The following is a 57671-nucleotide window of genomic DNA, read 5'->3' on the forward strand; positions in this document are numbered from 1 at the left end:
TAGATCACGTAGGCGAGGGCTTCTCCCGGAACATCGATATTAAGATTGTCCCTGCTTCCCTCTTTTACGGCTTTTGTGACATCTATTACTGTAATATCTGCCGCTTCCAGGCTACTCATGAGATCTTTTCGCCTGTCCATGATCTCACCTGTCGTCACAAGGATCCTGCACCCTGAATCTTCAAGTATATACATTATCCTTTCTTCAGGATACTCAGGATCTATACTCATAAAGGCGCCGCCACTCTTTAAGGCCCCCTCTCTCATTACGTAGCCATAGCTGTTCCTGTCTGCAAGGACTGCTATCTTACTCTCTATATCAGCACCATTGTCTCGCAGCACATGCCCCAGAGCATTGGCTTCCTCATTAAGTTCTCTGTAGGACAGCGTCCTGTCGATTGCGATAAGTGCCGTTCTGTCAGGGTACTTTTCAGCTGAATCCTGAAGATGGCGATATCCTGGCTTATCTTCAAATGGACTTGAAACATCATATATATTAAGTATCTTCTCTTCATCAGCTTTGGCGGTAAGGCATACATCCGAAAGTTGTTCCTTGCAAAGAAACTCACTCGTAATGACATCCATCATACGGAAGAATCCTTTTACCGTAAATTCAGAGAAAAGAGCCGGATCGTACTCAAGCTCATAAACAACCTTTGATCCATCAAGGCTTAAATCTATGCCTATACCAGCCCTTGCCCTTGAAAGTCCCAGCATTTCAAGTTTGGCAGGTTCTCCGCCAATCATTGCGCCATGCTCGTACTCTCCCTGATAGGCAAACATAATGTCAGCCTTGATATCATAAGCATTCCTTATCTCAGCAAAGCTGTATATATCGTTGGCCATTGCAGACAGGATATATTTCTGGCATGCTTCTATGGTCTCTAAAACCTTCTTTCCCGGAGCGCATTCCAAATATACCGGCAGGGTCTTTACCAGCATAGATACACTATCTGAAAGCCTTCCATCACTTCGGCCGTTATAGATTGTAGTAAATATGGCATTTTCAGATGCTGTATACGACTTGAGTGCAAGGCCAAAAGCAGTCGTAAAGAAAGCATTAATGGTACAGGAATTATCAAGGCAGAACTGTCTTATCAGATTTCCATCCGTTTCTCCTGTGGTCTTTAAGAAGCCAATGTGACCATTTTCTTCCTTACCATCTTTTACCGGAAGTGTCTCTCCGCCGCAGCCTGCAAAGTAACCGTCGTACCAGGCCTTTGCCTTTTCAAATCGCTCGCTTTTCCTCGCGGCTTCTTCATCAAGAGCAAACTCATATCCTGTATATTTCTCTTTTTCTATTTCTTCACCTGAATAAGCTCTGTCAATGTCTCTTTTTAGAATATCAAGAGATCCGCCATCGCTTACAATGTGGTGGGTATCAAGGAAGAAATAGTTACCATTCTTTGTTTCATAAATCTCTGCACGGAAGAGAACTTCTCCCGTATCAAGGGAAAATGGCCTTACCAGCTCATCTTCGGTTGGAATGGTATCTTTCTTAAATACAGGAGTTTCAAACTTATAGTCATCCCTTCTTCTTGCGTGTACGATTCCATCCTTGTCACTTACAGGTTCCATGAAAAGATATGGATGGGCTGCTACAGCTTTTTCAATGGCTCTGGCAAGTTTTTCGCAGTCCACACTGTCCCCTAGTTTATGAAGTTCCGGGATGTTATAGATGGTAGACCCCGGATAGCGCATACATTCGATATATATACCTGTCTGGGTCATTGACAGCGGATACTCTTCTCTGAGTTCATACTCTTTCTCTTCATCCGCATTTCTCAGGATACTGTCTATAGCTTTGACAGTACTGTTCTCAAATATATCCGATACTTTAAGGTTTCTTCCAAAGCGCTCTGACAAAAGGGCGCACAGCTTGATGCATCCTACAGATGACAGACCAAAGGAAAACAGATCAGATGTGATGCCCAAAGGCAGATCACCAATTACTTCTTTAATGATCTCAAGGATCTGCTCCTGAGTTTCATTCTCAGGCGGAACTATCTCATCTTCCATCATTACAGCCTGAGGCAGTGCCTTTTTGTCTATCTTGCCTGAAAGATTCATAGGCATCTCATCAAGCTGCATGAAGGCCTGTGGCACCATGTAGGAAGTAAGGTAAGAGGAAAGATAGGACTTCAGGCCCCTTATATCAACCTTTTCATCAGCCGTGAAATAGGCAGCAAGGTAGTCTGTTGCACCCTTTGCAACTATCACTATGCAGCTTCTTACGCCTGGGTAATTCCCAAGAACGCTCTCTATTTCACCAAGCTCAACACGAAGTCCTCTGAGCTTGACCTGATTATCTATCCTTCCGTGGAACTCGACATCTCCATCCTCTTTAATGCGCACAAGATCGCCACTCCTGTAGGCAGGAAGGCCTAAAAGGGTAATGAAGTTTCTCTTGTTAAGGTCCTCTCTTCCAACATAGCCTCTTCCTACTCCGTTTCCCATGATAACAAGCTCGCCAAGAGCTCCGGGAACCTGAAGGCGGCCATCTCTGTCAAAGGTTGCCAGCTTTACATTGGATAAAGGATATCCAATCGTTATGTCATCAGTGCTGTGAAGTTCTTTTAAAGTGCAGGTTACGCAGCACTCTGTCGGACCATAGCTGTTATATATATAAAGGTCGGGATTTATTGCTGCCATCTTGGCATATAGAACCGGCGGAAAAGCTTCCGAACCAATATCTATGCACTTAAGATTTTTAATGGCAGGGGCAAAAGACTCAATCTCTGTGAGGTTGAGCATATAGGTGGGAGTACATGTCATGGATTCGACATTGTTATCAAGGATCAGAGCCTTCATCTGCTGCGCATCCATGATCTGATCCATGGTTGCAAGAACTACTGTCTGCCCGTGTCCAAGAGGAACGAACTCCTCCAGAACAGATACATCAAAAGTAAACGCCGCAATGGCAAGCGTAACTCTTCCAAACTTAGTAAATACTCTGGCCTCCTTATTGTGAATGTTATCATCCACAAAGTTGGCAAGATTTCTGTTCTCGATCATCACACCCTTAGGCTTTCCTGTGGAACCTGAGGTGTAGATCACGTAGGCGAGGGCTTCTCCCGGAACATCGATATTAAGATTGTCCCTGCTTCCCTCTTTTACAGCCTTTGTGACATCTATCACTGTAACACCTGCCGCTTTCAGGCTACTCATAAGGTCTTTTCGCCTGTCAATGATCTCCCCGGTTGTCACAAGAAGACTGCACCCGGAATCTTCAAGGATATACATTATCCTTTCTTCCGGATACTCAGGGTCTATAGGCATAAAGGCACCGCCGCTCTTTAAGGCACCCTCTCTCATTACATAGCCATAACTGTTCCTGTCTGCAAGGACTGCTATCTTACTTTCTATATCAGCACCATTGTCTCTCAGAACATGACCAAGAGCATTGGCTTCTTCATTAAGTTCTCTGTAGGAAAGCGTCCTGTCAATTGCGATAAGTGCCGTTCTGTCAGGATACTTTTCAGCCGAATCCTGGAGATGGCGATATCCTGGCTTATCTTCAAACGGACTTGAAGCATCATATATATTAAGTATCTTCTCTTCATCAGCTTTGGCGGTAAGGCATACGTCTCCAAGGTGTTCTTTTTTCATGAACTCATGTATGATATTGCCAAACATACGAAGCAAACCATCTATTGTATATTCTGAAAAAGCAGCCGAGTCATACTCACACTCCCAGGTAATACCTTTATCCTCAGTTACAACTCTGAGCATAAGCTGTGTTCCCGATGTAAGCGCTGAATTGCCATCAAGATCAAGGCATATAGTGCCTTTCAGGTTGAATTTTGTGGCAATATTCTCATAGCTGTCTTCATCACTTTTAAAAAAATTCTCACAGTGTTTGATTTCAGAAAGAATGGATTCCTTAGCATCACATATGAGCCAAACTGCAACTTTTTTGCCGTTACTTATGCATGTAAAAAAGGCTCCTTCCGATGCAGTATATGACTTTAGGGTCAATGCAAAAGCGGTAGTAATAAAAGCCTGCGTTTGTATATTTTTTTCCTCGCAAAAGCTTTCTACATTATAGTCCTCTGCTAAATAGTGAACATCATATTTTACAAAAGAAGATTCTACTGTATTGCTGTCTTTTACAGGTATTGTTTCTTCACTGCATCCTGTATATAATTCATCAATATTATATTCTTTCATGACTGCATCTACCCTCCATGATTCAGGAATTATCTGTTTCTTCCTCCCCGCTAAGAATGATCATCAGTCTGCGTGCCCCAAGAAATTCTGATCTTATACAAATATTCGGTGCAAAATCGTCATCATCTTCATCTTGCTCCGGCATATCCGAATTTGTACCAATATAATCCTTTTTAGATTTATAGCGAAGGATTACCGCCTTTAATCCATCATCACGCTCCAAGATTGTAAAACTTGTCTGTAAAAAAATCCCGGCAGGAACAGCCTTCATCAATGGTGTAAAAAGTTTATCTTCTACCATAGAAATTTCCTGTTCGGTTAGAATACCATCCGCATCCTGCTTCCAGTTCCAACCATCAGAATGGTCCTTGTCAAACCGGCCTCCTGTCAAAAGAAGCAGGTTCTTTTGATGAAATTTATATATTCCTTCGGTTAAATTGTTACAGAAAAAGCATAAATAAATGAGGGCCGCAATACTTCCAATAACCGAAGCATACCAGGGCGCATCCATTCCAAAGAATGGATTTAAAAGCAAAATAAATCCTATTGTTACGATTGACTGGATAATTAAGGCCAAAGTTGCTTTTCCTTCCTCCTCAATAGCTGAAAGATAATCAATTAAAAGCATGGTTATAAGCGTTATTAACGCCCCCACACTGATAATACGAATAGCAATAGGAAGAGAAGCCAACATAACCGGATCATCTATGCCATATGGGATGATCATAAATTGTGGGAACAGGCACAAAATTGCAACTAGCGGGAACAGCATCGCAAATCCATATTTTGTCAGCATTCGCTTGACCATAAGCATTCCACTTTCATTTTGCTCTCCGTCATAAGCCGCTGCCATAGGATATATTGCATCAGTTGCACCTGCAATAACTATAGTGATCACAAGCTGAAGATTTTCCATTACAGCTGAGTTACTTATTCCTATTGTTCCGGCACTTTCACGCAGTGCAAAATTCTGGATTGCAAGCTGTATTGAGAACATAAGATACATTACTGCCTCGGCACATCCTGGCTTGATTATTTCAAGGTCACTCGGATCCGTTTCAATTTTTTTAATTGGAACAAATCTGCACAGTCTGTCAGTTTTTCTGAAATGTAAAAGATAAACAAAAACGCAGCATACAGAACCAAATACAGTTCCAAATGCGACAATTTCTATTCCTCGGTGAAATACATATACGCCTACAAAATCAATAATGATATTTACTATAGCACCTGTAATATCCCCAGCCATAGCTAAATTCTGGTTATTGTCATTTGCAAGAATATAGTCTCCAGAAAAGTTCAAGACAAGAAATACCGCACCCACCAAAGTCACCATAATATAAGTTTTGGCATATGGATAATTTTCCGATGTAGCACAAAGCAGCTTTAGCAGCGGATCTATAAATATAATCCCGGCTATGCTCAAAATGAGCGAAGCAATTACAAGCATGAGTATCGTGCGTGTAAAAATCCTGGCAGCTTTAGCCTTTTCACCGCTTCCTGAACATCTTGAAATCAAAACTCCGCATCCGATTCCTCCCAAAGCCGCAATAATATTGAAAATATAACCAATTGGGCCGGCTGTTCCGATAGCAGATAGAGCTTCCTCCCCCATAGAGTTTGATACACATACTCCATCAACTAATGGTGCAATCTGCGCAAATATCATTCCGACCATAGGCGGAAAAATATAACGCGCAGCGCTATGCCTTATGAATTGATTTTCATACTTATATTGAATTTTGCTCATGTAACTCTCCTATCCTATGATCATATTCCAAACAGTTGATAGTCAGTTTTTCCAATACAGGTTAATATAAGTTCAGCTGCCAATATACCCGTTGCATTTCTGCTATCAAGAAGAGGATTGGTTTCTACCATATCAATCGCCAGAAGCCTGTCAATATCCGAAAGAATCTCACAAACAGTAAAACCCTCTCTGTTTGTAAGACCATTCATTACAGGTGTACCTACTCCGGGAGCATTTCCCGGATCAAGTGCATCCATGTCGAAGCTTAAATGAATTCCCTTCGTGCCATCCGATGTGACCTCGATAGCTGTCTCCATGATCTTTCTAATGCCAAAATGATGAATATCACTTATAGAAAAGACATTTACACCATATTTCTTTAATTTTTTGACCTCCTCTGGATCTAAATCCCTTGCACCTACAATGGCAATCTTATGAGGATCAACTCTCGCTCCTGTAAAGCTGACTATTGAATCAGGTCCGCATCCACACACCGCTGAAAGAGGCATACCATGAATATTCCCTGAGGGAGTTATTTTGTCATCATTAAAGTCACCATGAGCATCTACCCATATAACTCCGATATCACCATAATGCTGGGCAGTGGCCGAGACAGAGGCTGCAGCTATACTGTGATCCCCACCAAGAATAATGGGAAAAGCTCCACTCTCATGTATCTTAAAAACTTGCTCAAAAAGCCTCTGGTTAGCCTCATTTATCTCTTTTTCATACCGCATATTGCTATTGCCCTCATCCGTTGCTACCATGGGCAAAATATCTCCATAATCCTTAACCTCATATCCATTTTCACGTATTTTTTGAATCAGCCCCGAGTGACGAATTGCAAGCGGCCCCATATCAACACCTTTTCTAACAGCTCCAAGATCCATCTGTGAACCAACGATTCCAATGCTCTTTTTTCTCATAATTTTTTTCCTCATAATAGCTTATTCAATGTACATACGCGTATTAACTACCAAATATTATCCAGTGTTTGTCTCTCTTTTTCTGATTCCCACTTTGGAATAGGAATAGCTTTATGATGCCTCTCCAAAATGGTATCAAGGCTCTCCGGCTTATGATAAAAGAAACCCTGCCCGAGCTCGCATCCTGCGCTTAACAGGAACTCCTTTTGCTCCTCTGTTTCCATTCCCTCACAGAGAGTATGGATTCCCAACTCATGTGCAATATCTATCATTCCCCTCAAAACTACTCTGTTAGCACTATTATGTGCATCAAGATTTATCAAAAGACTCATATCAAATTTGATAAGATCAATATCAAAACTACTGAATACATCAAGGGATGAATAGCCGCTTCCAAAGTCATCAACCCACAATTTATAGCCATTTTCACGAATCTTTTTAAGCTGTTCGTGGAATTTATCTGTTGCTTTAGAAAGACCCTGCTCGGTGATCTCGATGATAAAATAACTCTTATCTATACCGTACTGACTAATATCGTACTTATCATAGATTTTGTTGATCTCTTCAATAACATCAATATAATCAAAATCCTGCCTGGAGAAATTGATGGAAACCGGTAAAAGAGGAAGTCCCTCATCGTAACGGATCTTTATCTCTTTACACACTGCTTCAAACATATAAAGGTCCATCTCATGCATAAGATGATACTTTTCAAGTGCAGGTATGAAATCATCAGGATTTATGGTCCCTCTCTCAGGGTCAATCCAGCGAGCAAGCGCCTCAAATCCCATTCCATTGCCGGTTTCTATGCGCAGAAAGCACTGGTAAAAGACCTTTATCCAGTTGTTGTCCATTGCTGTATAAAAGTTCTCGATTATATATCTCTGATGATTGTATAAAGAATCGTCCTCTGCAGTGTAGAATCTGTAGTACTTATTTAAATCCTCACCAACAAGCTTGTTGGCTCTTACACTGTGGTCAATACATTCTTTTAGTGAATCATTCTTTTTATCTACATATATTCCTACATTTAAGCCTGTTGTTATTCCGAAGGCTCTTGACTTGAGCTTTGAATTGACGCTTTCAATCTTTTTAACTGTTTCTTCATCACTCAAATATGCATCAATAACAGCAAAATGGTCAGAGAAAACACGTGCAACTATTCCATGTGGAAACTCTGCCGTAAGGATGTTAGCAACAAGGATCAAAAGTTCGTCGCCTCTTTTTAGTCCATATCTCCTGTTGTAGGATTGCATGGAGTCTATATCCAGGTAAATAACAACCGGATTTTTGCCCCTGGCAACAATTTCCTGTATTTTACTGTCACCATTCTTATTGACATAATTTATATTTGGAAGATTAGTTAAGGCATCGACATAAAATTCATCCCTTTGAAACAGCTTATACTTATTTGCTATTTCGACAAACATATTTTCATGTTTTTGAACATCGTGGTAGACTAAAAATGCAAGATCTGTCCCATCTTCCATGGTTTGCCAATAGCCGATTGAATGTATGAGATGATAGCCATCATCCATTCTGACCCTGAAGGTAATGTCATAGTCTGTTTTCTTTTCAAGAAAATCCATACTTATAGCGCGAAGCTTATCCTTCTCTTCAGGATGAATCCTCTCAAAAAAGATCTCATTATCCCATTTATCATGAAGACGTTTCAAATAATCTCTTGATAAACTATGAAAATCAAGAAAACCATCAGAAATAGCAAGCGGCTCAAAATCACCACTTGCTAAAGGTTCAATAATGATCATCGGTACTTTAAGACTCTCATATGATTTTTTTATATCATCAGGGAGTTTATACAAAAGAATTTCTCCTTCGCCCCATTTTTTTCTATAAATAAATCATATAAAAGAAAAGTATTTTATTGATAATATATATCTAAAATAAAGATAAATTTTGAGTTAACTTTTTCATTATCAATTTAGCTTCCCTCATATACTTTTTTTCACCTGACTATAGTACTACATGGGAGATGCATATGCTAAAATTATTTTTTGGGGAGATTATCAGTATGAAAAAAGGTATTCTTAAAATTCTATACATTTCGCTTTTAATATCACTGCTACTGGGAGGATGCGCACAAAGCGCAGCTACTTCTACAGAAGATGTCGCCTGTTCCGGCTTTGAGACAAAAAAAGCTGAAGGGGATATTTCTTTTGACTATCATCTCTTCACTCCTGAAGATGGCACAGATAAGCCTCTTGTCATCGTATTCCATGGGTATGGAGAAAATGAGATTGCCCAAAACACAAAGATTGTAACTACGATAACAAGTGAGGAAAGCCAGGCTTTGAGGCCATGTTATCTTATTGCCCCCGCTATTGAAGACAATATATTCCTTGCCAAGTCAAACAGGGATAGTATGTATTCCAAGTTAAAAGAAATCTCGGATAAGCTCATATCTGACGGAAAAGTCGATCCTGACAGAATCTATGTTTTAGGCAATTCTTTTGGAGGGCTTGCAACAATTGAGTTTTTGGAATCTTACTCTGAAGATATCGCCGGCGCCATATGTATGTGCCCTGCTCTGACCTACTCAAAAGATTCAACATCGGATCTTTCTAAGATAAAAGATATTCCTCTGTGGTTTGCCCATGCTGAAAATGACAATGTAATTCCTGTGAATGTCAGCAAATCTGCTTACTCTACCCTAAAAGCAATGGGCTCAGAAAATGTATATCTCACAACTTTTTCCAACGAAGAAATGCTTAAGTGTGGTGCTCTTACGGGGTATCACCAGTCTGATCTTGCCGTGATGGCAGATGACTCCTATTTAGAATGGCTGTTTGAAAACAAAAATTGATGCGGCCTCTTGATATCACAGTAGGCAGCTTGTATAATTTATAATTAATTAAAGCATTTAATTAATTGATATGAAGGGAGTGATATCCATTAATCAAAAAAGTTTTGAACAGCTTGAGCTGCAGGTGGGGAGCGGCACAAATGATTTCAAAATGAGTCGCGGCAGCTTTAAATACAGGCAGCATATCGATCAGAAGATCAAGTTGGATCATGTTTCATCAGATACCTCTGAGAATGTGACTACCATTAAATTCCAAGCGGCTCATTCAGACATTACTGTTAAAGCTCAGATCACCACTTTGGATAACGGCATCACAAAGCTTTCTTTCCTTGGGGACACCGAAAAGTTTAACAGGTTCTGGATCACGCTTAAAAGTAATGAAGGCGAGCACATTTATGGTTGCGGGGAGACATATTCCAAATTCGACCTCAAAGGGGAAAAGGTCCGAATCTTTGTGGCAGAGCATCAAAATGCAAATCGCATCGGTAAAAAAATCATTAAGGAAAAAATCTTCGGAAAACATCCGGAAAAGACCTTGTCTTTTGACAAATATGAATCCTATTATGCACAACCAACCTTTGTATCAAGTGACAAGTACTTCTTACATGTTGACGTAAGCGCATATTCGGAATTCGACTTCAGAAAAAAAGATCATATAACGCTATACACGCAGGAAGCTCCTGTTATCTACTACTACAAAGCTCAAAGCTTCGAAGAACTTTCAGGTAAGCTGTCAGAGCTTTTAGGCCACCAGCGCCCTCTCCCATCCTGGGTCTACAATGGTGCGATTCTGGCAATACAGGAAGGCACTGAGATAATCGATGAGAAGATAAAAAAAGTCGAAGACAAAGGCGGAAAGATCTGCGGTATCTGGTCCCAGGACTGGTGCGGCTGCAGGCGGACAGGCTTTGGTTATCAGGTAATGTGGAACTGGCAGTGGGATAAGGACCTCTACCACAATCTTGATATCAAGATAAAAGAATGGAAACAAAAGGGAATTCGCTTTCTTGGCTACATAAATCCTTTTATCGCACTGGAGGGTGAGCTTTACAAAACTGCTTCAAAGGAAGGCTTTTGCGTCAAGGCAAAAGATGGCAGTGACTACCTCGTTACTATCACAACCTTCCCCGCAGCTATGGTGGACTTCACTAATCCCAAGGTCTATGACTGGTACAAATCCCTGATAAAGGAAAACATGATTGGTCTTGGCATGGGCGGTTGGATGGCTGATTTTGGGGAATATCTGCCACTTGACTGCGTGCTTTATAGCGGCGAAGACCCGCAAAAGCTCCACAACAGATGGCCTGCTATCTGGGCTCAGATGAATAAAGAAGCCATTGAGGAATGTGGCGTATCGGATGAAGTGTTCTTTTTTACCAGAGCCGGACACACAGGAACCATCAGCGCTTCGGCCATGATGTGGACCGGAGATCAGCATGTGGACTGGTCTGTGGATGATGGAATAGCATCTGTTATTCCTGCAACGCTGTCTCTTGCTATGAGCGGCTATGGTCTTACGCATTCTGATGTTGGCGGTTACACAACAATAATGCATATGACCAGGTCAAAAGAACTGCTTCTTCGTTGGGAAGAAATGAATGTATTTTCACCTCTTTTTAGAAGTCATGAGGGTAATCAGCCATCAAGAAATGTTCAGTTTGATGGAGATGACGAACTTTTGGAGCAGCTTTCACGTTCATCACGGCTTCATGAAAGATTAGCTTTTTACATCAAAGAGTGCGTGGAAGAAAATGCAGCCAGGGCACTCCCTGTCATGCGACCTCTCTTTTACCACTATGATGAAAAAGATGCCTACACAGAGAAAACAGAATACCTGTTGGGGCGGGATATTCTCGTTGCTCCTGTGCTAAAAGAAAACTCTGAATCAAGGAACGTATATTTACCGGATGATACCTGGATCCATCTATTTACAAAAAAAGAATATAAGGGCGGAAGGTATGAAATCGAAGGGAAGGTCGGGATGCCGCCTGTATTTGTGAGAAAAAATGCAGAACTATTTGAGAAGCTTATTGAAGTAACTGACAACTTGTAATTACACAAACGGGGGTAAATATGGGAAAAGATAAAAGCGAAAAACTACTTTCAAGAATCTGCTACGGTTTTGCTGATATTTATGGCGGAGGTGCTTTTGTTGTTATCAGCACCTTTTTCACAGTATTTCTTACTAAGGCTTTGGGAATGCCACCAGCGCTGGTTGGCACTATTCCTTTGATAGGTAAGATATGGGATGCTGTCACTGATCCCATGATGGGCAATATTGCCGACAGAACTCAGTCCAAATTTGGAGCAAAGAGATTCTGGATCCTTGTAGGAAGTATTATTTCTGCCATCACTTTCATAGTGATGTGGGTTCCTTTTTTAGCTGGCGGAAGCATTGCAGGCCAGTATATTTTCTATGTACTTATGTACATGCTGTTCTCTACCGGATTTACGATCGTTATGGTTCCTTATAACGGTCTTTTACCGGATATGATCTCGGATTACACACTAAGATCCAAGTATTCCGGAACAAGAATGATATTCTCTTCTCTCGGTGCTATTATCGCCGGACTTGTACCAACTCTTATGATAAAAGACAATACTGATGCTTCTGAGTACCTCACAGTTGCGCTGATATTTGCTGTGATATTCCTTGTTGCCATTCTGGTAACCTTTGCAGGCACATGGGAGAGACAAAAGAAAATCCGAAAAGTCAGCTTTGCTGCCACATTTTCTCAGTCCTTTACTGTATTTAGAAGCAGATCCTTCAAACTCTTTGTTCTTATTTTCATTTTTGGACAGGCCGCAGCTGATTTTGTTACAGGTCTTGCTGTTTATTACATCGATGATGTTCTTAACGCTTACGGTGGTGGCAATTTCACAAAGCTCATGGGAGTTATCCTTATTTCCCAGTTTCTTGGCATGATCCTATTTGGACCTGTAATGTCCAAGACATCCAAGAAAGCTCCAATTCTGTTTGGTACACCTGTGAGAATGCTGGCGTCTTTTGCTATGCTCTTCTTCTCTTATGAAGGGGCCCCTTTCACCGTAATCCTTGCTCTTTCCTTTGTTATAGGTATCGCTATGGCCGGAACTTCGATCAGTATTTATGCTCTTTTAAACGATCTTGTTGAAGTCGATGAGCTTATTACATCTATAAACAGGCCGGGTATATGCTCGGGAATGGCCACCTTTACAAGAAAGATCGCTGCCGGTCTTTCATCAGCAGTCATCGGAGTTTTACTTGCCATGGTTGGTTATGATGAGAACCTTGCAAGTGCAGGAATGCGTCAGGCTGCTTCAACTCAGCGCGGCATAGCATATATCTATGTTTTTGCTCAGCTTCTTCTGCTTCTTATCACTCTTTTACTGGCGATCATATTCCCTGTTACCAAAAAAGAATATGAGATCATCTGCAAGGAAATAGAAAGAAGAAAAGGTGAAGATAATAGCATAGCTTCAGCTGAAGAAATAGCAGTTTGCGAAAAAGTTACAGGATATAAGTTTGACAAGCTTTGGAATGTTGAGAATGCGATCAGTACACGTACTGATGAAAAATTAGGAGGAAGTTTATAATGAAATACTTTTTAGACAGTGCAAAAATGGATGAAATCAGGGAGGCTTATAACACTTTTGGCATAGATGGCGTAACTACCAATCCAAGACACATTCAAGCTTCCGGAAAGCCCTTCCTTACAGCAATCACAGATATCGCAAACTGGATAAAGGAAGAAGGCCTTGAGGGTTATGAAAAATTCCCGGTTTCCGTTGAGATCAATCCGCACATTGATAATGCAGATGAAATGGTTTCAGAGGCAAAAAAGATCGCTGCAATCTGCAAAAATTTTGTAATCAAGATTCCTGCTACCGAAGAAGGTGTAACTGCCGCAAGAAGGCTTGAAAAGGAAGGTGTAAGAACTAATGTGACACTTATCTTCTCTCCTTCCCAGGCAATTCTTCCGGCTAAGAACGGCTCCTTATTCGTATCTCCTTTCATAGGCTGGAAGGAGCAAAACGGTGAAGACTGCAAACAGTACATCAAAGATATCGTCGATATTTTCAAAAACTATGGCTTCTATGGTAAGACGCAGATCATCTGTGCTGCTGTCCGCACTCCAAAGCAGTTCGTTGACTGCGCTGTAGCAGGTGCTGACATAGTTACAGCAGGTCTTGCTGTATATAAAGATTCCATGCACCATGCATTCACTCGTCAGGGAATAGAAACCTTCCAGGATGCCTGGGATAAAACTGCAGGAAACTAATGTGAAATTTCTTTTTCAAGGAGATGCAAAATGAAAATTGGATTTGTTGGTCTTGGCATAATGGGTGAATCCATGTGCGAGAATATTATTAAAAAGCATGATGACAAGGTATATGTATTTGATTATGTAAAAGAAAAAGTTGATAAACTTGCTGCTCTTGGCGCAGTTCCATGCAGCAGTTCCAAAGAAGTTGCTGAAAATGTCAGCGTTTTTATCACTATGGTTCCAAAATCAGAGCATTCAAAAGCCGTTTATGACGAAATTCTCCCTGTTCTGAAAAAGGGACAGACATGCATAGACATGTCAACCATCGATCCTTCCGTATCTGTGGAAATTTCAAAAATGGTAAAGGCGACGGGCGCTGAATTTGCCGATGCTCCGGTTGTAAAAAGTAAGCCCGCAGCCATCGCAGGAAAGCTTGGCATATACGTAGGCGGAAGTCAGGAAGTCTACGAAAGCATCCGCCCTATCCTCCTATATATGGGCGAAAACGTAATAAGAATGGGCGACAACGGCAAAGGGCTTGTAATGAAGATCTGTCACAATGCCCTTGTATCCCAGATTCAAAATGGTGTAAATGAGACCATGACTCTGGCAAAGAAAAACGGCATCGACATCCCTGCCTACGCAGAAGCAATCTCCTATGGCGGCGCCGGCAACTGGTATCTGGATTCCAAAAAAGAAGTCCTGGAAAAAGAAGATTTTACAACTGCTTTTTCCATTGAAAATGAACATAAAGACGTGCATATCTGCCTTAATCTTGCAAAAGAATGCGAATTTAGTATGCCCGGCGAAGAAAATGCAGCAAGAGTTTATGACAAGGCTCTTGAAATGGGACTTGGTAAAGAGGACTTTTCTGCAACAATTAAGGTGGTTCGCGGCGAATAAAAATGAATGAATTTCTTTTTTACCTTGTAATACTACTATCCAATATAATTCAGGGAATCACAGGCTTTGCAGGTACCATCCTTGCAATGCCTGCATCCCTTCGCCTTGTGGGCATGGGGACTGCTGTGCCGGTCCTGAACCTTTTGGGGCTTCTTTCCGGTATCTATGTCTTTATAGGTAACAGGGAATATATCAACAAAAAAGTTCTGAAAAAGGTTGTGCTGGTGATGGGTGTAACTGTGATAGCAGGTCTTTTTATAAAAAAACTATTGTTATCAAATACACGCCTTCTTTACTGGATTTTAGGCCTAATAGTTGTCACTATTGCTCTCTCGGGGCTTGTAAAGATTTTCAGAAAAGCTCCAGAAAAAAGCCTTAGCGAACCTGTTCTCAATCTGCTTTTATTAGCTGCCGGAATCGTGCATGGCATGTATGTTTGCGGAGGTCCACTTCTCATCGCATATATGACAAAAAAGGTCCCTGAAAAGAGCTCTTTTAGAGCAACTATATCAACCACCTGGATTTTCCTGAACGGAATCATTTTTTTAAGTCATATTTATAGTGGCTCTTTTACCCCTGATGTTGTCAGGTCCAGCTTTGTATCTGTTCCATTTTTGCTGGGAGGAATGTTTGCAGGATCAGTTCTTTATAAAAAAATGTCCCAGAGCTTTTTCGTAAAGCTGACCTATGTTTTACTACTCATCTCAGGTATATCACTGTTTTTTAAGTAATTTTCTAAGGAGAAATAACCATTATGAAAGAATTTCAAGTAGCATATATTCCGGTAGGAGTTCCTACTTTTCACCTTGAAAGCGCGGGGAAGCTTTTTGAAGAATCCGCTGATCTTTTAAGAGGTTTTTGCGACAATGTAAAAGTTCCTTCCGAGATGCTTCTTTCTATAGACAAATTGAAGGCATTTCTTGAAGAAATAGATCCGGACCTTATTGTTCTTCAGAATATAACCTTTGCTAATGCTGCCTACGCCTCAGAAGTCATGCATCATTTTAGCAGTGTCCCTCTTCTTTTGTGGACACTAAGAGAGCCCGTGATTGACGGAGGAAGGCTTCGCCTGAACTCGTTGACAGGGGCCTACTCCGCTGCAGGAGCCATCAAAGCCTTCAAAAAAGAGCCATTTGAGTACATCTTTGGTGCCCCATTTGAAAAAAAGGTGGAAGAAAAGATAAACGCAACCGTAAGAGCTGCCAAGCTTTTATTTGATATGAGAAATCTCAAGATCGCTGCAATCGGCCACACGCCTCAGGGATTTGGCTTCGGAAGAGCCTTAGACCTTGAACTTCTTGAAACCTTTGGCGTTCATCTTGAATCTATAGAGGCAAGAGAACTGATTGACAAGGCAAAAAGCTATTCCGATGAGGAATGCCTTCCATTTCTGGAAGATGCTAAAAAGCGCATGGTTGGCCTTGATAAGACTCCTGAAAAAAATGCCAAAGACTTTGCAAGACTCTACAAGGCTTACAAAGAATATGTGACTGATAATAAGATTGGAGCATTGGCATCCCGCTGCTGGCCTGATTTCTTCACAAGCTTTGGAACTCCTGTATGCGCTGTACTTGCTATGTTAAATGACCTGGGTGTTGCAAGCAGCTGCGAAGCAGACACCTATGGCGCTCTTTCCATGTACCTTGGAATGCAGCTTACGCAAAATGCTACTTTTTTTGGCGATCCTGTCTCCTTAGATGAAAAAGAAAATACAATCTCTTTTTGGCACTGCGGCACCGCAGCCTGCAGTCTGGCCAGAGAAGATACAGGCGCTGTTGTAGGTGAACACTGCAACAGACACATCGGTCCTACCCTTGAATTTGGCTGCAAGCCATCGGAGAAAGTAACAATCTTCAGGATTGGAAGAACTCCGGAAGGGGCTTTCAGATTCTTTTTAGCAACAGGAGAAGCTCTTGATAAACCAAAACAGTTTTTAGGGACTTCTCTTGTAGTAAAAACGGACTCCTTGGCAGAAAAAATAATATATTCTACAGTTGAAGGTGGATGGGAGCCTCATTACGTAGTAATATATGGAGATGTTGCAACAGAACTTGAAATACTGGCACATATGCTGAACATAAGCATTGAAAGGTACTAATGAGAAAAGTCGGAATAAATATGGAGCGGGTAAAAATAGAAAACCGCTCCCTGATACTTAAATGCATAAATAACAATGGCCCCATATCAAGGAAAGATATTGCCAGGATAACCGGCCTTACTGCTGCTTCTGTGACTCAGATCACAACAGGCCTTATATCCGAGGGCGCTCTAATTGAACTCGGCTCTATAAGCGAAAGCCAGGGAACAGCCGGCAGGAAAAAGGTTCTTTTGGATCTTAACCAGAACTATGGCTATGTACTGGCTATAAATATTGAGTCTGAGCTCACAACAGTTGCCATTTGTGATGTAAAGGGAAATATTCTGGATAATGGCGCTCTTATCAGCTCTTTTGACACAGATAAAAAAGCTGCCCCCGAAAAATTCCTTGAAGATGTCATTAAAAAAGCGGGCAGCCTTGTAGAGAAGCTCTCCGCCGGAAAGAGAGCTTTAATAAAATGCGTTAGTATCGGTATTCCAGGAATAGTAGATAAAAAGAGAGGTTCCTCTGTCCATGCCTATGGAATCTGGGAGCATGAGGTTGAGCTAAAATCTGTTTTTGAAAAAGCCTTTAATCTCCCGATTCTTGTAGAGAACAACGTTGATGCCCTTGCAACAGCAGAAATAATCTACGGCTACGGTAAAACCTTTGATTCTCTTTTGGTGATCAAGTGGGGGCCTGGAATTGGCAGCACGATAGTGATCGATAACAAGGTTTATGAAGGCCGTCACGGAAAAACAGCCGAGCTTGGCCATGTAATCGTAGAAAAAAACGGCAAAAAATGCAGCTGTGGAAAAAGAGGATGCCTTGAAACTCTTCTATCCGCCGAAGCTTTTTCAAAAATCGAAAGCAAAGAAAAACGAGACTATTCCATAGATCTTTTTGCAAGAAGTATAGTAAATACCTGCTCAATAATAGCCCCAAACAGGATAATCCTGTCGGGGCCACTATTTGCAGATAGTAAACTGCGCCAAAAGCTCATTTCCTATTGCAGTGAGTATGATCCGTCCTACAACGAAAACAGGATCCTATACACCTCACTTTCCGGAAAAGAAAACTACATCGGCCCAGTGGCTGTGTTTTTTAATGGCGTGATAAATTAAGGGAAGATAGGGTGACGCTTCTAATGACTTATTAAACATAAGGCACTTGAACTGTTACCTTACTTTGATAAGTTTAGATTGCGGCTGCGTACGCCACCATTGACTGAGCCTGAGGAAAACGCATTGGTCTGTGAGCCGACGGTGAGGATGATGGGAACAGTAGTTAGATTCATGCACCGTCGAATTCAGCATTTTAGCGTTTTCCTCAGAACCCGTCAATGGCAAGCACCTTCGGTGTGGCTTGGTTAAGGTGCCTCAGGATCCAATTCCTAGAACAGTAAGGGTGGCTGCATTCAAGGATATGTGTGACTATATGCCCGCGGCTCCCAATGAAGAGAGCGAAGATTCCATTTTGGAAATATAGCCTGATTTTTGAACTTACAACACCAGTCGACAAGGATTTTGACTTGTGGTTTTGGGCATATACAGCTTTTTTTAAGTTACCACACCATTATAAAGATGATTATATGTTTCAGTTCACTGATCCAATGGATGTGGTAATCCATTTTTTCTCGTATATGCCCATTTTCACTTCCTGAAAAATATACCGATGGATGTGTTAACTTAAAAATATAGCTATATACCCATTTCACTGTGATGAGATAGGATAAATACTACAATTCTCCCGCTTTTATCCTATGATTCATTAAATCTCTCATTTGCCAAGTATAAATCGCCATTCAATCTTTCCCACAAAAAGGCCGTCCTCATCAAAATTGCCATTTGTTTCCATTCGTTTTCAATTCCTCCATATTCAATTCATTCCATAAGTCGTGAAGAATATTGGTTTGGGCATATAGCGCTTTGGAGAGCTTCCAGCCACCTCTTATTTCTTATAATTTGTCCTTATAGCACTTTTTTGCGATGCCAGCCACCCTCATTAAAGTTCAAATGGGCATATAGGCCGATTTCAAGCCTTTGGCCACCCGTTAGAAGGGTGGCTGTGGACGGATAATTACCGTATATGCCCAGTCGCCTGCGATAAAAGCCTTGGTGAGGGGTGGCTGCAAGCCTGAAATCAGGCTATATGCCCAAAACCGATTTTATTACGGGTGGCCGAGGTATTGAAAACGAGCTATATGCCCAAAGACAATGCTTTCGGCTCTTTAAACTTACCTATAGAGTAGACACATACAAACTTCCTTTAGCCCCACTTTCGTATGCAGTATGCTGCATACGAAAACTGGCGCGCCAGCGTTTTCTTGAAAGTAGCCACCCCTACTGTTCTCGGAATTGGAACCAGAGGCCCTTATACCAAGCCACACCGAAGGTGCTTGCCATTGACGGGTTCTGAGGAAAACGCTACAATGCTGGTTCCGACGGTGCATGAATCTATCTACTGTTCCCATCATCCTCACCGTCGGCTCGCAGACCAAGGCGTTTTCCTCAGGTTCAGTCAATGGTGGCGTACGGAGCCAAGCATTTACCAATTTCTTAAGCTTTTACATAGAATAACAGGGACGGTTCTAATGACTTGCTTTTAATAAGTCATTAGAACCGCCCCCGGTGTCTTCTAACTCACTTACGCATATACAAAGAAAGAGCATTTAGGCAAGAAAAAAATCCCTTGCTTAAATGCTCTCAAAAAATACATTACTCGTAACTGTATTCAGATAAACTTTCGACAATAACCGGATCATCGGCATTTATAATCTGATAATTATCTATATATACCTTCACTACGCAGTAGTATGAAGGATCGGTGGCCATAGTCATTCTGTCAAAGCCAGCCGTAATAGCATATCCCTCACCTTCATCAAAAGTGTTATTTGGTACTATGCAGCTATGATAACTATTTACATAGCTGTCTTCAGAAGAAAGAGACACCCCATAGCTGTCAAAATCCTGGTATTTCCATTCGAGATCATCGCTTATGTCTATATCAGTAAAAAGAGCTCCCTCTTTAACCTGGCACTCGATAACAGATGTTCCGGCTTCTTCAACCTGCTCATCATCTCCGGTATTACCGGTAAACTGCATTATAATAAATGCAATAAGTCCAAAAACAAGCATTCCGGCGAACATAAAGCCATAGAGCTTAAAAAATGCAATGGTATTCTTGCTGTGTAGCTCAGAATCTATCTTTCTCTGTTCTGATCTTACCTTTCTGGACTCACTCATCTGAGTGCCTGCAAAATCAAGAACTTCCTTAACAGCTCCGGTAACATCGATATTTACATTATCAGCGTGCTCGATAGTTGCATATTTCACATTGTAATTGTTTATGGCCTTTTCAATCACAAAAGAAGTCCCGCAAAAAGGGCACTTTGCTTCCTCTTTCGTCTTATCAACCTCAACTGTTCCGCCACATTGTGTGCAAATAGCAGGAACCATTTTTACGTTATTATCCATAATTTTCCCCCTCAGCTATTATAGACTTAACACTATTATGTACTGGATGAATCACAATACTTTATACGAAAGATTTGATAATCGGGCACTATTTTCTATCACTTTGCGGCTTCGTAGATCTTTTTAACATCGTTTGCATCAAGTGGCCTTATTCTTGAAAGCTTAACTGTCCCCTGCATGGTTGCGTCAAGGGATAAAGCCTCCAGATCTGCATCGGAAGGATCTATTCCAAGGTCCTTCAAACTTACAGGCATTCCAATGCTCTTAAAGAAATCTACTGTTTTTTCTATGCCTAAAAGAGCTGTCTTTTCCTCGTCACTTTCACAGATTCCCCAAACCTTTTCGGCAAATCTTGCAAAACGAGGCACCGCACCCTTATACAGTTCTTTTGCCCAGGAACCCCAGACTGCTGAAAGGGAATCACCGTGTGTCACATCATAGCGGGCAGAAAGAGCATGTCCCAGCTTATGAACAGAAAAATCCTTTCCTCTTCCGCATTCCGTAAGATTGTTATGAGAAAGGCTTGATGCCCAGAAAACTTCACACATAGCATTATAGTCAGACGGATCTTCCACTATTTTTTTGCCATTCTTAATAACTGTGCGTAGAAGTCCCTCAGCGATCTCGTCTGTCATATCACACTGAACATCCGGAATAAAGTATCTCTCCATTGTGTGCATCATTATATCTGTTACGCCGGCTGAGAGCTGGTGTTTGGGGAGAGTCATTCCAAGGGCAGGATTTACGATTGCAAACCTGCATCTGTTGAAATCAGTGTTGATGCCCGCTTTCTTCCCCAGCTCTTCATTGGTCAAAACTGCAGAATCGCTCATTTCGCTGCCTGCAGCTGCAATTGTAAGGACAGCGCCCACCGGAAGAGATTTGGTAAGTGGAACCTTCCTTGTCCATAATGACCACAGATCCTGATCGCTATTGGCAGTTCCATGTGCAATTGCCTTTGCCGTATCTATGGCACTTCCGCCGCCTACGCCGATTATCATGTCAGCGCCAAAAGATAATGCCTCTTTTATGCCATCTTCTGCATGTGCCAATGTAGGATTGGGCTTAGCGCCTCCAAATTCTTTATATTCAACGCCGGCATCGGCCAAAGACTTTTCTACTTTGCCAAGAAGTCCGCTCTTTATAACGCTTCCCTTGCCATATACAAGAAGTGCTTTCTTTCCATATTTACATGCAGTTTCACCGGTCTGGTTTTCTACATCTTTTCCAAAAATCACCTCGGTTGGTGCGTAAAACTTGAAATTTTCCATATATTTCTCCTATTCGTGATACATCTGCTGACATTCTTTCTCGCCTTGATTATTCTCTCATATACTTAAACACTTTCAGTGATTCAAGCGGATTTCCTTCAAAATCAAACATGGCCTGATTATCCCATGAACAGCCGCCATAGTATTTTCCGGCATCTTCAGGATCATAGTCTGAAGCAAAACTGCTGGCCCAGCCACTACCATATTTTTCCCAGATTGACGAATTGTCTGAAGAAGCAGGACCTACCGGAATCCAAGTGCCTTCCCAGTAGAATATTCCTTCGGCTCCAGCTTCATTTACATGCTTACAGATATCGTACAAAATAGATGCTTGTCCATCAACAGATACTTCATAGCCCTCTACTGCATCATTTGAACTAAAACTATTTCCAGATCCATCTCCATCTTCATTTGTATAAGCATATGATGTTTCAGCCAAAAAAGCCTTCTTTCCATATCTCTCCTGTATCAATTCCAGAACACGGCTCATATTTTCCATGCTTCCATCCCAGAATGGATAATAAGACATTCCAATCATGTCAAAATCAAGGTCATTATCAACAAGCTTGGACACAAGATCAAGGACATCTGCTTTATCTGTTATTCTCGTGTAGTGGACGACTATGCTCATGTCATTATCATATTCTTTAGAAACTTCCCTGACCGCCTTACTTCCGGATTTAAGAAGAGTAATGACATTTTCCAGTTTGGTTTCTCCGGACATTCCATAATTTATCTCATTTCCAACTTGAACCATTCCTACATCGACACCAGCATCAAGCATCTGACTTAAGGATTCTTTAGTAAAGTCATAGAGTGCCTCGCTTTTTTCCTCAAGTTCCATGCCCTCCCACGCTTTAGGAGCATGCTGCCTTTTGGGATCTGCCCAGAAATCTGAATAGTGGAAATCAATGCAAACCTTCATTCCGTATTTGGTAGCTCTTTTTCCAAGTTCAATGGCTGTAGGAACATCATTGTTACCTCCCCCGTAGCCATTACCGTCTGAATCATATGGATCATTCCACACGCGCAAACGAATATAATTTATCCCCGCTTCCGACAAAGTCTTGAATACATCCTGCTCCTGACCGTCAAATCCGTAGTATTTCACACCACTGTTTTCCTCTACAAGAACAGAAGATGCATCCATTCCTAATATAAAATCTTCTGGAAGATCTTTGATTGCCGTTTTCCAGTCTGTTTCAGACTCAGTGTTTTCAGAAGTATCGATAGAAGAATTCTCTTCTTCACTACTTAGAATTTGTGCCGATTCTTCTAATGTGCTGCTCTGTTTACCGGTTGGCTCACCGGCATTAGAACAACCCACCATCAACAACGCCACGCTAATAACGCAGCTCAATACTTTTCCCATCTTTCCTTTTTTCATTTTTTCCCCCTAAAATGTAGTCATTTTCAATCAACAGTATTAATTATATACATTTTTAGGGTGATTTTCTCATCAAAATGGCAATACAAAAAAATAAGAGGAGAAATGTCTCCTCTTATTTTTGATCACCTGTGAAAAGAACAAGTAATGTATCTTCTATTTCTTAATTTAATCATCATTAGGATTTTAAACAATGTATTCATCTTCTATCCTCCTCAATTGTTTGATGATTAATTATACGAATGAATATACAGTTTGGCAGTTTTAGTTATGATTATTTATTTGACCTACTACTTCCTCATAATCCGGAATTGATGAAGATGCCCCTACTCTTGATACTGCAATTGAAGCAGCCATAGCAGCCTGTTCCATTGCGTCATTTTGACTTAAACCAGCTGCTATACCTGCGAGGAAATAACCAGTAAAGGTATCGCCTGCAGCCGTGGTATCAACAACCTTGCACTCAAAGCAAGGCTGAAAATAAGTGACGTTTTTATCCTGATAAAAAGCTCCATTACTCCCTAGCGTAAGGATTATTGCTGTGTCAGGATATTTTTGAGATAATTCCTTCAGAATTTTGTCCTTATCCTGTTCTCCCGTCAGCGCATTTCCTTCTACCTCGTTGAGAATCAGCCATGTCACTGATGACAGGTCAAGATTTCGCAACTCATCATTCATAGGTGAAGGATTGAGCATTATTTTCATGCCCTTTTGTTTTGCTAGAGTCATAAGGTAATCAATGTCGTTTATTTCATTTTGAAGTACGAGAACATCTCCCTCAGAAAAATCATCAATCACTTTATACATCTGATCTTTTGAATTTTCAAAATTGCTTCCTTTGAATAGGATGATCGCGTTTTCACCTTTTTTATCTACCTGAATATTTGCGTGCCCTGTTGGAGAATCCGAGACTTCAATGTATCTGCAATCTACTCCGCTTTTTTCCAATGCTTCTTTTAAAAAAAGGCCATCCTCTCCTATAGTTCCTGCATGGTAAACATCAGCTCCTGCCCTGGCAAGCGCAATTGACTGATTCAGACCTTTTCCACCCGGGAAAATATCCATCTTAGTTGAAGAAATGGTCTCACCCGGTGTGACAAAATGCTCTACCTGGTAAACTCTATCAATGTTTAATGAGCCATAGTTTAATATTTTTTTTATCATGGTTCCCTCCATGTCATAATCCTCTGCTAAAACTATTAAATATAATCATAAACTTACGTTTTAATGTTTTCAATATTTTAAACTTTTGCAAGTTGTTGGCTCCCCTATTTGTGGTATACTCAATCAGGAAAAAGCATTCTTTTCAAATACAGGAGGAAAATGATGTATTACGTACCCGAGGGAACTACACTTGCTGGATTCTATGAATGCAGCGAATGTGCTAATAGATTCTTATCAACAAAGATTGGCCCAAGTATCGTTTGCCCATACTGTGGCAAGGAGCCTGACATGGAAATAGGTCCTGATGAGGAAATGCCGGTTGTAAAAGAAACAGCCAAGCTTTTGCAGGTTGTTGAGGGAAAAGAAGAAGTTGAACGCATGGATGCACTTCTATCCTTAGCTGTAACCGGCGGAGATTATGATTGGATCTGATACATTAGATCTTTTACAGGATTGAAAATGTTGGGAATGTGGGGAAGCAAGCAGTGAAATTAAATGAAATAAAATGCCCAAATTGTATGGGTTCTGACGTAGAAGCTGCAGGAGAAGGACTGATGAAATGCCGCTACTGTCAGACAACCTTTGCGATTGATTATGATGAAGAAGATGCTGCAATGGACAAAAGCCGCATCGAACTCCAGATGCAAAGAGAAAAGTTCGAGCATCAGGATAAAATAAGAAAAGATGCGAAAAAATCCAGGCTCATAGCCTGTTTTACTCTTCTGATCGTCATCTTTGTTATCGTTGCTGCCTATATTATCAATTCCAAAGAGGAGCAGAAAAATCAGGAAGATTCGGCTTCTTTTGAGGAAAGTAAAGCTGCATCAATAACCTATGTGTCCGATTTTTCAGAAATACCGGATGCTCAATTTGATGAAATGCAAAATCTTGCCATGGACGCTGCTCAAAAAGGAATCGACATCAATACAATAAGTGGATTGACTGCAGACACCCCTGAGTTATGCGCCAGCTATCTTCTTACAGCTAAAGAAGGAAACGGAAACCGCCTGGTCTTTGTGTATAAAGACACCTGGCACAAGAACTCTGATTCAATCGAAACCTATGTATTCTACTATATTAAGAATCTTCAGCTACTTTCTGACGGAACCGTTAAGTATAACGTGTACGTCCAAAATGAAAATAGCAGTTTTATATGGAATAATAATTTCATTGATGGAGAAAAGAGCTTTGATCTATGCTATACCAAAGCAATCTCTTCAAACGCTGATTTTAATGTGAAAGAAAAGTAGAACGTTGCCATTATAATCTATCAAGTCGTGCGTACTCTCTAAGAAGTGCTTTCTTCTCAAAAGAAGTATAGCCTTTAGCATTTATATCACGAATTGAATACAGGAAAGAATAATGCTCATCGAGAGCCTTATTAACTGTCTCGTAGAGCTCTGATGATTCCTTTAGTGCGTCCATCTGTTCATTATATTTTGCTTTATTGCTCACATAGATAGCGCTGTTTATGGCTTTTCCTACAGTTCCGATGCCTGGAATCTTGTTTTCGGTTGTTCTCTTACTGTTAAGGCTAAAGGTATACACCTTTCCATCCCTGGCAGCCAGGAAACCATGCTTGCAAAGACTGCTCATATAACTTCCGCCTGCAAAAAAAGCTAATCCCACAAAGAATAATACGGTAGCAACGATGATCATAACAATGCCAAGAGCAGAAAGAGCACCCTTACTGGTTGTAAAGAGACTGATGTTAAGAATCATATAAAGCGTTGGTAAAACAGCCATTGCAGCTCCCGCTATCATCTCAATGTATGCTATAGGCATCACTCTGTCGAACAATAAAACTTTTAAATTACTTTTCATAAATTCCTCCCGATTTCTCATAACAAAAAAATATAGAGGCCTTGGCCTCTATATCTCAAACTACTCTTTCTTCTCTGATTTTTCAATCATATTCTTTCAATATTTTTCTCATACATCTCTTTAGGCAGCACTGCCTTATAAGTCAAAAGAACCGTCACTGTGTCTTAATTCGTTTTGAGGAAATGCCTTATATCTGACCTGTTACTCATTTGGGTTTTTTCCAGAATGCCGGATACTACGCGCTTTATATAGCCATAGGAATAATTGGTCTTTTCTGCTATCTCATGATTGGAAAAACCGCCTGCTATGTACTCTGCAACTGTTAGCTCAAGAGGGGTAAGTATTCCTGCAAGCTCCTTAACTCTCTTTGTTTCAATGTCCTTTCCTTTAAGCGGCGATGTGATCCTGTTCTTTATCCTTGCAAGAAACACGCTCTTAACAAAAGGCTTGGTAATGTAGTCTGCAGCGCCATATTCAAAGCCCTTTATCTCGAAATCCGGATCGTCCATGGAAGTAAGGAAGATAATAGGAACGCCATTTCCATTGTCAAGCTCTCTGATTGCCCTGAAGGTGTCATACCCATCCATATCAGGCATGTCCACATCCAAAAGCACAAGCTGATACTGTATGCCTTTTTTGATGTACTCAAGTGCCTGTTTCCCCGACTTGGCAAGGCTTACGCTATATCCGGTATTAATCAATATGTCTTCTACGGTATTGAGCATATTGATATCGTCATCAACACAGAGAATCCGGTAACCTTCCATCCATTCCTCCGTACTTTTTTCCATATTTTCGTGATCAAATCCCTCTACTGATTCCATCATAACAATTATTTCCCAATAAAAAAGTATCTTTTGGTTACCTCTTTAGTTCTTCTATAAGTTTTTCTGCTCTGTCAAAATCTATATCTTTTACAGCCTCCCTGATAGCGCTAATCTCTGGCATTTTTCCTCTGATAGCCTCTATCTCATCAATAGTTTTAAGGGCCGGGGACTGGTTACCGTTCCTTACGGCTTCAAGAAGTTTCTCCATAAGTGCATTCTCATCAAGTACCTCCTCCGCCTTCGCAGTCTTAAAGCTTACTCCGACTTTTTCAAATTCATCAAGGAATTTAGTAAGTCCCTCTTTTGCCCTCTCCCATTCCATGAAAAAGAGCTCCGATGCGGCATCTACGTATTTCCCATCCCCGTCCTTGGCGCGTTTTTCCAGTCTTCTGGCGTTGTAGTACAGATCCTGCGCTCCTACGTTGCCTGAGTTTCCCTTAACTGAATGTATAATATACGCGGCTTTAGCATATTCTTTACTTCTGATCAGCTCTTTTAGCTCACATATACTGCCATCTGCTCTTTCCACGAAAACTTCTGCTATTCTTACAAACTGCATAATGTCGCCGCTTAGATGCTTCATAGCCATGTCAAAAGAAATATCATATTTTTCCAGTATCTTTTTAAACTGCCCTAAAGTCTCTTCCGGAATATCTATCTGATCAGTCTTTTCAACGATTGTCACAAGCTCTTTTGGAAGATGCCTTATCAGCACGGTTTCAAGAAGCATGACGTCAATGGGCTTTAGCAGGTAGTCATCAAATCCTTTTTCATTAAAGAGCTTTTTGCGTTCAGGCGTAGCATCTGCCGTAAGCACAATGATCGGAGTGTTTTTCCCCTTGCGTTTGTCAATGCGCCTTAGCTCTTCCATGGCCGCTATTCCGTCAATATCAGGCATCATGTAATCCATAAGAACAAGGTCATAGTTCCCCTTTTCATACATTGCATAGCTCTCCAGGGCAGACTGGGCCGTATCTACGCGGACAAGCGTACGCCTAAGAAGTGATTTAAGAACTGTCAGATTCATATTGTTATCATCTACAGCAAGAATCCTGGCATCCGGAGCGATGAAGGTCTCTCCTGTGGCCTTGTCATATCCCGTATCAACGCCTTTTTTCAGCTTAAGGTCAAACCAGAAAAGGCTTCCTTCACCAGACTTACTCTTAACCTTGATCTCTGTTCCCAACAGCTTTGCCAGATTGCCGGAAATTGCAAGTCCCAGCCCTGTTCCTTCGATACCACGCTGCCTGACTATAGCTGACCTTTCAAAGCTTTCAAATATCTTTTTCTGGTCCTCTTTGCTGATACCCACTCCGGTATCTGACACTTCAAAATGGATAGTTACGCTCTGCGCATCCTCAGCCAGCTTCTGTATGCTAAAGACAATTATTCCCTCATTTGTATACTTGATGGCGTTGGATAAAAGATTCATCAGTATCTGCGTTAGCTTTCTCACATCACCTATAACAAATCCGGGCAGCTCCTTATCTGCATCGGTAACAAAGTCCAGGTGCTTGTTATCAGCTTCTTTTTTGTAATAGCTCCTGAGAGATTCTATGAGATTTGTGATATTAAAGTTCTCTTCAAATATTTCCTCTTTTCCCATATCTATCCTGGACAGATCAAGGAACTGGTTTATCATAAAAAGAAGCTGTCTGCCTGCAGTATCAACGTTCTGTGAATATTCGATTATCTGCCTGTTCTCAGCTTCCCTATAGATCATCTCATTCATGCCAAGGAGCATATTGATAGGGGTTCTTATCTCGTGGCTGATATTGGCCAGAAGTATACTCTTTGCATTGCTGGATTCCTGGGCAATTTTTTGCTGCTTCTGGTACTCTTTTAAATACATCAAAAAAATGATCCCTATACCGACACTTGATATGACGATTCCGGAAACCTGATCAAAAAACTGCCCTGCCGGAGTATCAAATGTTTTGACAGTCTCAGGATGCACATGCGCGATATGGGCTATGGCCACATAAAATGACACATGCAGGACCTCCATGAAAACAAGGAGCTTCCCCTTATACATTAAAAGAGTGAATAGTATTCCGAATGAAAAGAAATATGGCATGGAACCATATAGACCGCCGCTTTCAAAAAAAAGCATGCCAAAAAGTCCCATGAATATAGTAAAAGATGTTATGAGATATCCTATAAGATAATGCCCCGTCCGATCCACAAAAACGATCAGCGCTACACTGGCAATGGCTGCCCCAATATTAATAAAAAAACTTGAAGGACCTGCCCCTGTAAAAAATGATGAAACAGCGCCGGCAATGCTTATAATAATACCCGCAGTCCCCAGAAGTTTAAAAAAGATAATATTGAGCTCGGTTTCTTTTTTATAGAAGTCGATGATCTTAGAAGGAAATATACTTTTCATATATTGCTCCCAAAATAGCTCCAAAACACTTATGAACAACCCACATACTAATTATAGTCAAATTTTCTGTTAAATAAAGTATTTTTTGCCTATTTGGGCACAATTTAGCAATAAAAGATAAGCCTTTGGGATGCTTTGTATAAGATAATACAAAGTAGCAGAAGGCTTATTTTTTGGAGGAAAGACAACAATGGGAGCATTTAAAAGCGGAATTTACAGAAATATCTTTAAAGAAATAGGAAAAACAGATAAGGAAATTGAAGATAAGTTAAAAGAAATCGTGAGGACTTTTTTCTACGATGAAAAAGAGCAAATTTATCACGAAGCTCCGGATAAGATGGGATATCTTACAGATACCGGCAATAACGATGCCAGAACTGAGGGAATGTCTTATGGCATGATGATGTGCGTGCAGCTTGATATGAAGGAAGAATTTGACCGCATCTGGAAATGGGCAAAAACATATATGTACATGGAGGATGGTGAAAATGAGGGCTATTTTGCCTGGTCATGCCAGACAGATGGCACCAAAAATGCCTACGGTCCTGCTCCTGACGGAGAAGAATTTTTTGCCATGGCTCTTTTCTTTGCTTCCCACAGGTGGGGTGACGGTGAAGGAATTTTTGAATATTCAAGGGAAGCTAAAGAATTATTAAAAGCATGCTTACATAAAGGTGAAAATGGAAGACCCGGAACCACCATGTGGAATAAGGAAAATCACCAGATTCTGTTCGTTCCTGGCAGTCCATTTACAGATCCATCCTACCACCTTCCTCATTTTTATGAACTCTTTTCACTGTGGGCATATGAAGAGGACAGAGAATTCTTTAAAAAAGCTGCAGATGTCAGCAGAAAATACCTTGCAAAGGCATGTCATCCTGTTACCGGACTTAGCTCGGAATATGCTAATTTCGATGGTTCTCCACTGGATGAGGAGCTTTCATGGGGATATTATGGTAATTTCTTTAGCGATGCATACAGAACTACTGCAAATATCGGCCTTGATGCGGTATGGTTTGGCGATGATGAAGGACAGCTCTCTGTTCCTCTTCGCATGATGAAGTTCTTTGGCACAGATCTTGAAGCTTGCAGATGCACCTACAAAGTTGATGGGACGCCTGTAGAAAAGTGTGTTCTTCATCCTGTAGGCTTACTTGCCACGATTGCTCAGGGAGCGCTTACTGTTTCCTATAGTGAAGAAAAGGATTCTGATTTTGAAATTGCTAAAAAATGGGTAGACTGGTTCTGGAATCAGCCACTTAGAAAAGGTGTCCGCAGGTATTACGACAACTGCCTGTATATATTTGCTTTTTTGGCTCTTTCAGGTAATTATCGAATCTGGTAAACTGACTTTTTTGTTTTAGAATTATTTGCAGAAAAAATGCTGCGCATCATTCTCGAGAAGAGGAAAATGCACAGCTTTTTAAATTACAAGTGTTTTTTAATTTGCTCGATTACAATCTTAAGTGCCTTTATTCTGGCATACTTTTTATCAACTGACTCAAGAACATACCATGGCGCAAATGTTGTGCTGGTCTTTTCTATCATCTCATCAATTGCGGTCTCATAGAGATCCCACTTATCACGATTTCTCCAGTCTTCGTCTGTGATCTTCCACTGTTTTTCAGGTGTATTCTGTCTGTCAGTGAAACGCTCTAGCTGAGTATCCTTGTCTATCTGCACCCAGAATTTGATTATAACTGCTCCCCAGTCAGAAAGCTCTTTTTCAAACTCATTGATCTCATTGTAAGCTCTTTTCCAGTCATTCTCAGAGCAGAAGCCCTCAAGCCTTTCCACCATTACTCTACCGTACCAGGTCCTGTCAAAAACGGTAATGTGCCCGGTCTTAGGTAGTCTTGTCCAGAATCTCCAGAGATAGTGCCTTGCTTTCTCATGCGGCTCCGGACTTGCAATGGGCTCAACCACGTAATCCCTCGGATCCAGGGCTTCAGTAATTCTCTTTATATTTCCACCTTTTCCTGCTGCATCCCAGCCCTCATAAGCGATAATGACAGGGATTTTCTTTCTATAAACCTTATTTCCAAGGTCTCTTAACTCCTTCTGGAGTTTTTCAAGCTCCTCATCATACTCCTCATCAGTCAGAACCTTGTCATCAAGTGAAATATCAGAGAGCTTTGTCACTTTCTCCATTGGGAAAGTATTCTGAAGGATAGGCACATTCATCCTTTGATTGGTCAGGGCAATATCTATCCCCTGATTCAAAAATCTCAAGACCTCAAACTCAGCTACTTTCTTGTCTGTAGCATCAATAATGTACCATGGAGTTCTGGATTCATTAGTATCTTCAAGGTATCGCTCAAATACATCAAGGCAGTCATCATAATTCTTGTTCTGTTTTATATCATCATCGTCAACTCTCCACTTTGTGTCCTTGCTATCAAGAAGATTATCCAGGCGCTTTTTCTGTTCTTTTTTAGAAATATGGAAAAAGAACTTCATAACAAGATATCCGTTATCGCAGAGCTGCCTCTCGAAAACGTTTATCGAATGAACTTTCTTTTTATACTCCTCTTCGCCAAGCTTTCCATCAATTACTCCACTGACTACCTCGTTCATCCAGCAGGTGTCATAAAATCTGAACTTTCCGGCTTCAGGGATCTCTTTTATAAACCTGTAAAGGAATGGATATCTTTTTTCTTCATCACTTGGCTGCCTGTCCATAGTTGCAACCCTAAAAAATCTGGGATCGATATTCCTTATAACTTTACCGATCAGCGCCCCTTTCCCTGCAGCATTCCAGCCTTCAAAAATAACCATAACAGGAAGTCCTGCCTCTTTTATCTTCATCTGCAAGGCAGTCAAATGGGCTCTTTCCTCTTTGATCCGCATTTTCAGTTCATCTGCATCTGAATAATCAGGTTTAACAAAATCCTTAAGCATGGCGCACCTCCTTCAAGTCACAGGGACGGTTCTTTTGTCTTGTCAATTTGTTATTGTGTGTTTGTTATAACGATAATATATATATTTTATTGTAACAGAATATTTGTCCCCATGGTCCATTAAAATCGCAATTTATGAACAGTGCATAAATACATCTGATTAGCGGGATTTTTGACAAAAGACTACTATTAAGTGGGGTTAGTATTTATTACTGGAGGTATAGTATGAAACAAGCAATTTACTTAGTTTACGTAGCACTACCTGTTATTTTGCTATGGGGAGCAAAATTTTCAGGAAAAAGATTCAACGATGGTTTTCTGTCTCTGGAGCAGACAAAGGCCATTCAGGGATTTCTGGCAATCTGTATCATGCTCCATCACATCGCGCAGAAAACCTGTGCGTCCTGGATACAGCCGCAGACGCGCATAGTTCACGGTCTGGACATGTTCGTTCCTATTGGATATCTCTTGGTATCTGTATTTCTCTTTTTCAACGGATATGGAGTATATAAGAGCTATCACACCAAGGAAAACTATCTTGACGGCTTCATAAAAAAGCGTATCCTGCCTGTTGTTCTGGCGCTTTACACAACCACGGTAATCTTTTTTATTGCAAGGCTCCTTGTCGGAGAAAAAATGGATGCCAAGCAGGTAATTCTTTACCTTACAAGCATACAGCTCTGCAATCCGAATACCTGGTATGTAATAGTTTTGCCGTTCTTTTATCTGGCTTTCTATTTTTCTTTTAAATTCATAAAAAAGGATGGGCTCGCAGTTCTCGCAACCACTGCATTTGTGGTGCTTTACATGCTGCTTGGCACCAGAATTGACCACAATGACTATTGGATAAGGGGCGAATGGTGGTACAACTGCGTATTCTTGTTCCCTGTAGGAATTATCTTTGCCAAATTTGAGGATAAGATAATCCCTCACCTGAAAAAACACTACTGGGTATATCTTGTTGCAGCACTTCTGCTCTTTTACCCGCTATATATTTATTCCGGATTTATCTGTAATATATTTGGTTACTATGGAGACAACTGGGGAGCTCCCGACACTGTTTTTAGAAGAAGAGTAAGCCTTCTATCCCAGGTATTTTTGACAACAGAATTTGTCTTCACTGTTCTGCTTATAAATATGAAAGTCGCTTTTGGAAACAAATTCCTTAAGTTCATGGGAACGATAACTTTGGAGTTCTATCTTATACACGGCCTTTATGTAGAGTTATTTGGCTGGCAGTTTGACGGCGGAGTGCCTTCTCCACACCATATTAAATACGTTTTGGTGTACGTGCTCGTAGTATTTGCTCTTGGTGTTCCATCTGCAGTGTTATTAAAAAGACTCCACGGATTTATCTTACGTAAACCTGGCGCAATTACTTCACATTCACGCAAAGCCGCTTAAAATAATAGCTCTGATAGCAAATGCTATCAGAGCTTATTTTTCCTCAATATCAAATGAATCAATAGATCAAATTTGGCAACGGTAAACCGAATCAATTCTTAAGACACCCGATAGGTATAACATATACTCCATCTTCTCTTTTGTAGCCATATTCAGTCGCTGTGATTATAAGTTTAAGGTCCGGGAGTCTTAACGGAACCTGCTTTTCTTTCTTGTTATACTCAATGATGAGCCGCTCTATCTCACATAAATGCTCTGCGCCCATATCTATTTCCTTACTTCCAAGCTTAAACTCTATTAGAGCATATCTGCCATCTTTTAGATGAAGTACTGCATCTGCTTCCAACCCGTATCTGTCATGATAATATGACACCTCGCCGTTCATTCCTGAGGAATATATCTTAAGATCACGGATACATAACGACTCAAAAAGAAAACCAAGTGTCTTGAAATCAGTGTTGAAATACTGCGGAGACAACCCCAATGCCGCAACAGCTATAGACGGATCAATCAGATTTCGTTTGTTTCCTGCCCGTATCGCTTCTTTTGATCTGATTGCAGGGCACCATGCAGGAAGTTCATCTATTATGTATAGTTCTTCCAGATCATGGAAGTATTCATAAAACGTTGGCTTAGACATTTCCGACGATGAAGATGTGTCTGCAATAATAGTTTTAGTTTCTGCCAGGGTGCATATATTCCTTGAGTAGGATCTCAGCAAACGCTCTGCCCATAACGGATTTCTTTTGACGTGACTTATATTGGAAATATCTACGTGGCATGTCTGGTAAAAAAGATCTGCGGCTATAGAGAGAGCTGCTTCCTTATTCTCTACATTAATACTCTGAGGCCAGCCACCACGGCAGATTGCATAGATCAGGTCATCAATGCTTAGTTGTGATTCTTCCCACTCAACAGACTTTCCATCAAAAAGATCCATCAGCGAAACACTGCCAGTTGACTCACCGCTCTCATAAAGACTCATTGGATACATTTTAAGCGTAGAAATACGTAGTGTTCCAGTATGCGCGGTTTCTACTTTCTGAGAAGAGGAACCTGTCAGGATATACTGGCCCTTCAAACTGGTATCATCAATATCTTTTCTTATTGCTCCCCATATCTTAGGTGCATCCTGCCATTCATCAAATAGTCGTGGTTTGTCTCCTATAAGTAGCTTTGAAGGCATGTTCTCAGCGACCGATAAGTATTTTTCTCTGTTATCTTCATCCTGAAACTCAATGTAGCTTTTGGCAAAATGCTTACCTGTGGTGGTCTTTCCGCAGCCTTTGGGCCCAACTATAAGTGACGCCCCAAAGGCTTCAAGTTTAAGTTTCAATGCTGAATCCGTTACTCTTTCACGATATATGCTCTTTTTTCCTGACAAAATTCGTACTTCCCTCTCATTGTTATAATATAAAAATAGTATAATCCATTTAACAGATTTGTGCAATTTTATTTAACATATTTGCGCTATAAAATTTAACGAATACGTGATGTCTTGCTTTACTAATTTGGCAAAACTCACCTAAATATTAATAATCACTGTATGTCAGATAAGCTTTAGTCGTGTTCTTTTTTCATTGCCTCACAAATATTAAGAAGAATCTCAACATTTTTTACCATGGAATGAATTGGAACATATTCGAATCTTCCATGTGCATTTTCGTACCCTGCAGAAAGGTTGGGGCAAGGCAAGCCTCTAAATGACAGTGCTGCTCCGTCTGTACCTCCTCGGAATGGCTCACATACCGGTTCTATACCGGCTTTTTTTATGGCATCCTTCAAAATATCAATAAGAAATGGCGTTTCTTTTAACACTTCATGCATATTGCTGTACTGATGTGTTATTGTAAGTACCACTCTGTCCTGTCCATATTTTTCTCTTAGGTCATCTGCGCACTTTCGAAGAAAGTCTTCACGCTTACAGAAATTATCATGGTCAAAATCGCGAATGAGCAGCCTTACCTTAGCATTCTCGCAGTCTCCAACGCATGAAATGACATGGTAAAAGCCTTCTGTTCCTTCAGTGAACTGTGGTTTTTCTTCCTGGGGAAGCATTCCCATCATGTGAGATGCCATATCTACGGCATTAACCATAATTCCTTTGGCTGTTCCTGTGTGAACGCTCCTGCCTATAAACTCGAATACTGCTTCTGAAGCATTAAACGTCTCATCCTCATACCATCCAAGGTGGTCACCGTCCAGCGTATATGCCAGTTTGGCGCCGAATCTGTTAAGATCAAGGTCTCTTGCCAATCCGCCAACTTCTTCATCAGGTGTAAAGGCCAGACTTATATCTCCATGCTCTATTTCATCGTGAGTGCATAGATACTCCGCCATGGTCATTATTGCTGCTATAGAGGCCTTATCATCCCCTCCAAGGAGCGTCGTTCCATCTGTTAAAATAAGATCCTGCCCAATATACTGCTGCAAATTCGGATAATCTGCAGCTCTCATCACTATATGCTTATCCTCATTAAGGACGATGTCTCCGCCATCATATTTTTCCAAAACCCAGGGATTAACGCCTGTGCCACTGGCATCAGGAGCGGTGTCCATATGCGCTATAAATCCAATGGCCGTTCCTTTACTATCTGCTGAATTAGAAGGTATTTTGCCGTATACTACGCACCTCTCCTCATCAAAAAACACATCGGAAACACCAATTTTTATCAGTTCTTCCTTCAAAACGCACGCAAGATTTTTTTGCTTATCAGTCGTTGGCCAATGACCTGCAAAAGGCTGCGACTGAGTATCGATTCTTGCGTAGCGCATCATTCTTTCTTTTACCTGTTCATATATATCACTGTAGTTCATAATGCAACTTTCCTTTCAATTTGTTTTAATAATAATCTATTTCTAGGCATTATGCCCGAATTTTTTTGCCACAACTTTATTTCTTTTCGTATAAAAAAATGTACGTTAATTGAGTGTTATTTATACCAGCAAAAATAAAACAAAATTGGAGGAAAAAAAGTATGGTAGCAACAAAAACAAATACGTATATGACAAAAGCTTTAACAATGGATGAACTGGCAGAAATTGCCGGCGGCCGCTTCAGGACAATATTGCCGGCCCCATTCACTCAAAAGGATCTTGAAGAAATAGAAAAAAGAAAAAAGGAAAAAGAAAAAGAGGAATATTGGAAAAAGCATATGTTTGACAAATACATTCCACTGGAATATTTTCTTGATTAATTTTGCAAGCACTTTATTAAGGACTGTGAAAATCATTCACAGTCCTTTACTTTTCTGGCTATTCTCTTTATTATATTCTCTGCGCCTTTCATTCTTCAAGGCGCTATTTTAAATGAAAGAATAGATGATTTAATGCCATGAACAATAATATAAAGGGAATTCTTTTTACTATATTAGGAGCAGCTTGCTGGGGACTGTCAGGAACAATGGGACAGTATCTCTTCGACGTCCAGAATATGGACAGTAGGTGGCTTGTACCAATAAGACTTGGTCTTTCGGGAATTTTGATTCTTGCATATTGCATGATCAGGCATAAAGACACTGTGATCAAGCCCTGGAAGACAAAAGAAATGTCTTTTTGGATGCTTGTTTATGGAATACTAGGCGTAAGTACCTGCCAGTTCCTGTATTTTCTTACTATCGAACTCTCCAATGCTGCCATAGGAACAATCATGCAGGACCTTGCTCCAATTTTCATACTTCTTTTTACCTGTCTTCATATAAAAAGATGGCCAAAGATATCTGAAATCATATCTATTGCGCTTGCAATTTCAGGTGTATTTCTTTTAACAACTCATGGGGATATAGCACATTTATCAATGCCGGTTTCTGCGCTGATCGCTGGAGTTGGCAGTGCGTTCTGCGTAATGATCTACAACGTTCTGGCTCCCAAGATAACAAAAGAAATCCCTGTCATCGTTGCACAAGGATGGTCATTCTTATTTGGCGGCATACTTTTGGGATTTGCTTTTAAAATATGGACAATTCATTATGTTCCAAACATTTATGGTTTGTTTGGAATAGCTTTTGTTGTAATAGTAGGAAATGTCTGCGCATTCACCCTCTATATAAGCGGTGTATCCAAAATTGGTCCTCAAAAAGCAATTCTTTATAGTTTTGCAGAACCAATAACTGCAGCGCTACTTTCAACTTTTGTGCTAGGAAGCAAGTTTACTGTGTATGACGCTGCAGGTTTTGGTCTCATATTTCTAATGCTATGGATGATAACTTTCTCCAAAGAAAAATAATCACATAGTTATCTCTATTGCATCAAATTCTTGAAATTCCATCATCGATGAAAAGCTCGTAGGCATCTTTATCACAGTCAAAGCATTCATAACTAATGTTATTGTAATCAATCTGTTCAGTTCTGCCTGCAGGTACTGCAAGGGGAAGTGCGTGACCTTTTTTGATAAACACTAATACTTCATTCAGCGCTGCCTCGATATAGTGATGCCCCTTTGATATGATCTCAACATCATAATCGTTATAGCTTCTAAATCTGCACAGCTTCATGTCTTCGGGAAGGTACACATATCTGCCGGTAGCATTCTGTTTATATACAGGTGCAACCATAATGCTCTCGCCCACAAAAAGCTGGTCCTCTACTTCGTAAGCCATTTCATCATCCGGATAATCAAAACATAAAGGTCTGAACAACATCTCGTTATTATTTACTGCCTTCATGAATTCTGAATAAAGGTACGGAATCAGCGCGTATCTGAGCCTAAGAATGTTTTTAAAGCTCTCTTTGTCAGTAAATCTGTAGAATTCCTGTCTTCTGGTACCTTCTGCGGAATGATTTCTGAAAAGAGGCGTGAAAATACCAAACTCAGCCCATCTCATAAGCAGATCTTCTGTGACATCAGCCCCAAAGCCGCCAACATCAGCGCCACTATAGATAAAACCGCACATGTTGAGCGCCGGCATCTGCTGAATATTAAGCAGTAAGTGACTCCACCAGGATTTATTGTCGCCACACCAAACGCCGCCGTAGCGATGCATTCCTATATATGATGACCTCGAGAACATGAGAATTCTTTTATCTGGGGAAAGTCTCTCAAATGCCTCGCCCGCAGCTCTGGTCATATTATAGCCAAATAAGTTGTGGACTTTGTCGTGTCGATATCTTTTACCTTTATACTCGTGGTAAAATCTCCTGTAATCCTCTTCGTTGTTGGCTAGTCCCCCGACTATATCCTGGAATTTAAAGAAGGATCTTATATCCAGATTTTTCCCCTCTAGCTCTTTTATCTGCTCAAAGACCTCTTTCAAATGGTCCTCGGTATAAAAAATAGCCGGTTCATTCATGTCGTTCCAAAAGCCGTCAATTCCATAGTCCAAAAGAACTTTATATTTTTCGCCAAACCATTTTCTGGCATCCTCGTTAAGGAAGTCAGGGAAATGCACTTTTCCGGGCCAAACCGCAGCAACAAGGTTCTCTCCATTTTCTTTTTTGCAAAAGAAATTATTCTTTACCCCTTCTTCATAGACGTCATATCCGTCTTCAATCTTCACTCCTGCGTCAATGATTGGGACAAGATGTATGTTTCTGTCAGCCATTTCCTTCACAAATGCACTAAAATCAGGAAATCTCTCATCGCTGACCGTGAAATCCTTATATCTTTCCATATAGTCGATGTCCAGGTACACGCTATCGATGGGAATATCCAGCTCATCGTACTTGTCAACGACTTCCCTTACCTGGTCTTCATTCATGTAGCTCCATCTGCTCTGGCCAAATCCAAAAGCCCATCTTGGCGGAATGTAGCTCTTTCCTATTATTCCACGGAACTCTTTTACAATCTCAAGGATGCTCTCGCCTTCAATCAGGTAAACATAGGCATCGAAGTCCTCAAAAGCAATGGAAAAAACGTCCTTATCCGTATATCCTATATCAAAAGAGACCCTGCCAGGCGTATCAACATACATTCCAAAGCCTCTTCCGTTTCCCCAGATAACAAAGAAATTCTGAGCGGCATAAAGAGATCTTTTGTCTTCTGTATGATTGGGATCATCTGAGCAATTGCTGACGTAGATATACCCTCTTTTATTAATTCCGCGGACTGTTTCACCAAGTCCGAAAACACGGTCTTTTACACCCATATTATATTTCAGTTCATTTTTCCCCTGAACTCTTTCAAAATATGGGATTTCTTTTTCTTCATTGGCAAATGAAACTACCACTGAATCTGTTTCTATGGGATTACCAATTTTGTATTTTTTGACCATTACCCCTTTACTCCTCCTACTGTGATTCCCTGTTTCATCTGGGTTTGAGCGATTATATAAATAATGATTATCGGCACCATCGATATCAAACTGCCAGCCATAAGTACATTATACTCTGTATCATACTGTCCGTTTAGTGTATTTAAGGCCAGTGTCAGTGTCATCTTGTTTTTATCAGATAGCATAACAAGCGGCCACAAGTAATCATTCCAGGCCTCCATGAACGTTGTTATTGCCAGTGTCGCAACTGTGGGAACCATCATTGGCATGATAATATCCCTGTAGATCTTGAACAGCCCTGCACCATCTATCCTGGCAGCTTCAAGATAGTCATCCGGGAGTGCTCTCATATTCTGAACCAGCAAAAAAATAGCAAACGCCTTGAAAATCGCCGGAGAAATAACGCTTGCATATTTGTTGATCAAAGAAAATTTATTCATAATAATGAACATTGGTATAAGCGTTATCTGAACCGGTATCATCATCGATGTCAGATACAATGCAAAAATGAAATTTGCACCTTTAAATCTTATCTTAGCAATGGCAAATGCCGCCATTGATGCAGAGATAATAGTTATACCAACATACATAACCGTAATAAAAGCACTGTTAAACATTGCTCTTGCAAATGGAAATAATGTAAATACTTTTTTATAGGAATTCAGCGTCGGCTTTTTGGGAATCCACTGGATTGGAAGTGCCATCAGCGCACCTTTTGATTTTAGAGATGTCGATATCATCCAATACAGCGGAACAGTTACAATAACTACCAATACAGCTGCCCCAAGGTAAAACAAAATATTATAGAATATCTTTTGTGTTTTATGATTCATAATGCACCCAAACTTTCTGCAGCTTAAGCTGTATCAGTGTTAACAAAAGAATTATCACAAACAGTAACCATGAATATGCTGCAGCATACCCCATCTTGAAATAACTAAAGGCATATGTGTAGATTCGCTCTACCATTACCTGCGTGGCACCATTTGGCCCGCCTTCAGTCATGATCTGCACCTGTGGAAAAAGCTGAAATGCATTGATCAGCGACATTATCAGACAATAAAAAAGTGTTGGTGATAAAAGCGGCATTGTAACACTAAACAGAGTCCACATTTTTCCGGCGCCATCTACCTTTGCTGCCTCATAATAAGTAGGATCGATTCCTCTAAGTCCGCCAAAGATATAAAGGCCGTAGTAACCCATATCTTTCCATACAGAGGCCAGTACAATACCAGGCATAGCCCAGTATTTGTTCGTAAGCCAATCCGGTCCTTTCATGCCAAACACACCGATTATTGAATTTATTACTCCATATTGTGAGCTAAGAACCCATTTCCATATGAGGCTCGCAGCTACCCATGAAGTTAATACGGGTATATAGAAAAGAACTCTCATAACTCCCGTAAATCTTTTCTCAGTATTCAAAACAAGCGCAATTACCATCGATAATAAGAATCCAAGTGGAATATATAGGACGATATAGTAAAGAACATGCAAAAGAGTACTCCAAAACTCTTCTCGCGTAAGTAGCTGAATATAATTCTGGAATCCCACAAAATGATCCGGAATAGTATGGATCGTAAATTTTTCCAGTCCGCTCCAATCCGTCATGCTTAGTGCTGTAGCCATGATAATTGGGAGAAAACTAAATATTATCATTCCTATGAAACTGGGTAGCATAAATGGAATCGCTTGTAGTATTTTCTTCTTCTCTTTTGTCATAATATCAACCTTTTTCAAGCAAAACTGAAATACAATATACGAGCCTGCAGTCCAATATGGATGCAGGCTCTATGTTTCTACTGAAGTGTAATCTGCTCTTCACAAAGCTTTTGCGCTTCATTAAGTGCTTCTTCCGGGGAACTCTCACCACTTGCTGCCTTACTTACTGCATTTGAAATAATGTCTGACATCTGACTGTAATCTGTAATAATTGGCGGTAATACAAGTGAATCAAGTGATTCAAATACAGCCTTTCTGTTATCAGGAGGAGTAATCTCAAGATAACTTGAAAGTGCGTTCATGTCACTAAGAGCAGGCAGATCCCATCCTGCATCCAGACGGATCTTGGCTGCCTCATCACTTGATGAAAGGAATGATATCCATTTCTGCGCAGCTACCTTTGCGGCGTCACTGGCATCATTATTTACTACAAGTGCATTAGCGAAGAAATGGGTGGCTTTCTGAGTCTGGCCTGGCTCAACGCATATATCCCATGCAAAATCGCATGCCTCTGTAAATGTATTGAAACACCATATGCCTGTAGGAATCATTCCAAGTCTTCCACTTTCAAATAAATCCCAGTCGCCCATTCCGCCCATCTGCTCTGCTGTAGGCTGTACATTGGTCTTCTGAACTCTGTCAACCATACTCTGAAGAGCTGCAATATTCTCAGGCGAATTAATTGTAAACTTAGAACCATCTTCACTTATGAGACTTCCGCCATACTGAGCTGCAACTTTATAAAATTCATTGTATGTGACAGGCTGGTAGATACCGTATATATTATCGCCCAGGGCTCTAATTGCTTCAGCTGCCTTATCAACATCCTCTCTGGTCCATGATGATGTAGGATAGTCAATTCCTGCCTGATCAAAAAGGTCCTTGTTATAAACAAGAATTACTGTTGAAAAGTTCTCCGGCAGTGCATACTGCTTTCCGCCATATGAAAATGCAGATAGTGCTGTTTGATTGAGAGAACTTGTATCTGCTTCTGAAAGCTCTGCCAGTATTCCTTTTGAAGCATATGCTGCAAAGTTTTCAATGTTCATTTCAAAGCAATCAGGAGCCGTTCCACCTGCTATCCTTGTCTGAAGTGTAGTGAAATAATCATCCATTGCAATAGTTTCAATTTCTACAGTAATATCAGGATTTTGCTCATGAAAAGCCTGATACATTGAATCCAGCGTTGCTTCGTTGCCACCGGATGCGTTAAAATTAGCATATGTAATTGTGATTGGTTCAGCAGTCTCCTGTGTAGTTTCAGCTGCTGGTTCTGCCTCTTTTGAGGCTTCAGTCTCAGTTACCTTTTCAGTTGGCGCTTCTGTCTGCGCTGTGTCTGGATTCGCACTCCCACAGCCTGACAGAAGTGTTGCTACTATAGCTACTTGTGTCAATAAAGAAATAGTTTTACGTTTCATAAATACCTCCCTCTAAAAATGCTTTTTTATATCTTCGAAGAAGCTGCAGTCTTCCTCGCAAATATCTGATTCTTTGCCGCCTTTTATGAAAACAGGATATTTTTCCAATATAGAATCTACGATTTGCCCGCCTTCATATTTCTTTTGACTAAAAAATCCTGTCCACTCTCCACTTGGCAAATACAACCGCCTGTTATTTATGCCTTCCTCAAATATAGGCGCAACCAGCAAATCTTCGCCAAAAAAGTATTCCTCTTCCCATTCAAATGAGTTGCAATCTTCCGGGTTGATCATAAATAAAGGTTTCATCAACGGTTGTCCATTTTCAGCCGCCTTTACTGCTTCTTTATATATGTAGGGCAATAGCTTCATCCTAAGATGATGCCATTTTCTTATTTCATCAATGAAGCCCGGTGCCTTGTATGATTCTGCGATATTCCAAGGGCTTCTTTCATTATTACCTTCTGCACTTGGCAATAGCTCTTTAAACTGGCCGCCATCCGGTTCAGAATGCCATTGCATTATCGGGCAAAAGCAGGCAAATTGAGTTGATTTTAGATATAAATCCATAGTTGGCAACGGTCCTGCAAATCCCCCTATATCAAATCCCCAGAATATTATGCCTGAGCAAGCCGCTGAAATTGCAGCTGTATACGCATTTCTTAGTTCTTCATATGTTGATTGATGATCTCCTGCCCATAAAATAGGCGTTCTCTGAGTTCCTGTATAACCCGCTCTTGAAAACAGTACGTGTTCTTTCCCAATTGCCTCATAGTATGAATTTATATACTGCTGACAATACGAGTTCTTTAGCTCTTTTCCTGTTTTTTGGTCAAAAGATATTACATCATCTTCATATATAAACTCTCCGCCATCAGTTTTGAAACCATCTATTCCCATATCAAGAAGGTACTTACGCTTTGCAAACCATGATTTTTTAGTATCAGGATTAGAGAAATCAGGCACAAGCGATCCGGCAAACCAGTTGCCTTCAAGAATCCTATATGGTGTTCCATCTTTTTTATACAGGCAAAGCTTGTTCTTTATAGCGTATTCCTCATCCATTGTGTTTTGAGAATTATGTACGCCTTCTTCCATCTTCTTATATACGGGGATCTGCCACAGTACAGTATGAATCCCTTTTTCTTTCAGCTTTTGGACCATTTCCTTAGGATTGGTCCAATATTTGCTTTCCGAAAAATCCAGATCCTCATATCTTAATTCTTCATTTCCATCTATTTCTCTGCATTTTGCACCGTTCCATATATAGAATGTCGCTTCGTCACTCCAGGCTTCAAGTACCAGAACTGACGCAGGAAAATCGTATTTTTCAAGTTTTTTGACGACATCCTCAACATCTTTTTGTGAATTCCAGCGATTGGCTGAAATCCATGGTCCAAAGGCATATTTTGGTGGAACACTTATTTTCCCCAGATAGTTGTTAAACTCGCTTATGATATCTATGGGTGCGCCTGTAAACAGCATTGCTGAAGCATCATTGGGAAAAGCACACCTGATCTCATGGTTAAATTCAAATGTAGTAACACAATCCGTCTCTACAAATAGTCCCCAACCTGTATCAGTAAAGAAAAAAGGAACGCTGCAATATGTTTTTTCTCCCTGATTGCAAAACTTCTCTTCCACACGGTTAATGCATTTATGGCCTTTCTGATCTATATGATCAAACTTCTCTCCAAGTCCATATACGTGATTGTAACTGGTTTTAATAGTGATATTCCTTTGTTGACCATCTTTGCTGTATTCTATTGTCAGCAAGTCATTTTCTAGTTGAATTTCCTCTTTATCTTTTTCTAAATCCAGCTCTATCATTGAAGTTCCCTAACACTTTCTCTCTCTATTACTTCAAATGGAATTATTATGTCCTGTTTGGGATAAGACTTATCTTCAAGTGATCTTGACAGTATTTCAACAGCAAGTCGGCCTTTTCCATAGATATCCTGCTTGATAGTAGTTAATCCAGGTGTAATGTACTTGGAGATTTCCAAGTCATCAAACCCGATAACTGAATAGTCAGCAGGAACATTTTTGCCCATTTTGTGGAATCCTTTAATTGCGCCAATTGCTAAAACATCCGCAGTAGTCACTATTCCTGATACTGGAATACTGTCTTTTACAATTCTCTCTGCAATATCAATTCCGCTGTCAAAATCAACTTCTCCTTCAAAAATCAGGTCTTTATCATAGCGGATCCCATATTCAGAAAGCGCTCTTTTGTAGCCTTCATGTCGCTTTTTAATTACTCCATCTTCCTTCATCTTTCCGGAAAGGAATCCTACTTTTTTATGATGTTTATCAAGCATATATTTTGTGGCAAGGTATCCACCAAGTTCGTCGTCTATTCTGATGTTATGAAAGCTCTCATCCTTACAATAGCTATCTATAAGAACTGCAGGAATCCCTATCTTCCTGAACTGATCAAAAAACTCGTCAGGATATACCCCAATAGCTATTACTGCATCAAGATTTCTCTCGTAGACATGCTTTATATAGGACTCATCTACATTAGTACCCGAGATCAAAATATGATAGCCAATCTTTCTTGCATAGTATTCGATCGAACTGATTATTTCACTATAAAAGCTGTTATGAAACATCAGCTGACTGCCGGGCTCGGTCTGTGGGATAACAACACCTATCATCTTTGAAGTTTTATTTGTCAGAGATGCCGCGCCCAAATCCGGAACATAGTTCAGTTCCTCCATGGCTTTTTTTACTCTTGCCTTTGTTTCCTCAGTAATAGGCTTATTAGAGTTATTTAATATGTACGAAACTGTTGCTTTTGACACTCCAGCTCGTTCAGCCACATCCTTTAAGGTAGTTTTTTTCATCTAGTATCCTCGCTCATTTAACCGGTTAAATAAATAATAAATCCATTCTGCGATAAATTCAATACTATATTTTATTTTTTCTTTTAAACTTTTAGTGTATTCTTATACTAAAGATTAGCAGGAGGTGCACTATGGAGATTACAGAAAAACTAGACGCATTATTAGAAAAAGCCGGCAAAGACAGTATTCTCAAAGACAAACTTTTAGCTACAAGAAAGTCTCTCAACCCCATTGCCGACTTTTGCGATATTGCAAATGAATATGGTATTCAGATAAGCGTTATGGATATAGTAAATCAGGGAGAAGAATTCTACGCAGAAATTAAGCGCAGCACCAATGGCGGCGGTGAAAACTCTCCTGATCTTGATTTTCAGAATGATGAGTATTCTATTTTTATGATGAGATTACAGTGAGGATCTTTTCCCAATAAAATGCATCGAGCCTTTTCGGTCTTGAGCATCTTCCTCTGCGTCCTTAATTCCTGCATTGTTATATTCCATCAGAAACTTACTTTTGCACTGTTCACATAGCTTTCCATTAAGTACAGGTTTTTTGCAAATTTTACATGAAGCCAGACCCAGGTTTCCATTAATAGAAATCTTTTCTTCTATGATCCATTTTTTTATTTTTTCAGTTGAAATCCCGGTAGAAAGGCTGATAGCAGTACCGGTAGACCTTGGATTATTTCTCAGAAACTCCGTAACCTTTGAAATCTCTTCGATTTCTTTTTTCTGACAAGATGGGCAAATAAAATTATGCATCTCGATCTGCATAAATAACATGCCACACTCTTTGCAAATATTGTACCCCATTTGTAGACTCCTCCCCGAACAGGTGCTTAAAAGCATCCCTTACTTTTAGATATTTCCGATAGGAGCCCCCTCTGTTATCGAAAACTTTTCATACACAGCTCTAGATTATATCATCATTTCAGCCTAGTTGGAATAGTGTAAAAGGCTTGATTGATAGAAACTACTGCAGCCATTTCAGTGTCATATGCGTTATTTACTAGCTCTTCTCTGAACCATAAACTCACGAACATTTTTAGATTCCTCAAAATCCAGAGAGAATCCTAATTTCTCTGCCACATACACTGAAAGCTCTTCAAAGAAATCGTACATCAAAAAGAGTTTTTCCCACATATCCTCGTAATCTCCTTTTGGGAACATCCCCTCGAATCGGGTCATCTCTTCTTCTGCCAGATAATTTTTTAAATACTTGCAGCACGCACCTGTTGTAACTTGGAAACCATTGTCTATGCCGATTTTCCAATTGATCATCTTGAGAAACATGTTCATCATGTACTCTTCCATCATACGGCGCGCATAGTAGAATTCATGCCTACATAGCCCTTTTGTCACATAGTTGCTTATCCAACGAAACTCATTAACTGTTCCGAAAAATTCAAATTCGGTTGGCTTCTTAATATAAAAACATTCCTTGGAAGTTATATCCACAAGCTCCTTATAATCATCCTTATTTACCAAAACAGTCCGAGGCTCTGTAAACTCTACCTGTTTTCCTATCTCACTCACATCTATAAATGTCAGATCGATCCTGTTGCCATCCTTATACTGTGTGAGGTAAGCAAAGCGCGATCTGCCATTGTAATCATAGGGCTCGGCATAGTAATCATCAGGCATTTGCATTATAAGGATATCTCCGAATCGTTTCATGTAATCGTGGTCCCTGGTAAACTCGCGGATGTCAGATACAAAAAAAGTGATGTCAAAATCTGAAAATTCATCGTGAACCGCTCCCTTTGTAACATTTGAGCCTTCCATGGTCACTGCACGAATCCGCTTATCTTCCATTGCAGTTTTCAAGATCAAATCATACATTTCGTCATAAGATTTCATACACAATTCTGCTTCCACTCTTCATATATTTGTTCTTCATCATAGTCGGACAAAAGCCCTTCCATCCCTAAAAAAGATCACTCATATCCCTCTCCTTTATATGACTGACAAAATCCTGAATCTCATCTTCCGATAGTCAGCTTTATCAGGTTTGGATATTCGCTGCTTTCCAGCCATTCATAACTGATTTTTTCCGTTAATCCTTTCAAAATAGAAAGTCCGAGATCATCTTCTGTTGAAGTTATATCAAAACGAGGTCCATTATAACTGAATGCCAGTTCAGCAACCTCACTCTGTTCTGAATATTCACATACCGTATTGATGCTCAAATCATTCATTCCTGATACAAGAATACGCATAACTTCCTCAAACATGAGCGTAATATGTTTGGCCATCTTTGGAGCAATCTGATTTCTACTGCAATAAGCTGAAATTTCGCCTACTACGCTGAGAAAATTATAATCACGACTATTAATATCAAGTTCCAACACCTTTAGTCTATGTATAAATCGTCGAGTATTCTCCCCTTTTGGATTATCAAATATCTGCTCAGGACTTCCATCTTCATATATTTTTCCTTCATCCATGAAAAATACACGGTTACAGATGCTTTTGGCAAAATGCATCTCATGAGTAACAATCAGCATAGTTTTGCCAGTTTGAGCCAGGTCCCTGATAGCAGATTGCACCTCTCCAACCATTGTGGGATCAAGAGCACTAGTAGGTTCATCAAGCAAGATCACATCAGGATCCATCGCTAAAGCTCTAGCGATGGCCACGCGCTGTTTCTGGCCACCAGAAAGCTGATCAGGATAGTTTAATGCCTTTTCGCTAAGACCAACTTTTTTGAGCAGTTCCATGCCTCTATCATATGCTTGCTGCCTTGATTTGCCCAAAAAATCCACAGGTGCCAGCATCACGTTTTCTATTACCGTTTTATGATCAAACAAGTTAAAGCTCTGAAACACCATCCCCATCTTCTGTCGAACCTTGTTAATATCAGTCTTGGGATCAGTGATTTCCATATCATCCAACCAGATTCTTCCCTCGGTCGGTTTCTCTAATTGGTTGATACAACGCAGCAGCGTACTTTTTCCAGTTCCCGATGGCCCAATTACAGATATAACATCCCCGTCATGTATTTCAACGCTAACATCCTTAAGTGGAGTGACATCTTGATATGACTTTTTCAAGTGCTCTATTCTGATCATCAATGCTTGATTCCCTTCAAAATCTCTGACTCTTTACGACGTTTAGGATTGATATTCACACTAATTCTCCCAACCCCAAAGCCAACCAGCGTTTCCAACGCGAAATATATAACCGTAATGGCAATTAGTGGAAAAAATGCTTCATATGTACGTCCTCGTACAATATCTCCTATTTTTGTAAGATCCTGCACTGCAATGTAACCAACTATTGATGTCGACTTAATCAAACTAACGATTTCCCCTTTATATGCAGGTAGCACAAAAGGCATTGCCTGTGGCAGGATAATCTTGTAGAAGGTTTGACGTTCTGAATACCCAAGCGCATATGCTCCTTCATACTGTCCGATTCCAACTGCACCTACACCTGTCTTTAATAAACCGAACACAGAAGCTCCAAATGTTAGAGTAAAGCCAATTATAGCCACTAATACACCATTAATGGCTATTGAACCAAATATTACGTAAAAAAGAATCATAAGCAGCACTACCATTGGCATGCCCTGTATCAACCACATAAAAAATTGTGTAACAATGTTGGCCACGGGATTACCGTTTCGGCATGACATAAATACCACAAATCCTAGCGCTGTTCCAAACAGTACTGCAAATATCGTAATAAGCAGAGTCGTCAGAATTCCTTTTTGAAATAATTGCCAGCGATTTTCTCGTATAAAGGTCTTATTAAAGCTTTCACTGATACTATCCCAAAAAGAATCGTTATACTCGGCGTTTTCTTTGAGAATCATAGCAACAGTGCCCCCGGAAAAGTTAGGCTTTGAGAAAAGAACGCTTTCGGCACGTTCAGGTGTAATACTGATGCCGGCTAATGCAAAATCACATTTACTTGTCTGAATTGCTGGCAGTATCCCGTCAAAATTCATGTCTATGATGTCAAGACCGTACCCGCTGTATTCACAGAACATAGCGGCAAGCTCAATATCATATCCTACCACCTTACCATCTCTCATATACTCAAATGGTGCATATCCCGATTCTGTCGCCAGTTTAAGAACACCTTTTTTTGCTTCCAGCCTGCTAATATCCGGCATCGTCTTATCTGCCTCATTTTCACTGAACCACTTGACTGAAAGCTCTTCAAGGGTTTCTTCGGGAAGGTGCTCCAAAAATGCATTAAATTGATCCCTTAGCTGTTCTCCATCCCGAGTCTTAGGAAATATTGGTGCAAAATCATAACTATCAAGATACTCTGGCAAATATACAACATACTTGCTCTCACGCATCAATATTTGAGCCACAGCCTCATCAACAATAAAAGCATCAATCTTTTTACCTATGAGAGCCGCCAATAGATCAGCTTTACCATTGTAGTATTCCAAATGAGCTTCCGGCATTTTTTCACGTACAGATGCATCGAAACTGGTGCCGGTCTGAACACCTATCCGCTTTCCGTTCAGATCTGATAAAGAATCAATCACATGGTCATTCTGCTCCGACGCCGTACATATAACCGATTCCTTTAATACTATCAGGATACCGACAAGAACAGCTGCCAATAAAAAGAGAATCGTTGACTTTCCAATAGTTTTTTTCTTCATATAAATTAACTTCCCTGGCACTCGCAATCATCGTTATATCGTGTTTCTATATGCTATTAATTATACATCCCATGGCTAAAGATTCAAGGAAACAGTGTTTTAATTGCCAAGCTGCATAAGCCTTGATTTTAGGCATCTGTATATTATTTCATTTCCGGCATCATTTGGATGAAGACCGTCAGGGCAATATCTTTCTCTTAAAAAATCCTCCTGGGGCTAAATCCCGCTTTCTTTATACAGGTCTACTACAGGAAGCGAGTAATACTGCGCAACCTCGCGTATTATCTCAACATAGTCAGAAAGTGTCCCCCAATTGCGGATTCCTCTTTCGTTATAAACTCTGTTCTCATCTGTTCTATGAAGAGGTGTCATTACAATAACCATTGCCTTGGGGTATTTTTTCAGTATTTTCTGATACAGGTCATGCAGTGCCCCATAGAAAGTGTCCGGTGTGCGATCGGTCATGCATCCCTTTGCTGCGTCTCCATGACCATAGTCGTTAGTCCCGCCAAATATCACGATAACATCAGCATCGTTGTCCATAGCATCAACTCTTGATGCGAAATACTGATCCATTCTCTCATCATAAGGAACCTGCTGATTGGCTATTCTTGTTCCTCCAATGCCATATCCCCTGCAAATGCATCCATCCTTCTCAAATCTTTTCCAGAAAAAGAACTCCGGAGAAGAAGCTCCATGTCCTTCTGTAATGCTGTCCCCAAGAAAGTTGATCTTTAATCCTTCAAGTCTCATTGCCTGTTGTACTCCTCCCAAATATCTTTAATACAGACAATTATAGTATTTTTTCTAAAAATGGACCACTAATCCCGTCCCCATCCAGGCACAATCCTCCCCAATACTTAAGCTCCGGTAACATCTTAGCCATTTTGCCCCTCCAAACAAGTTATTTTGTAAAATGTTCTCTTCTTTCTGCATCAATTGTCTCTACTCCGGCCTCCTTTAATGCTTCTTTATATTCCTCAAAAGTAGCATCAAAATCAGCTTCAGAGCATGTAAGAAGTTTAACTGCCCACTCCTCTTTGACAAGATTGATATCTGCTGAAAGTTCTGCCTGAGAAGGTGATGTATAAAGCGAATCATCAATATCGTTGATGTAATCACCGGTCAGAGCATTTTTATAATCACGCAGAACATGATCCTCATATCCAGGATATTTAAGTGAAGTGCTCTTACTGAATGCCTCATCATTCTCGAAATATCCAGCATTTCCTGTCAAGAACAGATCTCCTGCAATCCAGTCCTTATCAGCTGTATTATAGGAAGCATCTTTAATGATCGGAACCCCATCTTCAAGTGTATAGTGCTCTCCTTCAAAACCGTGATAGATTGTAAATCCACCTTCTTTAGTGCAGAGCCAGTCAAGATATGTCATACATGCTTCGACTGTGGTCTCATCAGCGCTCTTTGGGCAAAAAGCAATCAGTCCACCAGGAGAATAGATAGTGCTATACTGCTTTCCATCCCATATATTTTTTAGAGGTGCAATAGAAACGATATCTGCATCAGGATCATTTTCTCTAAGTGTCTGGAGTCTGCTTCCTCTTGAAAGATCAACAGATGCAATAACATGATCCTCAAATGTTGCATATTTACCATTTACAATAAAGCTTGTGAAATCATCATTTGAACGAGCATAACTTTCAAGGTCCATAAGTCCGTTGTTGTAGCACTTATTCTTGAATCTGTACAGTTCTCTCATTCCTTCATCGTAGTAATCTCTTGTAAGTTTACATGCAATAAGAGACTCTGTAGGATCTGTAGCAAGTTTTGAGAATGCTCCAAGGAAATATCCATCATCCCATGTGCTGATTCCAAATACATCCGTACGGCCGTCAGGATTTTCTTTTACCATCTTATCTACAAAATCATAAAGCTCATCAGGAGTTGTAGGCTCCTTAAGTCCAAGCTCATCCATCCAGTCTTTTCTTACATAGAAATTACTTCTTGCTGTTGTAGCTCTCCTTGCAATGATGCCGCAGAGCTCATCGCCACCTGTCAATCGGCCATAATCTATTACCTCCTGGCCAAGATACTTCTTCATATTAAGGGCCTGATCATCTCCATCAATGAACTCGGATAAATCCCACACTCCACCCTGCTCATAGTATTCCTGCGCAATCGAATAAGTATAAGTAAGTACAATATCAGGAGCAGTTCCGCCTGCCATAGCACTTCTAAGCCATGTCACCTCATCTCCTCTTGGAACAGGAACAAACTCAACATTGATTCCAACCTCTCCCATTTTTTCCTGAATATATTTAGTCCACTTATTATCAGTTATGGTCGCCCCTGCTGGTGAATTTTCTCTATCCCAAAGTTCAACTTTTATAGTTACATCGTCAAACTGTTTAGAGCCAAATGTTGTCTGATACTTACTTTGTGTTTCACCGGATGCTGAATTATCTTCGCTCTGTGAAGCTGTAGTTGCAGCCACAGATGACTCTTTTGAGTCAGCAGGTTTATTCTCTGCACTATTACTGCTTCCGCATCCTGAGAGCAGCGTTACAACCGTAGATAAAGCAAGAACTGTAGAAATAAACTTTTTTCTCATACCTTTTTCCTTCCTCTCTGAAACTAAATTGTTTATGATCACCTTGCGGTTTTCATCATCCCTTCACTGAGCCAAGCATGACTCCTTTTACAAAATATTTCTGCATCCATGGATAAACTACAAGAATAGGTAATGTTGACACCACAACAGTAGCCATCTTAAGTGACTGAGGCATTACTACTGTGCCTCCAACGTCATCTGCTGCATTCCCCAGTTCATTACCGAACAAAAGAGATCTCAATCTTAGCTGTAATGTGTATTTATCTCCGTCCTGTATATATATCAGGGCATCAAAATAAGAATTCCAGTAACCTACAGCATAAAAAAGTCCAATTGTTGCAATTACGGCAAGTGATAATGGAAGCACGATCTTCAAAAGAATCATCAGATACGACGCTCCATCTATTCGAGCCGCATCTTTCAAGCTCTCTGGCAAGCCTTTAAAAAAGGTTCTCATCACTATGAAATTGAAAACACTTATTGATTGTGGGATAAAAAGAGCTCCCAGCGTGTTATAGAGCCCAACACCCTTAACTACCAAAAATGTAGGTATCATGCCTCCACCAAAATACATGGTAAAAAGAATCATCCCAGTCATAAATTTTCTTCCAGGCAAATCCTCGATAGAGAGCGAATACGCTGCAAGAATCGTCAGAATAAGGCTTAACATGGTTCCCATAAGTGTAATGGCAACAGTAGTCCTCATTGCTGTCCAGATTGTTGTTCTTCCCAAAATCTGCTTATAAGCTTCTATAGTAAAATCTATTGGATAAAATGTTACTTTTCCGGACAGGACCGGATTGTAACCACTAAGCGATGTCGCAAGCACATTAAGAAAGGGATAAAGACATGCAAATGCAAGTATTGTTATAAGTACATAGTTTAAGAGCATCCCCGCAGACATCTTTTTTATTACAGTATTCTCTTTCAAGCTCTTTTCCCCCTTCCTAAATGATTCCTTCTTCGCCGATGGCTTTAGCAAACTTATCCGCCGCCACCAGAATGATTATGTTAACTACAGACTGGAACAGACCAATTGCAGTTGACTGGCTGTACTGCGCTTTCTCAATACCAATTCTGTACGTATATGTGCTGATTACCTCTGATACTCCCATAACTTTTGCATTTCCCAAAAGAAGCGGTGCATCAAGTCCAATCGACATCATTTTGGAAATGTTCAGAATCAGCATTGTTACAATGATTGATTTGATACTGGGAAGAGTTATATAGATCAGACGCTGAAATTTGGTTGCACCATCAAGGTAAGATGCTTCATACAGCGTTTCGTCCACACCTGTAAGTGCAGCCAGATAGATAATGGTTCCCCAACCAATTTCTTTCCACACATTGCATATTACATATGTAAAAATCCACCATCCCTCACTACTCAAAAAGGGAATGGGGCCAATCCCCATTTTCTGAAGGACCGCATTTATAGTACCTTCCTGTAATGCAAACAAATTTGTAGCTATTCCGGCTACTACCACCCATGAAATAAAGTGGGGCAGATAAAGTATAGATTGTGTTATCTTCTTAAACCTTGCACCTGCCACTTCGTTAAGCATCAGTGCAACTACTATCGTAAGTGGGAAGCTGACAGCAAGCGCTGACAGATTAAGAAGAAACGTATTTCGGATTGATGACCAGAAATTCTTGTTGGAAAAAATTTTGTTAAAAACTTTTACTCCTACCCACGGGCTTCCGAAGATACCTTTAAAAATGTTGTAATCCTTGAAAGCTATCGTGATTCCATACATAGGAACATATCGAAACACTATAAAATAAACCATTACAGGTAAAAGCATGATATAAATCCACTTATAGTTCCATGCCCTTCTTAGGGTTTTCTTTATATTCTCATCCCCCATTGCTACCTCCTAGAAAGTTCTATTAATCTCTTTTATCTTGTCCGGATTCACCTTAAAATCCCTGTCGTAAGTCATAAGGCCGTTTATCTCCTGTTCAACGTCCGTCAGCTGAGTATAGACATATCCCTGAACATTTTCTGAATCAAGAAGAGGCTCCACCACATCCCTGAATCTATTCAGAAAATCATCCTCATTTTCTGCTGAAGTATAACCCCATCCTTCAGTTCCATCCTTGCAGAATGATATGCCTCCAAATTCAGTTACCATGATAGGTTCCCCATGATACTCATATCCTTTGGCAAAAAGGGCATGTCCACCCGGAAACTCTTTTATTATTTTGCCGATTTCAGAATATCTGTTTTCCAATTCCTGTCTGTTTCCGCTGTAATCATGGATAGTTATGATATCCGACTTGGTGTGTGTCCATCCATCGTTGGATATTACCGGTCTTGTTCTGTCAATGGACTTGATCAGATAATAAAGGCCTAAAGAATGAGCCTGCTCATCCTCTCTATCCAAAATTTCATGTACGCCCCAGGATTCATTAAGCGGAACCCAGGCAACTATGCACGGATGATTGTAATCACGTTTCAATATCTCAAGCCACTCTTTCGTATGCCTCTCAACTGCAAGCCTTGAGTATTCATAAGAGCTTGGACCTTCACCCCAAACTAATAGTCCAAGCCTATCTGCCCAATAAAGAAATCGGGGATCTTCGACTTTCTGATGCTTACGTACTCCGTTAAATCCCATCCTTTTAGCAGACTCAATATCATTCCTGATATCATCATCAGTAGGTGCTGTTAAAAGTCCCTTTCTGAAATATCCCTGGTCCAACAACATTTTCATGGTATACGGTCTGTTATTCAAAAGGATTTTTCCTTTATGGATACTTATTTTTCTAAAGGCAAAGTATGAATTTACTTTGTCTGTTAAGCTTTCATCATCCTGATTTATCAGAGTATATTCGATATCAAATAGTACCGGATTCTCGGGGCACCATATCCAACTCTCCTGATGATGCCAATCCAGCGTTATAGCTGAGTCCAACCAATACTTTACTTTTGCTTTTCCATTTATGATCTCGATTTCATCTGCCAAAAGCAGCTCACCCTTTAAACTAATGTTTACAGCTACCTTTGCTTTTTTCCCTCTGGCAATGTTTAGTTCTATCTCTATCATTCTTTCATCAAGATCAGGTGTTATTTTTGTTTCTCTTATATAGACCGGCGGTACCTCTTCAATCCATACACTTTGCCATATGCCAACTGTCCTTGTGTAGAAGATTCCACTAGATTTTCTCTCCCAGAACTGTTTTCCCCTGGTCATCTCAAAGTCAAAAGAATCATCAAACGCCCTTACCGTTATCTCATGCTCTTCAGATCCAGATATCACATCTGTAATATCGATTTCTATAGGAGTGTTTCCTCCTTCATGATGGCAAACATGATATGAATCAATCCATATATCAGCTTCATGATCAATTGCCCCAAAATGAAGCATCAGCCTTCCATCCTTTAATTTTCTTTCGAACACGGCTCTCTTTCTGTACCAAACAATATCGTGAAAGTCCTGATCATTTATACCTGACAATTCACAAAGGTAAGTGTATGGAACAATGATTTTTTTATCATATCCATCGAAAGAGCTGTTGTACCATTTCTCTGATAATCCCCGATCATCGTCATCAAAGACGAACTCCCACTCACCATTAAGACTTTGAAACGAATCCCGGACAAAATCCGGTCTCGGATATTCGCTTCTTGGAATACTTTTTTTCATGTCACACGTCCTCTTTATATAGTTATTATTCACTGCTGTGTTCTTAATTACATAATATCTGTAATTTATATTCCGTTCGCAAGAGTTGTTTTGGTATTTGTTACAGCTTTTATGTAATTAAATATGTTTGTTGATGTCGATTTTACCTACTGTATAAGCCTATGTCAATATACTTTTGTATATTTTGACAATATGCACAAGTTATTTATTACAATTTCTATGTTATTAACAATTACATATTTTATGTAACAAATGAACAAAAAAAGAACGTCGCAAGCGACATTCTCTTTTGATATCAAATATGAACTTGTAGTTATTCTCAGTAATTAAGCCTCATCTCTATGTTCTGGCCATAATCACCGAACCGGTCTCCAAATAAATTTATGCCTCCTACATATCTGGAAGAATCTTTTACTCCAATCTTGAAACTAACAAAGCTTCCCTTCTCAATCCCAAGGGTCTTTACTGTTTCTGAAGAAATACGCTCTCCTGAAATGTAGCACCCTTCATCATCTACATAAACTTTATATAGTTTACCGTACTGAGTAAGAATATCTGGCCACCAGTCAGGATTAAGCTTTCCTCTCCTTCCGCCATAATCTCCTTCACTCCTAAATCCCCCGATTTCAATACCGTTTATCCAAATTGTAATATCTGAAGGCCAATTGTTGTCGTAGCCAGGAGCTTCTGAACAGGCCTCAAAAGAAAACTCAATACTTCTGATTTCTCCATGTTCATTTACATGTCTTTTCGGAAATCTATATTCCAGGTAGCCCTTATAAAACCATATGATTTGTGCTGTTGTTCTCTCAGGGAGGTAGAATGCCTCAATATCATCATCATGAGAAATAGCATTCTTGTCAGATGAAATCCCACAAGGTGCGGCTATACTGCAGTCTGAATAATTGCCGATTGGCATGGAGATTCTAACCATTCTGTTTGATGGAGCATCATCTTGGCCAGCCTTTATATCTATGTGAACCGATTTTACCTTGATTCCACTCACCTTTTGCGATCCCCTTATGCCCGGAAGCGGTTCAGAAACAACAAGGCCTGCTTCCTCAAGAACTTTTATCTGCAATGCTGC

The 57671-nt window shown here is 40.3% G+C and carries 44 protein-coding genes and 1 pseudogene (1 of these 45 only partly in view); 15 read left to right on the forward strand and 30 right to left on the reverse strand.

Going from position 1 to position 57671, the window contains the following annotated elements; all coding sequences use genetic code 11:
- The 4 genes from C4S54_RS15980 to C4S54_RS06820 form a co-directional block, all read right to left on the reverse strand.
- Positions 1-4169, reverse strand: a 4169-nt coding sequence (locus C4S54_RS15980) for a non-ribosomal peptide synthetase (RefSeq protein WP_160110715.1), incomplete at its 3' end; no start/stop codon positions are given.
- Positions 4170-4191: 22 nt separating this feature from the next.
- Positions 4192-5919 carry an MATE family efflux transporter gene (locus C4S54_RS06810; protein WP_103868847.1) on the reverse strand — a complete coding sequence of 576 codons (1728 nt, stop codon included), beginning with the start codon at positions 5917-5919 and terminating at the stop codon, positions 4192-4194.
- A 20-nt stretch (positions 5920-5939) separates the two neighbouring features.
- A complete protein-coding gene (gene rocF / locus C4S54_RS06815; RefSeq protein WP_160110716.1) occupies positions 5940-6845 on the reverse strand; it encodes an arginase in 906 nt (301 codons plus the stop codon).
- Between the two features lie 47 nt (positions 6846-6892).
- A complete protein-coding gene (locus C4S54_RS06820) occupies positions 6893-8668 on the reverse strand; it encodes an EAL domain-containing protein (protein WP_103868849.1) in 1776 nt (591 codons plus the stop codon).
- A gap of 209 nt (positions 8669-8877) precedes the next feature.
- Here C4S54_RS06820 and C4S54_RS06825 point away from each other — a divergent pair, with 209 nt between their 5' ends.
- The 8 genes from C4S54_RS06825 (at position 8878) to C4S54_RS06860 (ending at position 18020) form a co-directional block, all read left to right on the forward strand.
- Positions 8878-9669, forward strand: coding sequence for a hypothetical protein (locus C4S54_RS06825; protein WP_160110717.1), 792 nt, complete (start codon positions 8878-8880; stop codon positions 9667-9669).
- Between the two features lie 70 nt (positions 9670-9739).
- Complete coding sequence (locus tag C4S54_RS06830; RefSeq protein WP_103868851.1) at positions 9740-11722, forward strand: alpha-glucosidase; 1983 nt, start codon at positions 9740-9742, stop codon at positions 11720-11722.
- A 20-nt stretch (positions 11723-11742) separates the two neighbouring features.
- A complete protein-coding gene (locus tag C4S54_RS06835; RefSeq protein WP_103868852.1) occupies positions 11743-13245 on the forward strand; it encodes an MFS transporter in 1503 nt (500 codons plus the stop codon).
- Complete coding sequence (locus C4S54_RS06840; protein WP_103868853.1) at positions 13245-13931, forward strand: transaldolase family protein; 687 nt, start codon at positions 13245-13247, stop codon at positions 13929-13931. The genes C4S54_RS06835 and C4S54_RS06840 overlap by 1 nt, the downstream gene beginning before the upstream one ends.
- A gap of 30 nt (positions 13932-13961) precedes the next feature.
- Entirely contained in the window at positions 13962-14819 is an 858-nt protein-coding gene (locus tag C4S54_RS06845; protein WP_103868854.1) for an NAD(P)-dependent oxidoreductase, read from the forward strand.
- A gap of 2 nt (positions 14820-14821) precedes the next feature.
- Positions 14822-15550 (forward strand): sulfite exporter TauE/SafE family protein, encoded by a 729-nt coding sequence (locus C4S54_RS06850; RefSeq protein WP_103868855.1) that lies wholly within the window; start codon positions 14822-14824, stop codon positions 15548-15550.
- Between the two features lie 23 nt (positions 15551-15573).
- A complete protein-coding gene (locus C4S54_RS06855; protein WP_103868856.1) occupies positions 15574-16917 on the forward strand; it encodes a fucose isomerase in 1344 nt (447 codons plus the stop codon).
- Positions 16917-18020 (forward strand): ROK family transcriptional regulator, encoded by a 1104-nt coding sequence (locus C4S54_RS06860; protein WP_103868857.1) that lies wholly within the window; start codon positions 16917-16919, stop codon positions 18018-18020. The genes C4S54_RS06855 and C4S54_RS06860 overlap by 1 nt, the downstream gene beginning before the upstream one ends.
- Before the next feature lie 1593 nt (positions 18021-19613).
- Here C4S54_RS06860 and C4S54_RS06865 read toward each other — a convergent pair.
- The 4 genes from C4S54_RS06865 to C4S54_RS06880 all read right to left on the reverse strand — a co-directional run bounded on the left by C4S54_RS06865 (position 19614) and on the right by C4S54_RS06880 (position 24194).
- Entirely contained in the window at positions 19614-20372 is a 759-nt protein-coding gene (locus tag C4S54_RS06865; protein WP_103868858.1) for a hypothetical protein, read from the reverse strand.
- Between the two features lie 98 nt (positions 20373-20470).
- Positions 20471-21643, reverse strand: coding sequence for an iron-containing alcohol dehydrogenase (locus C4S54_RS06870; RefSeq protein WP_103868859.1), 1173 nt, complete (start codon positions 21641-21643; stop codon positions 20471-20473).
- Positions 21644-21692: 49 nt separating this feature from the next.
- Positions 21693-23030 (reverse strand): glycoside hydrolase family 53 protein, encoded by a 1338-nt coding sequence (locus tag C4S54_RS06875; protein ID WP_103868860.1) that lies wholly within the window; start codon positions 23028-23030, stop codon positions 21693-21695.
- A gap of 264 nt (positions 23031-23294) precedes the next feature.
- Positions 23295-24194 carry a ribokinase gene (locus C4S54_RS06880; protein WP_103868861.1) on the reverse strand — a complete coding sequence of 300 codons (900 nt, stop codon included), beginning with the start codon at positions 24192-24194 and terminating at the stop codon, positions 23295-23297.
- A gap of 162 nt (positions 24195-24356) precedes the next feature.
- Between C4S54_RS06880 and C4S54_RS06885 the strand changes: the two genes are divergently transcribed.
- Together C4S54_RS06885 and C4S54_RS06890 are read left to right on the forward strand one after the other, a co-directional pair.
- Positions 24357-24626 (forward strand): hypothetical protein, encoded by a 270-nt coding sequence (locus C4S54_RS06885; RefSeq protein WP_103868862.1) that lies wholly within the window; start codon positions 24357-24359, stop codon positions 24624-24626.
- A 53-nt stretch (positions 24627-24679) separates the two neighbouring features.
- Complete coding sequence (locus C4S54_RS06890; RefSeq protein WP_146059968.1) at positions 24680-25444, forward strand: hypothetical protein; 765 nt, start codon at positions 24680-24682, stop codon at positions 25442-25444.
- A 10-nt stretch (positions 25445-25454) separates the two neighbouring features.
- Here the strand turns inward: C4S54_RS06890 and C4S54_RS06895 are convergent, their stop codons facing one another.
- The 3 genes from C4S54_RS06895 to C4S54_RS06905 all read right to left on the reverse strand — a co-directional run bounded on the left by C4S54_RS06895 (position 25455) and on the right by C4S54_RS06905 (position 29234).
- Positions 25455-26018 (reverse strand): hypothetical protein, encoded by a 564-nt coding sequence (locus C4S54_RS06895; protein WP_103868864.1) that lies wholly within the window; start codon positions 26016-26018, stop codon positions 25455-25457.
- A 164-nt stretch (positions 26019-26182) separates the two neighbouring features.
- Positions 26183-26845 carry a response regulator gene (locus tag C4S54_RS06900; protein ID WP_103868865.1) on the reverse strand — a complete coding sequence of 221 codons (663 nt, stop codon included), beginning with the start codon at positions 26843-26845 and terminating at the stop codon, positions 26183-26185.
- A gap of 34 nt (positions 26846-26879) precedes the next feature.
- Positions 26880-29234 carry an ATP-binding protein gene (locus tag C4S54_RS06905; protein ID WP_103868866.1) on the reverse strand — a complete coding sequence of 785 codons (2355 nt, stop codon included), beginning with the start codon at positions 29232-29234 and terminating at the stop codon, positions 26880-26882.
- Between the two features lie 190 nt (positions 29235-29424).
- Here C4S54_RS06905 and C4S54_RS06910 point away from each other — a divergent pair, with 190 nt between their 5' ends.
- On the forward strand, positions 29425-30579 hold the full coding sequence (locus C4S54_RS06910; RefSeq protein ID WP_103868867.1) for a glycosyl hydrolase family 8: 1155 nt from the start codon (positions 29425-29427) through the stop codon (positions 30577-30579).
- A gap of 83 nt (positions 30580-30662) precedes the next feature.
- Here the strand turns inward: C4S54_RS06910 and pap are convergent, their stop codons facing one another.
- On the reverse strand, positions 30663-32135 hold the full coding sequence (pap, locus tag C4S54_RS06915; RefSeq protein WP_103868868.1) for a polyphosphate:AMP phosphotransferase: 1473 nt from the start codon (positions 32133-32135) through the stop codon (positions 30663-30665).
- A gap of 224 nt (positions 32136-32359) precedes the next feature.
- Between pap and C4S54_RS06920 the strand changes: the two genes are divergently transcribed.
- Positions 32360-33538 (forward strand): acyltransferase family protein, encoded by a 1179-nt coding sequence (locus tag C4S54_RS06920; protein WP_103868869.1) that lies wholly within the window; start codon positions 32360-32362, stop codon positions 33536-33538.
- A 91-nt stretch (positions 33539-33629) separates the two neighbouring features.
- Here the strand turns inward: C4S54_RS06920 and C4S54_RS06925 are convergent, their stop codons facing one another.
- Both C4S54_RS06925 and pepT read right to left on the reverse strand, forming a co-directional pair.
- On the reverse strand, positions 33630-34922 hold the full coding sequence (locus tag C4S54_RS06925; protein ID WP_200821049.1) for an ATP-binding protein: 1293 nt from the start codon (positions 34920-34922) through the stop codon (positions 33630-33632).
- Positions 34923-35098: 176 nt separating this feature from the next.
- Positions 35099-36355, reverse strand: a complete 1257-nt coding sequence (gene pepT / locus C4S54_RS06930; RefSeq protein WP_103868870.1) for a peptidase T — start codon at positions 36353-36355, stop codon at positions 35099-35101.
- A gap of 161 nt (positions 36356-36516) precedes the next feature.
- Between pepT and C4S54_RS06935 the strand changes: the two genes are divergently transcribed.
- Both C4S54_RS06935 and C4S54_RS06940 read left to right on the forward strand, forming a co-directional pair.
- Positions 36517-36735: a hypothetical protein gene (locus C4S54_RS06935; RefSeq protein WP_103868871.1), complete on the forward strand. Its 219-nt coding sequence runs from the start codon at positions 36517-36519 to the stop codon at positions 36733-36735.
- Positions 36736-36872: 137 nt separating this feature from the next.
- Positions 36873-37763 (forward strand): DMT family transporter, encoded by an 891-nt coding sequence (locus tag C4S54_RS06940; RefSeq protein ID WP_103868872.1) that lies wholly within the window; start codon positions 36873-36875, stop codon positions 37761-37763.
- A 22-nt stretch (positions 37764-37785) separates the two neighbouring features.
- Here C4S54_RS06940 and C4S54_RS06945 read toward each other — a convergent pair whose 3' ends face one another.
- The 6 genes from C4S54_RS06945 to C4S54_RS06970 all read right to left on the reverse strand — a co-directional run bounded on the left by C4S54_RS06945 (position 37786) and on the right by C4S54_RS06970 (position 45736).
- Positions 37786-39747, reverse strand: a complete 1962-nt coding sequence (locus C4S54_RS06945) for a glycoside hydrolase family 31 protein (protein WP_103868873.1) — start codon at positions 39745-39747, stop codon at positions 37786-37788.
- On the reverse strand, positions 39747-40580 hold the full coding sequence (locus tag C4S54_RS06950) for a carbohydrate ABC transporter permease (protein ID WP_103868874.1): 834 nt from the start codon (positions 40578-40580) through the stop codon (positions 39747-39749). Before C4S54_RS06950 ends, C4S54_RS06945 begins: the two co-directional genes overlap by 1 nt.
- The gene (locus tag C4S54_RS06955; protein ID WP_103868875.1) at positions 40570-41469 is read right to left on the reverse strand and encodes a carbohydrate ABC transporter permease; all 900 of its coding nucleotides are present in this window, start codon (positions 41467-41469) and stop codon (positions 40570-40572) included. The genes C4S54_RS06950 and C4S54_RS06955 overlap by 11 nt, the downstream gene beginning before the upstream one ends.
- Before the next feature lie 77 nt (positions 41470-41546).
- Positions 41547-42887, reverse strand: a complete 1341-nt coding sequence (locus C4S54_RS06960; RefSeq protein WP_103868876.1) for an ABC transporter substrate-binding protein — start codon at positions 42885-42887, stop codon at positions 41547-41549.
- Between the two features lie 12 nt (positions 42888-42899).
- Positions 42900-44717 (reverse strand): glycoside hydrolase family 31 protein, encoded by a 1818-nt coding sequence (locus C4S54_RS06965; protein WP_103868877.1) that lies wholly within the window; start codon positions 44715-44717, stop codon positions 42900-42902.
- On the reverse strand, positions 44714-45736 hold the full coding sequence (locus C4S54_RS06970; RefSeq protein ID WP_103868878.1) for a LacI family DNA-binding transcriptional regulator: 1023 nt from the start codon (positions 45734-45736) through the stop codon (positions 44714-44716). The genes C4S54_RS06965 and C4S54_RS06970 overlap by 4 nt, the downstream gene beginning before the upstream one ends.
- Before the next feature lie 131 nt (positions 45737-45867).
- Here C4S54_RS06970 and C4S54_RS06975 point away from each other — a divergent pair, with 131 nt between their 5' ends.
- Positions 45868-46149 (forward strand): hypothetical protein, encoded by a 282-nt coding sequence (locus tag C4S54_RS06975; RefSeq protein ID WP_103868879.1) that lies wholly within the window; start codon positions 45868-45870, stop codon positions 46147-46149.
- Here C4S54_RS06975 and C4S54_RS06980 read toward each other — a convergent pair.
- From C4S54_RS06980 to C4S54_RS07025, 10 genes and pseudogenes are all read right to left on the reverse strand, one after another.
- Positions 46141-46548, reverse strand: coding sequence for a hypothetical protein (locus C4S54_RS06980; protein ID WP_103868880.1), 408 nt, complete (start codon positions 46546-46548; stop codon positions 46141-46143). The genes C4S54_RS06975 and C4S54_RS06980 overlap by 9 nt on opposite strands.
- Positions 46549-46737: 189 nt before the next feature.
- Positions 46738-47595, reverse strand: coding sequence for an aminoglycoside 6-adenylyltransferase (locus tag C4S54_RS06985; RefSeq protein WP_103868881.1), 858 nt, complete (start codon positions 47593-47595; stop codon positions 46738-46740).
- A 494-nt stretch (positions 47596-48089) separates the two neighbouring features.
- Positions 48090-48806 (reverse strand): annotated as a pseudogene (locus C4S54_RS06990) (amino acid ABC transporter ATP-binding protein); the annotation flags it as partial.
- Positions 48806-50362, reverse strand: a complete 1557-nt coding sequence (locus C4S54_RS06995) for an ABC transporter substrate-binding protein/permease (RefSeq protein WP_103868883.1) — start codon at positions 50360-50362, stop codon at positions 48806-48808. The gene C4S54_RS06995 and the pseudogene C4S54_RS06990, both read right to left, overlap by 1 nt.
- 216 nt (positions 50363-50578) lie before the next feature.
- Positions 50579-51115: an SGNH/GDSL hydrolase family protein gene (locus C4S54_RS07000; RefSeq protein ID WP_103868884.1), complete on the reverse strand. Its 537-nt coding sequence runs from the start codon at positions 51113-51115 to the stop codon at positions 50579-50581.
- Between the two features lie 151 nt (positions 51116-51266).
- Positions 51267-52934 carry an extracellular solute-binding protein gene (locus tag C4S54_RS07005; protein ID WP_103868885.1) on the reverse strand — a complete coding sequence of 556 codons (1668 nt, stop codon included), beginning with the start codon at positions 52932-52934 and terminating at the stop codon, positions 51267-51269.
- 55 nt (positions 52935-52989) lie between these two features.
- Positions 52990-53865, reverse strand: a complete 876-nt coding sequence (locus C4S54_RS07010) for a carbohydrate ABC transporter permease (protein ID WP_242973757.1) — start codon at positions 53863-53865, stop codon at positions 52990-52992.
- Between the two features lie 16 nt (positions 53866-53881).
- Positions 53882-54802, reverse strand: coding sequence for an ABC transporter permease (locus C4S54_RS07015; protein ID WP_103868886.1), 921 nt, complete (start codon positions 54800-54802; stop codon positions 53882-53884).
- 9 nt (positions 54803-54811) lie between these two features.
- A complete protein-coding gene (locus C4S54_RS07020; protein WP_103868887.1) occupies positions 54812-56584 on the reverse strand; it encodes a glycoside hydrolase family 2 protein in 1773 nt (590 codons plus the stop codon).
- Positions 56585-56903: 319 nt separating this feature from the next.
- On the reverse strand, positions 56904-57671 hold the 3' portion of the coding sequence (locus tag C4S54_RS07025; protein ID WP_103868888.1) for an ArsR/SmtB family transcription factor. 162 nt of this gene lie beyond the right edge of the window; 768 of the gene's 930 nt are visible here — the last part of the coding sequence; its start codon lies beyond the right edge, outside the window — the gene reads right to left on this strand; the stop codon is at positions 56904-56906.

It is taken from the genome of Butyrivibrio sp. Su6, from assembly GCF_900108105.1.
GTDB lineage: Bacteria > Bacillota > Clostridia > Lachnospirales > Lachnospiraceae > Butyrivibrio.

Coding starts and splice junctions, on each gene's coding strand:
- C4S54_RS06845 (WP_103868854.1), top strand. CDS start 13,962: ATGAAAATTGGATTTGTTGGTCTTGGCATAATGGGTGAATCCATGTGC.
- C4S54_RS06975 (WP_103868879.1), top strand. CDS start 45,868: ATGGAGATTACAGAAAAACTAGACGCATTATTAGAAAAAGCCGGCAAA.
- C4S54_RS07020 (WP_103868887.1), bottom strand. CDS start 56,584: ATGAAAAAAAGTATTCCAAGAAGCGAATATCCGAGACCGGATTTTGTC.
- C4S54_RS06905 (WP_103868866.1), bottom strand. CDS start 29,234: ATGAAAAGTATATTTCCTTCTAAGATCATCGACTTCTATAAAAAAGAA.
- C4S54_RS06865 (WP_103868858.1), bottom strand. CDS start 20,372: ATGGATAATAACGTAAAAATGGTTCCTGCTATTTGCACACAATGTGGC.
- C4S54_RS06910 (WP_103868867.1), top strand. CDS start 29,425: ATGGGAGCATTTAAAAGCGGAATTTACAGAAATATCTTTAAAGAAATA.
- C4S54_RS06810 (WP_103868847.1), bottom strand. CDS start 5,919: ATGAGCAAAATTCAATATAAGTATGAAAATCAATTCATAAGGCATAGC.
- C4S54_RS06940 (WP_103868872.1), top strand. CDS start 36,873: ATGAACAATAATATAAAGGGAATTCTTTTTACTATATTAGGAGCAGCT.
- C4S54_RS06985 (WP_103868881.1), bottom strand. CDS start 47,595: ATGAAATCTTATGACGAAATGTATGATTTGATCTTGAAAACTGCAATG.
- C4S54_RS06950 (WP_103868874.1), bottom strand. CDS start 40,580: ATGAATCATAAAACACAAAAGATATTCTATAATATTTTGTTTTACCTT.
- C4S54_RS06850 (WP_103868855.1), top strand. CDS start 14,822: ATGAATGAATTTCTTTTTTACCTTGTAATACTACTATCCAATATAATT.
- C4S54_RS06965 (WP_103868877.1), bottom strand. CDS start 44,717: ATGATAGAGCTGGATTTAGAAAAAGATAAAGAGGAAATTCAACTAGAA.
- C4S54_RS06840 (WP_103868853.1), top strand. CDS start 13,245: ATGAAATACTTTTTAGACAGTGCAAAAATGGATGAAATCAGGGAGGCT.
- C4S54_RS06875 (WP_103868860.1), bottom strand. CDS start 23,030: ATGAAAAAAGGAAAGATGGGAAAAGTATTGAGCTGCGTTATTAGCGTG.
- C4S54_RS06895 (WP_103868864.1), bottom strand. CDS start 26,018: ATGAAAAGTAATTTAAAAGTTTTATTGTTCGACAGAGTGATGCCTATA.
- C4S54_RS06880 (WP_103868861.1), bottom strand. CDS start 24,194: ATGATAAAAAAAATATTAAACTATGGCTCATTAAACATTGATAGAGTT.
- C4S54_RS06935 (WP_103868871.1), top strand. CDS start 36,517: ATGGTAGCAACAAAAACAAATACGTATATGACAAAAGCTTTAACAATG.
- C4S54_RS06960 (WP_103868876.1), bottom strand. CDS start 42,887: ATGAAACGTAAAACTATTTCTTTATTGACACAAGTAGCTATAGTAGCA.
- C4S54_RS06830 (WP_103868851.1), top strand. CDS start 9,740: ATGAAGGGAGTGATATCCATTAATCAAAAAAGTTTTGAACAGCTTGAG.
- C4S54_RS07005 (WP_103868885.1), bottom strand. CDS start 52,934: ATGAGAAAAAAGTTTATTTCTACAGTTCTTGCTTTATCTACGGTTGTA.
- C4S54_RS06855 (WP_103868856.1), top strand. CDS start 15,574: ATGAAAGAATTTCAAGTAGCATATATTCCGGTAGGAGTTCCTACTTTT.
- C4S54_RS06825 (WP_160110717.1), top strand. CDS start 8,878: ATGAAAAAAGGTATTCTTAAAATTCTATACATTTCGCTTTTAATATCA.
- C4S54_RS06970 (WP_103868878.1), bottom strand. CDS start 45,736: ATGAAAAAAACTACCTTAAAGGATGTGGCTGAACGAGCTGGAGTGTCA.
- pap (WP_103868868.1), bottom strand. CDS start 32,135: ATGCTTAAGGATTTTGTTAAACCTGATTATTCAGATGCAGATGAACTG.
- C4S54_RS06870 (WP_103868859.1), bottom strand. CDS start 21,643: ATGGAAAATTTCAAGTTTTACGCACCAACCGAGGTGATTTTTGGAAAA.
- C4S54_RS07015 (WP_103868886.1), bottom strand. CDS start 54,802: ATGGGGGATGAGAATATAAAGAAAACCCTAAGAAGGGCATGGAACTAT.
- pepT (WP_103868870.1), bottom strand. CDS start 36,355: ATGAACTACAGTGATATATATGAACAGGTAAAAGAAAGAATGATGCGC.
- C4S54_RS06980 (WP_103868880.1), bottom strand. CDS start 46,548: ATGGGGTACAATATTTGCAAAGAGTGTGGCATGTTATTTATGCAGATC.
- C4S54_RS06955 (WP_103868875.1), bottom strand. CDS start 41,469: ATGACAAAAGAGAAGAAGAAAATACTACAAGCGATTCCATTTATGCTA.
- C4S54_RS06835 (WP_103868852.1), top strand. CDS start 11,743: ATGGGAAAAGATAAAAGCGAAAAACTACTTTCAAGAATCTGCTACGGT.
- C4S54_RS07000 (WP_103868884.1), bottom strand. CDS start 51,115: ATGAGACTTGAAGGATTAAAGATCAACTTTCTTGGGGACAGCATTACA.
- C4S54_RS06900 (WP_103868865.1), bottom strand. CDS start 26,845: ATGATGGAATCAGTAGAGGGATTTGATCACGAAAATATGGAAAAAAGT.
- C4S54_RS06995 (WP_103868883.1), bottom strand. CDS start 50,362: ATGAAGAAAAAAACTATTGGAAAGTCAACGATTCTCTTTTTATTGGCA.
- rocF (WP_160110716.1), bottom strand. CDS start 6,845: ATGAGAAAAAAGAGCATTGGAATCGTTGGTTCACAGATGGATCTTGGA.
- C4S54_RS06945 (WP_103868873.1), bottom strand. CDS start 39,747: ATGGTCAAAAAATACAAAATTGGTAATCCCATAGAAACAGATTCAGTG.
- C4S54_RS06920 (WP_103868869.1), top strand. CDS start 32,360: ATGAAACAAGCAATTTACTTAGTTTACGTAGCACTACCTGTTATTTTG.
- C4S54_RS06860 (WP_103868857.1), top strand. CDS start 16,917: ATGAGAAAAGTCGGAATAAATATGGAGCGGGTAAAAATAGAAAACCGC.
- C4S54_RS06885 (WP_103868862.1), top strand. CDS start 24,357: ATGTATTACGTACCCGAGGGAACTACACTTGCTGGATTCTATGAATGC.